At 65.7% G+C, this 57019-nt stretch carries 53 protein-coding genes, 1 tRNA gene and 1 pseudogene (2 of these 55 only partly in view); 23 read left to right on the top strand and 32 right to left on the bottom strand.

The window, feature by feature from the left end:
* Window positions 1–964, top strand: the 3' portion of a protein-coding gene (locus BN973_RS25060) for a glycosyltransferase family 4 protein (protein WP_036471415.1). Its footprint begins 227 nt before the window's first position; only the last 964 of its 1191 coding nucleotides appear in the window; its start codon lies off the left edge, out of view; it ends in the stop codon at window positions 962–964.
* Window positions 961–3090: an amylo-alpha-1,6-glucosidase gene (locus BN973_RS25055; RefSeq protein WP_036471414.1), complete on the top strand. Its 2130-nt coding sequence runs from the start codon at window positions 961–963 to the stop codon at window positions 3088–3090. The genes BN973_RS25060 and BN973_RS25055 overlap by 4 nt, the downstream gene beginning before the upstream one ends.
* Before the next feature lie 39 nt (window positions 3091–3129).
* Here the strand turns inward: BN973_RS25055 and BN973_RS25050 are convergent, their stop codons facing one another.
* Window positions 3130–4635 (bottom strand): carboxyl transferase domain-containing protein, encoded by a 1506-nt coding sequence (locus BN973_RS25050; protein ID WP_036471413.1) that lies wholly within the window; start codon window positions 4633–4635, stop codon window positions 3130–3132.
* A gap of 27 nt (window positions 4636–4662) precedes the next feature.
* Between BN973_RS25050 and BN973_RS25045 the strand changes: the two genes are divergently transcribed.
* Together BN973_RS25045 and BN973_RS25040 are read left to right on the top strand one after the other, a co-directional pair.
* Window positions 4663–5394: an enoyl-CoA hydratase gene (locus tag BN973_RS25045; protein WP_036471412.1), complete on the top strand. Its 732-nt coding sequence runs from the start codon at window positions 4663–4665 to the stop codon at window positions 5392–5394.
* A 5-nt stretch (window positions 5395–5399) separates the two neighbouring features.
* Window positions 5400–6518, top strand: a complete 1119-nt coding sequence (locus BN973_RS25040) for an MBL fold metallo-hydrolase (RefSeq protein WP_036471411.1) — start codon at window positions 5400–5402, stop codon at window positions 6516–6518.
* On the opposite strand, the gene mug is transcribed toward BN973_RS25040, so the two are convergent.
* Complete coding sequence (gene mug, locus BN973_RS25035; protein WP_051641488.1) at window positions 6496–7020, bottom strand: G/U mismatch-specific DNA glycosylase; 525 nt, start codon at window positions 7018–7020, stop codon at window positions 6496–6498. The genes BN973_RS25040 and mug overlap by 23 nt on opposite strands.
* A gap of 41 nt (window positions 7021–7061) precedes the next feature.
* On the opposite strand from mug, the gene BN973_RS25030 reads away from it, so the two are divergent.
* The 7 genes from BN973_RS25030 (at window position 7062) to BN973_RS25000 (ending at window position 14339) form a co-directional block, all read left to right on the top strand.
* Window positions 7062–8642, top strand: a complete 1581-nt coding sequence (locus BN973_RS25030) for a serine hydrolase (protein ID WP_036471410.1) — start codon at window positions 7062–7064, stop codon at window positions 8640–8642.
* A complete protein-coding gene (locus BN973_RS25025; RefSeq protein WP_051641487.1) occupies window positions 8639–11047 on the top strand; it encodes a cation-translocating P-type ATPase in 2409 nt (802 codons plus the stop codon). The genes BN973_RS25030 and BN973_RS25025 overlap by 4 nt, the downstream gene beginning before the upstream one ends.
* 61 nt (window positions 11048–11108) lie before the next feature.
* A complete protein-coding gene (locus tag BN973_RS25020) occupies window positions 11109–11294 on the top strand; it encodes an antitoxin (protein WP_036471409.1) in 186 nt (61 codons plus the stop codon).
* A 3-nt stretch (window positions 11295–11297) separates the two neighbouring features.
* Window positions 11298–11771: a type II toxin-antitoxin system Rv0910 family toxin gene (locus BN973_RS25015; protein ID WP_036471408.1), complete on the top strand. Its 474-nt coding sequence runs from the start codon at window positions 11298–11300 to the stop codon at window positions 11769–11771.
* A gap of 4 nt (window positions 11772–11775) precedes the next feature.
* Entirely contained in the window at window positions 11776–12993 is a 1218-nt protein-coding gene (locus BN973_RS25010; protein WP_232232147.1) for an SAM-dependent methyltransferase, read from the top strand.
* 71 nt (window positions 12994–13064) lie between these two features.
* Entirely contained in the window at window positions 13065–13838 is a 774-nt protein-coding gene (locus tag BN973_RS25005) for a VOC family protein (protein WP_036471407.1), read from the top strand.
* Window positions 13839–13904: 66 nt separating this feature from the next.
* Entirely contained in the window at window positions 13905–14339 is a 435-nt protein-coding gene (locus BN973_RS25000) for a hypothetical protein (protein WP_036471406.1), read from the top strand.
* A gap of 4 nt (window positions 14340–14343) precedes the next feature.
* Here the strand turns inward: BN973_RS25000 and BN973_RS24995 are convergent, their stop codons facing one another.
* From BN973_RS24995 to BN973_RS24975, 5 genes are all read right to left on the bottom strand, one after another.
* Complete coding sequence (locus BN973_RS24995; RefSeq protein WP_036473040.1) at window positions 14344–14838, bottom strand: VOC family protein; 495 nt, start codon at window positions 14836–14838, stop codon at window positions 14344–14346.
* 37 nt (window positions 14839–14875) lie between these two features.
* Window positions 14876–16390, bottom strand: a complete 1515-nt coding sequence (locus BN973_RS24990; RefSeq protein WP_036471405.1) for a carotenoid oxygenase family protein — start codon at window positions 16388–16390, stop codon at window positions 14876–14878.
* A 1-nt stretch (window position 16391) separates the two neighbouring features.
* A complete protein-coding gene (locus tag BN973_RS24985; RefSeq protein ID WP_036471404.1) occupies window positions 16392–17624 on the bottom strand; it encodes an acetyl-CoA acetyltransferase in 1233 nt (410 codons plus the stop codon).
* 145 nt (window positions 17625–17769) lie between these two features.
* Window positions 17770–19047 carry a PPE family protein gene (locus BN973_RS24980; protein ID WP_139830024.1) on the bottom strand — a complete coding sequence of 426 codons (1278 nt, stop codon included), beginning with the start codon at window positions 19045–19047 and terminating at the stop codon, window positions 17770–17772.
* A gap of 402 nt (window positions 19048–19449) precedes the next feature.
* On the bottom strand, window positions 19450–20865 hold the full coding sequence (locus BN973_RS24975) for an MFS transporter (protein WP_232232145.1): 1416 nt from the start codon (window positions 20863–20865) through the stop codon (window positions 19450–19452).
* A gap of 436 nt (window positions 20866–21301) precedes the next feature.
* Here BN973_RS24975 and BN973_RS24970 point away from each other — a divergent pair, with 436 nt between their 5' ends.
* Window positions 21302–22789 carry a DUF4185 domain-containing protein gene (locus tag BN973_RS24970; protein WP_232232144.1) on the top strand — a complete coding sequence of 496 codons (1488 nt, stop codon included), beginning with the start codon at window positions 21302–21304 and terminating at the stop codon, window positions 22787–22789.
* Window positions 22790–22797: 8 nt separating this feature from the next.
* Here the strand turns inward: BN973_RS24970 and BN973_RS24965 are convergent, their stop codons facing one another.
* The 3 genes from BN973_RS24965 to BN973_RS31200 form a co-directional block, all read right to left on the bottom strand.
* Complete coding sequence (locus BN973_RS24965; RefSeq protein ID WP_036471403.1) at window positions 22798–23466, bottom strand: response regulator transcription factor; 669 nt, start codon at window positions 23464–23466, stop codon at window positions 22798–22800.
* Window positions 23463–24686 carry a sensor histidine kinase gene (locus BN973_RS24960; RefSeq protein ID WP_036471402.1) on the bottom strand — a complete coding sequence of 408 codons (1224 nt, stop codon included), beginning with the start codon at window positions 24684–24686 and terminating at the stop codon, window positions 23463–23465. Before BN973_RS24960 ends, BN973_RS24965 begins: the two co-directional genes overlap by 4 nt.
* Before the next feature lie 85 nt (window positions 24687–24771).
* Window positions 24772–24951, bottom strand: coding sequence for a hypothetical protein (locus BN973_RS31200; RefSeq protein WP_139830023.1), 180 nt, complete (start codon window positions 24949–24951; stop codon window positions 24772–24774).
* A 383-nt stretch (window positions 24952–25334) separates the two neighbouring features.
* On the opposite strand from BN973_RS31200, the gene BN973_RS24950 reads away from it, so the two are divergent.
* Entirely contained in the window at window positions 25335–26417 is a 1083-nt protein-coding gene (locus BN973_RS24950; protein WP_232232143.1) for a GGDEF domain-containing protein, read from the top strand.
* Between the two features lie 238 nt (window positions 26418–26655).
* A complete protein-coding gene (locus BN973_RS24945) occupies window positions 26656–27039 on the top strand; it encodes a group I truncated hemoglobin (protein ID WP_051641484.1) in 384 nt (127 codons plus the stop codon).
* A gap of 69 nt (window positions 27040–27108) precedes the next feature.
* On the opposite strand, the gene BN973_RS24940 is transcribed toward BN973_RS24945, so the two are convergent.
* Window positions 27109–28107, bottom strand: a complete 999-nt coding sequence (locus BN973_RS24940) for an AraC family transcriptional regulator (protein WP_036471398.1) — start codon at window positions 28105–28107, stop codon at window positions 27109–27111.
* A gap of 463 nt (window positions 28108–28570) precedes the next feature.
* Between BN973_RS24940 and BN973_RS24935 the strand changes: the two genes are divergently transcribed.
* Complete coding sequence (locus BN973_RS24935) at window positions 28571–29599, top strand: fused (3R)-hydroxyacyl-ACP dehydratase subunits HadA/HadB (RefSeq protein WP_036471397.1); 1029 nt, start codon at window positions 28571–28573, stop codon at window positions 29597–29599.
* Window positions 29600–29648: 49 nt separating this feature from the next.
* Here BN973_RS24935 and BN973_RS24930 read toward each other — a convergent pair whose 3' ends face one another.
* The 3 genes from BN973_RS24930 to BN973_RS24920 form a co-directional block, all read right to left on the bottom strand.
* Complete coding sequence (locus BN973_RS24930) at window positions 29649–30869, bottom strand: PucR family transcriptional regulator (protein WP_051641483.1); 1221 nt, start codon at window positions 30867–30869, stop codon at window positions 29649–29651.
* A gap of 190 nt (window positions 30870–31059) precedes the next feature.
* Window positions 31060–31830 carry an aspartyl/asparaginyl beta-hydroxylase domain-containing protein gene (locus BN973_RS24925; protein WP_139830022.1) on the bottom strand — a complete coding sequence of 257 codons (771 nt, stop codon included), beginning with the start codon at window positions 31828–31830 and terminating at the stop codon, window positions 31060–31062.
* Window positions 31831–31857: 27 nt separating this feature from the next.
* A complete protein-coding gene (locus tag BN973_RS24920) occupies window positions 31858–32691 on the bottom strand; it encodes an aspartyl/asparaginyl beta-hydroxylase domain-containing protein (protein WP_084163540.1) in 834 nt (277 codons plus the stop codon).
* A 553-nt stretch (window positions 32692–33244) separates the two neighbouring features.
* On the opposite strand from BN973_RS24920, the gene BN973_RS24915 reads away from it, so the two are divergent.
* Both BN973_RS24915 and BN973_RS24910 read left to right on the top strand, forming a co-directional pair.
* A complete protein-coding gene (locus BN973_RS24915; RefSeq protein ID WP_036471395.1) occupies window positions 33245–33679 on the top strand; it encodes a hypothetical protein in 435 nt (144 codons plus the stop codon).
* 157 nt (window positions 33680–33836) lie between these two features.
* Window positions 33837–34775: a fatty acid desaturase gene (locus BN973_RS24910; protein WP_036473030.1), complete on the top strand. Its 939-nt coding sequence runs from the start codon at window positions 33837–33839 to the stop codon at window positions 34773–34775.
* Window positions 34776–34869: 94 nt separating this feature from the next.
* Here BN973_RS24910 and BN973_RS24905 read toward each other — a convergent pair whose 3' ends face one another.
* Both BN973_RS24905 and BN973_RS24900 read right to left on the bottom strand, forming a co-directional pair.
* Complete coding sequence (locus BN973_RS24905) at window positions 34870–35472, bottom strand: RES family NAD+ phosphorylase (RefSeq protein ID WP_036471394.1); 603 nt, start codon at window positions 35470–35472, stop codon at window positions 34870–34872.
* The gene (locus BN973_RS24900; protein ID WP_085200571.1) at window positions 35469–36134 is read right to left on the bottom strand and encodes a hypothetical protein; all 666 of its coding nucleotides are present in this window, start codon (window positions 36132–36134) and stop codon (window positions 35469–35471) included. Before BN973_RS24900 ends, BN973_RS24905 begins: the two co-directional genes overlap by 4 nt.
* A 62-nt stretch (window positions 36135–36196) precedes the next feature.
* On the opposite strand from BN973_RS24900, the pseudogene BN973_RS24895 reads away from it, so the two are divergent.
* Window positions 36197–36624 (top strand): annotated as a pseudogene (locus BN973_RS24895) (type II toxin-antitoxin system TacA family antitoxin).
* A gap of 1 nt (window position 36625) precedes the next feature.
* Here the strand turns inward: BN973_RS24895 and BN973_RS24890 are convergent.
* From BN973_RS24890 to BN973_RS24845, 10 genes are all read right to left on the bottom strand, one after another.
* Entirely contained in the window at window positions 36626–37201 is a 576-nt protein-coding gene (locus BN973_RS24890) for a DUF6036 family nucleotidyltransferase (protein ID WP_036471392.1), read from the bottom strand.
* Window positions 37201–37719 carry a helix-turn-helix domain-containing protein gene (locus tag BN973_RS24885; protein ID WP_232232231.1) on the bottom strand — a complete coding sequence of 173 codons (519 nt, stop codon included), beginning with the start codon at window positions 37717–37719 and terminating at the stop codon, window positions 37201–37203. Before BN973_RS24885 ends, BN973_RS24890 begins: the two co-directional genes overlap by 1 nt.
* A gap of 267 nt (window positions 37720–37986) precedes the next feature.
* Window positions 37987–38059: transfer RNA gene (locus BN973_RS24880), tRNA-Arg, on the bottom strand.
* A 56-nt stretch (window positions 38060–38115) separates the two neighbouring features.
* Entirely contained in the window at window positions 38116–38940 is an 825-nt protein-coding gene (locus BN973_RS24875; protein ID WP_036471391.1) for an LLM class F420-dependent oxidoreductase, read from the bottom strand.
* A gap of 22 nt (window positions 38941–38962) precedes the next feature.
* Complete coding sequence (locus BN973_RS24870; protein ID WP_036471390.1) at window positions 38963–40027, bottom strand: poly-gamma-glutamate hydrolase family protein; 1065 nt, start codon at window positions 40025–40027, stop codon at window positions 38963–38965.
* A gap of 111 nt (window positions 40028–40138) precedes the next feature.
* A complete protein-coding gene (locus tag BN973_RS24865) occupies window positions 40139–40459 on the bottom strand; it encodes a DUF732 domain-containing protein (protein ID WP_036471389.1) in 321 nt (106 codons plus the stop codon).
* Window positions 40460–40586: 127 nt separating this feature from the next.
* Window positions 40587–41816 (bottom strand): Nramp family divalent metal transporter, encoded by a 1230-nt coding sequence (locus BN973_RS24860; protein WP_036471388.1) that lies wholly within the window; start codon window positions 41814–41816, stop codon window positions 40587–40589.
* Window positions 41817–41897: 81 nt separating this feature from the next.
* Window positions 41898–42611: an SDR family oxidoreductase gene (locus BN973_RS24855; protein ID WP_036471387.1), complete on the bottom strand. Its 714-nt coding sequence runs from the start codon at window positions 42609–42611 to the stop codon at window positions 41898–41900.
* Between the two features lie 79 nt (window positions 42612–42690).
* Window positions 42691–43767 (bottom strand): NAD(P)H-dependent amine dehydrogenase family protein, encoded by a 1077-nt coding sequence (locus BN973_RS24850; protein ID WP_036471386.1) that lies wholly within the window; start codon window positions 43765–43767, stop codon window positions 42691–42693.
* A gap of 24 nt (window positions 43768–43791) precedes the next feature.
* Window positions 43792–44583 (bottom strand): SDR family oxidoreductase, encoded by a 792-nt coding sequence (locus BN973_RS24845; protein ID WP_036471385.1) that lies wholly within the window; start codon window positions 44581–44583, stop codon window positions 43792–43794.
* A 218-nt stretch (window positions 44584–44801) separates the two neighbouring features.
* On the opposite strand from BN973_RS24845, the gene pstS (BN973_RS24840) reads away from it, so the two are divergent.
* The 4 genes from pstS (BN973_RS24840) (at window position 44802) to pstA (ending at window position 49137) form a co-directional block, all read left to right on the top strand.
* Window positions 44802–45914, top strand: coding sequence for a phosphate ABC transporter substrate-binding protein PstS (pstS, locus tag BN973_RS24840; RefSeq protein WP_036471384.1), 1113 nt, complete (start codon window positions 44802–44804; stop codon window positions 45912–45914).
* Window positions 45915–46099: 185 nt separating this feature from the next.
* Window positions 46100–47215, top strand: a complete 1116-nt coding sequence (gene pstS, locus BN973_RS24835) for a phosphate ABC transporter substrate-binding protein PstS (RefSeq protein WP_036471383.1) — start codon at window positions 46100–46102, stop codon at window positions 47213–47215.
* 12 nt (window positions 47216–47227) lie between these two features.
* A complete protein-coding gene (gene pstC / locus BN973_RS24830; RefSeq protein ID WP_036471381.1) occupies window positions 47228–48217 on the top strand; it encodes a phosphate ABC transporter permease subunit PstC in 990 nt (329 codons plus the stop codon).
* Window positions 48214–49137 carry a phosphate ABC transporter permease PstA gene (pstA, locus tag BN973_RS24825; protein ID WP_036471378.1) on the top strand — a complete coding sequence of 308 codons (924 nt, stop codon included), beginning with the start codon at window positions 48214–48216 and terminating at the stop codon, window positions 49135–49137. Before pstC ends, pstA begins: the two co-directional genes overlap by 4 nt.
* On the opposite strand, the gene ku is transcribed toward pstA, so the two are convergent.
* The 6 genes from ku to BN973_RS24795 all read right to left on the bottom strand — a co-directional run bounded on the left by ku (window position 49138) and on the right by BN973_RS24795 (window position 56131).
* Window positions 49138–50043, bottom strand: a complete 906-nt coding sequence (gene ku / locus BN973_RS24820; protein WP_036471377.1) for a non-homologous end joining protein Ku — start codon at window positions 50041–50043, stop codon at window positions 49138–49140.
* 158 nt (window positions 50044–50201) lie between these two features.
* A complete protein-coding gene (locus tag BN973_RS24815) occupies window positions 50202–51275 on the bottom strand; it encodes a GGDEF domain-containing protein (RefSeq protein ID WP_036471375.1) in 1074 nt (357 codons plus the stop codon).
* Window positions 51276–51396: 121 nt separating this feature from the next.
* Window positions 51397–52302, bottom strand: coding sequence for a carbohydrate kinase family protein (locus BN973_RS24810; protein WP_036471373.1), 906 nt, complete (start codon window positions 52300–52302; stop codon window positions 51397–51399).
* Window positions 52299–53708: a mannitol dehydrogenase family protein gene (locus tag BN973_RS24805; protein WP_051641478.1), complete on the bottom strand. Its 1410-nt coding sequence runs from the start codon at window positions 53706–53708 to the stop codon at window positions 52299–52301. The genes BN973_RS24810 and BN973_RS24805 overlap by 4 nt, the downstream gene beginning before the upstream one ends.
* A 45-nt stretch (window positions 53709–53753) precedes the next feature.
* Window positions 53754–54611, bottom strand: a complete 858-nt coding sequence (locus BN973_RS24800; RefSeq protein WP_036471371.1) for an HAD family hydrolase — start codon at window positions 54609–54611, stop codon at window positions 53754–53756.
* A complete protein-coding gene (locus tag BN973_RS24795) occupies window positions 54608–56131 on the bottom strand; it encodes a mannitol dehydrogenase family protein (RefSeq protein ID WP_051641477.1) in 1524 nt (507 codons plus the stop codon). Before BN973_RS24795 ends, BN973_RS24800 begins: the two co-directional genes overlap by 4 nt.
* A gap of 130 nt (window positions 56132–56261) precedes the next feature.
* Here BN973_RS24795 and BN973_RS24790 point away from each other — a divergent pair, with 130 nt between their 5' ends.
* Window positions 56262–57019, top strand: the start of a protein-coding gene (locus BN973_RS24790; protein WP_051641476.1) for an ATP-dependent DNA ligase. The gene runs 1522 nt beyond the window's last position; the window shows 758 of its 2280 coding nt (coding positions 1–758); its start codon is at window positions 56262–56264; its stop codon lies beyond the right edge, outside the window.

Raw genomic sequence — 57019 nt, 5'->3', positions numbered from 1 at the left:
TCGCACCCTGCCCGACCGGCTGGGCCAGCCGTATCCGGAAGTCATGCACGCGTTGAAGGTGCGTAGCGCGGTGACCCGGATCGCAGCAACCGACGGTGTCGACATCGTGCACGACCACACCTTCGCCGGACCCATCAACGCCCCGGCCTATCACGCGCTGCGGGTGCCGACCGTGGTCACGGTGCACGGGCCCATCGACGACGATCTGTACCCGTACTACCGGGAGCTCAGCGGCGATGTCGGGCTGGTGGCGATCAGCGACCGGCAGAAAGAGCTGGCCCCCGATCTGAATTGGGTTGGCCGCGTGCACAATGCGCTGCGGATCGACGAATGGCCTTTCGAGACCGAGAAGCACGATTACGCGCTGTTCTTGGGCCGGTATGCGCCGTACAAGGGCGCCCATCTGGCGGTGCGGGCGGCGCACGAGGCCGGGATCCCGCTGGTGCTCGCCGGCAAATGCAGCGAGCCGGCCGAGAAGGAATACTTCGAGGAGTGCGTGCGCCCGCTGCTGGCCGACAGCGACCACGTGTTCGGTGAGGCCGACGCGGTCAGCAAGCGAAAGCTGTTGTCGCGCGCCCGTTGTCTGCTGTTTCCCATCGGGTGGGAGGAGCCGTTCGGGATTGTGATGATCGAAGCGATGGCCTGCGGCACACCGGTCGTCGCGTTGCGTGGCGGGGCCGTACCGGAAGTGATCGTCGACGGTGTGACGGGCGTGGTGTGCGAGGACGCCGGCGAGCTGCCCGCCGCGATCGACCGGGCGCAAACGCTGGATCCGCATGAGTGCCGGCGACACGTTGCCGCCAATTTCGATGTGGCACAGTTCGGCTCGGCGTACGAGCAGATCTACCGTGGCGTCCTGGGCCGCGCGGCCGAAGCCCATCGCGGCGCTCGGGGCAAGGTTGTCGTCGAATCCCTCGGGCAAGACAGGCGGGCCCATGAGTTCGTCCACAAGGCCGCCGTGTGACGGGTCCGACCCCTTTCAACAGCAGCTCGCCGGTCCAGATCGGCTCGGGCGGCGACACGGTGACCCTTGTCGACGGCGCGACATTCTGCCTGTCCGACCGCTACGGGAACGTGGTGGTCGGCAGGTCACACGGATTGTTTTTCCGCGACGCGCGGGTCCTGTCACGCTGGGAGCTGCGCGTCGACGGTGAAACCGCCGATGCGCTGTCGGTGGAATCGACGGAAGCGTTTGCCGCGCAGTTCATTCTGCGACGGCCACCGCGTTCGGGGCCGGACAGCACGCTGCTGGTCGTGCGCGAACGGCTGGTGACCGACGGGCTGCGGGAAACGATCCGGCTGCAGAACATGGACAAGGAAAGCACCGTGGTGTCCCTCGAGCTGCACGCCGACGCGGACTTCGCGGACCTGTTCGCGGTCAAGGAGGGACGGGTACCGGTCGGCGGGGCCGAGAAGACGGTGGCCGGATCCGAACTCATGCTGCGGGGCCAGGGCGACCGGCTGCGGGGGCTGACGGTGTCGGCAACCGGTGACCCGGTGGTGGTACCCGGGTCGCTGAACTGGCGGGTGGTGGTGCCGCCCGGGGGGCGCTGGCAGACCGAGATCACGGTGCAACCGACGTGGGCAAACCACAAGGTCTGGACCCGCGCCCCGCGCGGCGAGACCGCCCGAAAAAGCGCGCCGGCCCGCAAGATCGAGGCCTGGCGTGACAGTGCGACCACGGTCGATACCGACCACACCGCACTGGCCCGGGTGCTCGGCCAAACCGAAAGCGACTTGGGGGCGTTGCTGATTCACGACGCCGACGGTCGCCGGTCGTATGTCGCGGCGGGCGCGCCCTGGTTCATGACGTTGTTCGGCCGGGACAGCCTGCTGACCGCATGGATGGCTCTCCCGCTGGACGTCGGCCTTTCGATCGGCACCCTGCAGCGGCTCGCGGCGCTGCAGGGCCGGCGCGTCGATGCCGTCACCGAGGAACAGCCCGGCCGCATCATGCATGAGCTCCGGCACGGCCCGGACAGTGCCGACGTGCTGGGCGGTGGCGTCTATTACGGGACGGCCGATGCGACGCCGCTGTTCGTGATGCTGCTCGCGGAATGCTGGCGGTGGGGCGCCGACGAGGCGGTCATCCGGACGCTGCTGCCGGCGGCCGACGCCGCGCTGGCCTGGACGGAGGAGTACGGAGACCGGGACGGCGACTGCTTTGTGGAATACCAGCGCGCCACCGACCGGGGGCTGATCAACCAGGGCTGGAAGGACAGCTACGACGGCATCAACGACGCCACCGGCCGCCTCGCCGAGCCGCCGATCGCGCTGTGCGAAGTGCAGGGCTATGTGTATGCGGCCCTGTTGGCGCGCGCCGAACTCGCCGATGCGCTGGGCGACACCGGCCGCGGGGCCCGGCTGCGCGAGCGGGCCCAGCTGCTGCGGGACAGGTTCATCGAGAAGTTCTGGTTGCCCGAAAAGGGTTGGTACGCGGTTGCATTGGACAGACACAAGCGCCCGGTCGACGCGTTGACGAGCAATGTCGGCCATTGCCTGTGGACAGGAATTGTGACCGACGAACACGCCGCGGCCATCGTCGAGCGGTTGTCCGGTCCGGAGATGGACTCCGGTTTCGGGCTGCGGACGCTGGCCACCAGCATGGGGGCGTACAACCCGATGAGCTACCACAACGGCTCGGTGTGGCCGCATGACACCGCCATCGCGGTGGCCGGCTTGCTGCGCTATGGCCACGTGCCCGGGGCGGTGCAGCTGGCGCAACGGTTGACGAACGAACTCCTGGACGCCGCAATGGCTTTCGGCGGGCGCTTGCCCGAGTTGTTCTGCGGTTTCCCCCGTACGCAGTTCGCCGCGCCGGTGCCCTATCCCACTTCCTGCTCACCGCAGGCGTGGGCCAGCGCTGCTCCGCTGCTGCTGCTGCGGTCGATCCTGGGGCTTGACCCGCACGTGCCGCACCGCACCCTGTCGATCTCGCCGCGGCTGCCGGCCGAGTGGGGCCGGATCACGTTGACCAATTTGCGCTTGGGCTCCAGCACCGTGCACCTGGAAGCCGAGGGCGAGACGGCCAAGACGCACGGCCTGTCCGACGACTGGCAGCTGCTGACGCAAGACGAGGTCGGCCGTTAACGGCGCGACGGCGCGAAAGATGTTGCCCGGCAAGCACTGTCAAGCCGTCTCTGGCGTAAACCCGATGTTGCGATAGCGCCGTAGTCGCGCGGCCATCCGCTCGTCGCCGGGGATATCGCGCAGCGCGTGCACCTCCGCGGCGATCGCGCTGCACAGTCGCTGCGAGAACTCGATCGGCTCGTCGGCAGCGTCGGGATGCTCGGGCACGATGGCGTCCACGATTCCGGACTTCATAAGATCGAGCGACCGAATGCCTTGGGTCGCAGCAAGTTCGGGGGCATGCGCGGTGTCGCGGAACACGATCGCACTGGCCCCCTCGGGTGGCAGCGGGGCCAGCCAGCCGTGCAGCGCGGCCAGCACCCGGTCGGCGGGGACCATCGCCAGGGCCGGCCCGCCGCTGCCCTGGCCCAGCAGCACCGACACCGTCGGGGTGTCCAGCGTCACGAGTTCGGCCACGCATTGGGCGATCTGTGCGGCCAGCCCGCCCTGCTCGGCTTCGGCCGACAACGCGGGGCCGGCGGTGTCGATCACCAGCACTAGCGGCAGCCGCAGCTCGGCGGCCAGCGCCATGCCGCGGCGGGCTTCGGCCAACGACGCGGGCCCGACCAGCCCACCGGTGAGGCGCTGCTGGCCGAGGACCACCGCGGGCTGTCCGGCGAATCGGGCCAGCGCCAGCAGGGTGGTCGCCGCTCCCTCGCAAGCGGGAGGTGCCCCCACCCCGTCATAACCGGACAGCAGCACCAGGTCGGTGGCGCCGTGGCGCAACAGATGCTCGACACCCGGCCGGTCCGGCCGCCGCGACGCCAGCACCGAATCCCAGGCCGGCACATCGGGTATCGATTCGCCGGGCGGCGCGGCGGGCGGCGGCTCGGGAGCGTCGGCGATGACCGTCAGCGCGCGATCCACCGTCCGGCGCAGCTTGTCGACCGCGACGACGCCGTCGATCACGCCGTGCCGCTGCAGGTTCTCCGCGGTCTGGACGCCCGGCGGGAACGGTTCGCCGTAGAGCTGCTGGTAGACCCGGGGCCCGAGGAAGCCGATCAGCGCCCCCGGCTCGGCGACGGTGATGTGGCCCAGCGAGCCCCACGACGCGAACACCCCGCCGGTGGTCGGGTTCCGCAGGTAGACGAGGTAGGGCAGGTGCGCCCGCTTGTGCAGTCGGACGGCCGCGGCGATCTTCACCATCTGCAGGAACGCGACGGTGCCCTCCTGCATGCGGGTGCCGCCGGAGCTCGGCGAGGCCAGCAGCGGGAGCCGCTCGGCCGTGGCGCGCTGCACGGCGGTGGTGATCCGCTCGGCCGCCGCCACCCCGATCGACCCGCCCAGGAAGCCGAACTCGCAGACCACGACCGCCACCCGGCGCCCGTGTATGCGCCCCTCGCCCGTGAGCACCGCTTCGTCGCGGCCGGTGGCGGCGCGGGCGTCGGCGAGTTCGCGCGCGTAGGCGTCGCTGATCGGTATCTGTAGCGGGGCGCTGTCCCAGCTCACGAACGAGCCTTCGTCGAGCACCGCATCCTGCAGTTGTTCGGTCGTGATGCGACTCACGCGCACAGGCTATATAGGCTGGCGCCCATGATCGGTATCACGCAGGTCGAAGCCGTAATGACCATCGAATTGCAGCGTCCCGAGCGCCGCAACGCCCTGAACTCTGAGCTCGTCGACGAGCTGCGGGAGGCGGTGCTGAAGGCCGGTGACGGAGCCACCCGCGCGATCGTGCTGACCGGCCAGGGCACGGTGTTCTGCGCCGGCGCGGACCTGAGCGGCGACGCGTTTGCCGCTGACTACCCCGACCGGCTCATCGAGCTGCACAAGGCGCTGGACGCCGCACCGATGCCGGTGATCGGCGCCATCAACGGCCCGGCCATCGGCGCGGGGCTGCAACTGGCCATGCAATGCGATCTGCGGGTGGTAGCCCCGGAAGCGTTCTTCCAATTCCCGACTTCGAAATATGGTCTGGCCCTGGACAACTGGAGCATCCGACGACTGTCGTCGCTGGTCGGCCACGGCCGGGCCCGCGCGATGCTGCTGACAGCGGAGAAGTTGACCGCCGAGACGGCGCTGCAGACGGGGATGGCCAACCGGATCGGGACGCTGGAAGACGCCCAGGCCTGGGGCGCCGAGATCGCCGGGCTGGCGCCGCTGGCGATCCAGCACGCCAAGCGGGTACTCAACGACGACGGTTCGATCGAGGAGGCCTGGCCGGTGCACAAGGAATTGTTCGACAAGGCCTGGGCAAGCCAGGACGTCATCGAGGCGCAGGTCGCCCGGGTGGAGAAGCGGCCGCCGAGGTTTCAGGGGGCCTGACGGTCATGGTGCCCGCAGCGCGTCGCCTGGCCGCCGGCACGGTCACGCTCGCCGCAGGCGGGTGGGTGTTGCGCGCGCTGCACGGGGCGCCGGCCGCCCTGGGTGCCGACCCGTCGTCGATCCGCGCCGTGACGCAGCACTCGCCCAATTTCTCCGACGGTGTCTTCGTCAACCTCGACCCCGCCTCGAATGCCAACCTGGACCGTGAGCAGCTGGCGCTGATCGCGTGGGAGTTCATGGGGGGCCGCGGCCGCAGCCGCCCCACGGCGCCGATCCCGCTGAATGCCCCGGGCACGTTCGACGCCGACCCCGCGCGATTGGCCGTCAGCTGGCTGGGCCACTCCACCGCGCTGCTGGAGATCGACGGCTACCGGGTGCTGACGGATCCGGTGTGGAGCCGACGCTGTTCGCCGTCGGACGTGATCGGACCCGAGCGTCTGCATCCGCCGCCGCTGGAGCTGGAAGCGCTGCCGGCCGTCGACGCGGTGGTGATCAGCCATGACCACTACGACCACCTCGACATCGACACGGTGCTCGCGCTGGCCCGCACTCAGCGGGCGCCGTTCTTCGTCCCGCTCGGCGTGGGTGCGCACCTGCGTGCGTGGGGCATACCGGGGCAACGCGTCGTCGAACTCGACTGGAACGAAAGTGGTCACGTCGACGAGCTGACCCTGATTTGCCTGCCGGCACGGCACTTTTCGGGCCGATTCTTCGAGCGCAACACCACGCTGTGGGCGTCCTGGGGGATCGTCGGTCCCAGTCACCGCGCCTATTTCGGCGGGGATACCGGCTACACGAAGAGCTTCGAGCAGATCGGCGCCGAGCACGGGCCGTTCGACCTGACGCTGTTGCCGATCGGCGCCTACAACCCGGGGTGGCCGGACATTCACATGAACCCCGAGGAGGCCGTCCGGGCGCACCTGGACCTCACGCCCGGCGGGGCCGGACTGTTGGTGCCCATCCACTGGGGCACCTTCCGGCTGGCGCCGCACCCGTGGGCCGAACCGGTCGAGCGGATGCTGGTGGCCGCCGAAGCCGCCGACGCCGCGGTGGCGGTTCCCGCGCCCGGTCAACGTCTTGATCCGTCCGGGCCGCTGCGGTTCAACCCGTGGTGGCGGTTCTAGTTAGCGCACAACGCAATTCGGTGTACGCGCGGGTCAGGTCGTCGAGTGTGAATCCCCTGTTGAGCCCGCTGGGGTTGGGCAACACCCATGCCGTGGTGCCGGCAAACCCGGGCGGGTACGGGCCCCAGCCGATTTTCGGTTCGCCGGTCATCGCCACCAGGGCACGCTTGCCGAGGAAACCGATCGCTCGCGGCGCGTAGCGGCGCATCTTCGCCTCGAACTCGGGCCGGGCGCTGCGGAACTCTGCGGTCGAGACGTCGCTGGCCCGCCGGGTCGGTCGGCTGACGACCGCGGTGATGCCGCAGCCGTAGTCGAGCAAGCGGCGCTCCTCGTCCGGGCGCAACCGCGTATCGGTGAATCCGGCCAGCTGCAGCACGGACCAAAAACGGTTGCTGCGATTCGAGAAGTTGTGTCCGTCGATCGCAGCGGTCGTCGCCGGGTTCATGCCGCAGAACACGATGTCGAGACCCGGGGCAAGAATGTCCGATTCATAATGCATCATGGAAATACTCCCATCGGCCAAGCACGCTAAAGTCTGCGGGCATGACGAAACGCGCGGCCCTCGCCGCTGTCGCGATGTTGCTGGCACTGGTCGGATGTGGCTCTGGCCATCCCATATCGAGCCCGCTGTCGCCGTTGTCTGAGGCGCCCCCCAACGAGGTGTCGGGTCTGGACATCCCGTCCGGCCGCATCGATGCCGCCATCGCCAAGGTCGACGGCCTGGTCAAAGCCCTGATGCGCAACACCGGCGTCCCGGGCGTGTCCGTGGCCATCGTGCGCGGAGGAAAGACGGTGTACGCCAAGGGTTTCGGTGTGAAGGACGCGAGCAAGGGCGACGGCCAGGGCAACAAGGTCGACGCGGACACCGTCTTCCAGTTGGCATCGGTGTCGAAATCGGTCGGCGCGACCGTGGTGGCACACCAGGTGTCCACCAACGCGGTCAGCTGGGACACGCCGGTGGTGTCCAAGCTGCCGTGGTTTGCACTGTCGGATCCCTACGTCACCGGCCATGTGACCGTCGCCGACCTGTACTCGCACCGCTCCGGGCTGCCCGATCACGCCGGCGACAAACTGGAGGATCTCGGGTATGACCGCCGGCAAGTATTGGAGCGGCTGAAGTATTTGCCGTTGACACCTTTTCGAAGTAGCTACGCCTACACCAACTTTGGCTTGACGGCGGCCGCCGAGGCGGTGGCGGCTGCCGCGGGTAAATCCTGGGAGGACCTGTCCGACGAGGTGCTCTACCGCCCGCTGGGTATGGCGTCGACGAGCTCGAAGTACGCCGATTACCTGGCCAGGCCCAACCGTGCGGTGCTGCACGTCAAAGTCGGCGACAAGTGGGAGCCACGTTTTCAGCGCGACCCCGATGCGCAGGCGCCCGCGGGCGGTGTGAGTTCGTCGATCAACGACATGGCGCGCTGGCTGACGATGGTGATGGCCAACGGAACCTACAACGGCCAGCAGATCACCTCGCCCGAAGCGCTGCTGCCCGCGATCACGCCGCAGGTCGTTTCGATGCCCGCATCGTCGCCGAAAGCCCGGGCCGGCAACTACGGTCACGGTTTCAACGCCTCGGTGACCTCGTCGGGGCGCACCGAGTACAGCCACTCCGGGGCCTTCGCGTCGGGCGCGGCGACCAACTTCGTGGTGATGCCGTCGGAGGACGTCGGCATCATCGCGCTGACCAACGGTGCGCCGTACGGCATTCCGGAGGCGCTGACCGCGCAATTCATGGATCTGGTGCAGTACGGCGAGATTCGGGAGGATTGGCCGGCTCTGTACAACCACGCGGTGGGTTGGATGAACAACGCGGAGGGTTCGCTGGTCGGCAAGCAGGCCCCCGCCAACGCCGCGCCGGCCCGGCCGCTCACCGACTACCTGGGCGTCTACGCCAGCGACTACTGGGGACCGGCCGTCGTGACCGAAGATAACGGGCGACTTCAGTTCGCGCTGGGGCCCAAGAATCAGACGTTCGGCCTCACGCACTGGGACGGCGATACCTTCACGTTCTCGATCACCGACGAAAACGCGCCGCCCGGAACGATTTCCAAGGCCGTGTTTGCCGGTAACACGCTGAACCTGGAGTACTTCGACACCGACAAGCTCGGAACGTTCACCCGATGAATCGCGGGCTAACCGACGCCGAGGTGGCGCAGCGGGTAGCCGAGGGTAAGAGCAACGCGGTTACCGCTCGAGCGGCCCGCAGCACCGCGGACATTGTGCGCGCCAACGTTTTCACCCGGATCAATGCGATCCTCGGCGTGCTGCTGGCGATCGTGCTCGCAACCGGTTCGCTCATCAACGGGCTGTTCGGCCTGCTGATCGTCGCCAACAGCGTCATCGGGATGATTCAGGAGATCCGGGCCAAGCAGACACTGGACGCCCTCGCGATCATCGGACAGGCAAAACCATTGGTGCGCAGGCAATCCGGTACCACAGCGCTACTGCCCAGCGAGGTGGTGCTCGACGACGTCATCGAGCTCGGCCCCGGCGATCAGATCGTCGTCGACGGCGAGGTCCTCGAGGAGGACAACCTGGAGGTCGACGAATCGCTGCTGACCGGTGAGGCGGACCCGATCGACAAGCACACCGGCGACGCGGTGATGTCGGGGAGTTTCGTCGTCGCCGGTACCGGCGCCTACCGTGCCACCAAGGTCGGACCGGCGGCCTATGCCGCCAAGCTCGCCGAGGAGGCCAGCAAGTTCACGTTGGTGAAATCCGAACTGCGCAACGGCATCAACCGGATCTTGCGGTTCATCACCTACCTGCTGGTGCCGGCGGGTCTGTTGACGATCTACACGCAGCTGTTCACCACCGTGCATGCGGGTTGGCGCCACGCCGTGCTGCGGACCGTCGGTGCACTGGTGCCGATGGTGCCCGAGGGCCTGGTGCTGATGACCTCGATCGCGTTCGCGGTCGGCGTCATCAGGCTCGGACAGCGTTCCTGCCTGGTGCAGGAATTGCCCGCGATCGAGGGATTGGCCCGCGTCGACGTGGTGTGCGCCGACAAGACGGGCACCCTGACCGAAAGCGGCATGCGGGTTTGCGACGTCGTCGAACTCTCCGGTCAACACGCCATAGCCGACGCGCTGGCCGCGCTGGCCGCGACCGATCCTCGACCCAACGCCAGCATGCGGGCGATCGCCGACGCGTTCGACCAGCCGCCCGGCTGGATCGCCACGGCCACAGCGCCTTTCAAGTCGGTCACCAAATGGAGCGGCGTGTCCTACCAGGACCACGGCAACTGGGTGATCGGGGCGCCCGACGTGCTGCTCGACCCCGCTTCGCCGGCCGCGGCGCAGGCCGAACGCATCGGTGCCCGGGGCTTGCGGGTACTGCTGCTCGGTGCCGCCGACGTCGCCGTGGATCACCCGAACGCGCCGGGTCGGGTCGCCCCGGCCGCACTGGTGGTGCTGGAGCAGAAGGTACGGCCGGACGCCCGGGAGACGGTGGAGTACTTTGCCGCCCAGAATGTTTCGGTGAAGGTGATCTCCGGGGACAACGCGGTGTCGGTCGGCGCCGTGGCGGCCAAGCTCGGCTTGCACGGCGAGGCGATGGACGCCCGCCGACTGCCCACGGAACCCGGCGAATTGGCCGACGCACTGGACAGCTACACCACCTTCGGCCGGGTGCGGCCCGCGCAGAAGCGGGCCATCGTGCATGCGCTGCAAGCGCACGGGCACACCGTGGCGATGACCGGCGACGGCGTCAACGACGTGCTTGCGCTCAAGGATGCCGACATCGGCGTGGCGATGGGCGCCGGTAGCCCGGCGTCGCGGGCGGTGGCCCAGATCGTGTTGCTGGACAACAAGTTCGCGACGCTGCCTTACGTCGTCGCCGAGGGCCGGCGGGTAATCGGCAACATCGAACGAGTCGCCAACCTGTTCCTGACGAAAACGGTGTACTCGGTGCTGCTGGCGCTGTTCGTGGGTGTCGAATGCCTGTTGTCGAAACCGCTGGCGGCCGATCCGCTGCTCTACCCGTTTCAGCCGATCCACGTCACGATCGCCGCGTGGTTCACCATCGGCATCCCGTCGTTCATCCTGTCGTTGGCCCCCAACAACGAGCGCGCTCACCCCGGCTTCGTCCGGCGCGTGCTGACCTCGGCGCTGCCGTCCGGATTGGTGGTCGGTACCGCGACGTTCGTCTCGTACCTGGTGGCCTACCGGGGCCGTCATGCCAGCTTCGCCGAACAGGATCAGGCGTCGACCGCCGCGCTGATCACGCTGCTGATGACCGCGCTCTGGGTGCTGGCGGTGGTGGCGCGTCCCTATCAGTGGTGGCGGGTCGCGCTGGTCGCCGCCTGCGGCGTGGCATATATCGCGATCTTCAGCATCCCGCTGGCGCGGGAGAAGTTTCTGCTCGATCCGTCGAATCTGGCCGTGACATCCACCGCGCTGGGCATCGGGGCGCTGGGCGCCGCGGCGATCGAGGTGACGTGGTGGATCCGGGCCAGGATGCTCGGCATCGAGCCGCGGTTGTGGCGGGCCGACCAGGGCGCCGGGGGTCGCTCCGATTCCGGCCATTAGGGTTTTACCAGCAAAGAAGGATCCCCGGCGGCCCCGGGGATGCGCGGGGAAGGGACAGCAAATGGGATTCCTGGATAAGGCAAAGGATCTGTTGGCGCAGAACGCCGACAAGGTCGATACCGCGGTCGACAAGGCCGGCGAGTTCGTCGACGACAAGACCCAGGGCAAGTACTCCGACACCATCCACAAGGTGGCCGACGAGGCCAAGAAGGCCGCCGGGTCGCTGGCTCAGGACGACCAGAACTAGCGCATGGCGAAACTCTCCGGATCCATCGACGTACCCCTGTCGCCAGAGCAGGCCTGGAAGCACGCCTCCGACCTGTCCCGCTATAAGGACTGGCTGAGCATCCACCGGGTGTGGCGCAGCCAGCTGCCCGACGACCTGCAAAAGGGCACGGTCATCGAATCGATCGTCGAGGTCAAGGGCATGCTCAACCGCATCAAGTGGACGATCGTGCATTACAAGCCGCCGGAGGCCATGACGCTCAACGGTGACGGCGTCGGCGGCGTCAAGGTCAAGCTGATCGCAAAGGTCAAGCCGAAGGACGACGGATCGGTGGTCAGCTTCGATGTGCACCTCGGTGGCCCCGCGCTGTTCGGGCCGATCGGCATGATCGTGGCCGCCGCACTGCGAAGCGACATCAACGAATCCCTGGAAAGATTCGTCACCGTGTTCACCGCTCCTGATCCAGGCCGCAACGGACATGGTGGCGCCGGCCGCTGACCGTTTGGCAGATCTGCTTCGAACCACCGCGGGTGTCGAACTGCCGGTTCGGCTGCGCGCCTGGGACGGCAGCGAGGCGGGGCCCCCGGACGGCCCGGTCCTGGTGGTCCGCTCCCGTCGCGCGCTGCGCCGATTGCTGTGGCGCCCAGGCGAAATCGGCCTGGCACGCGCCTACGTGACCGGCGATATCGACGTGCAGGGGGACCTGGCCGACGGTCTGCGGCGGGCCTGGCGGCTGGCGCGAGAACGCCCGGCGGTCTCGATCTCGCCGGGCGGCAGGGTGGTGGCGACACTGCGCGCGGCGCGACTGGGGGCGCTCGGGCCGCCGCCACGAACCCCCGCCAGCGAGGCGCGGCCGTCCGGTCGGCTGCACAGCCGCCGGCGCGACCGGGCCGTGATCGCCCATCACTACGACCTGTCCAACGACTTCTACCGACTGCTGCTCGACGACCACATGGCCTACTCGGCGGCGTATTTCACCGATGCGGGTCAATCGCTGCATGACGCGCAGACCGCGAAGCTGGATCTGATCTGTCACAAGCTCGGCCTGCAACCGGGCATGCGGCTGCTGGACGTGGGGTGCGGCTGGGGATCACTGATCCTGCACGCGGTGTACAACTACGGCGTGCGCGCGACCGGGATCACGCTGTCGGGCCAGCAGCGGGAGTTCATCGAAGCCCGCGCAGCCGAGCGGGGTCTGTCCGACAGCGTCGAGGTGCGGCTGCAGGATTACCGCGATTTCGGCAACGACCCCGCGTCGGCCGGCGTATTCGATGCCGTCGGCTCGGTCGAGATGGGCGAACACGTCGGCGAGCAGTGGTATCCGGCCTACGTGCGGATCCTCGGCCGCGCCCTGCGACCCGGCTGCAAGCTGTTGCTGCAGCAGATGTCGCGGCGCGCCGACGCGGCACCGGGCGGGGGAGCGTTCATCGAGGCCTACATCGCCCCGGACATGCACATGCGACCGCTCTGGCAGACGCTGCGCTACCTGCAGGACGGTGACTTCGAGATCGCCTCCGTACAAGCGATGCGCGAGCACTACGCCCGCACCGCCGCGTGCTGGATCGCGACGCTGGACGGGCGTTTCGACGAATTCGTGGCACTGCTGGGCGAAGAAGTCGCCCGGGTGTGGCGGTTGTACCTGACCGGAGGCATGCTGGCCTTCGAGGAAGGCCGGATGGGCGTGGATCAGATCCTGGCCGTGAAACCCGCGCGCCGATGAGTTTTCGGCGTGGCACCGGTCGAAGTGTGTGAGCCCCGCACCGGGGCGAGGACACCGACAGGAGAATCATCGTGCCCATTCGTGACGGCGCCCCGCTGGGCGCACCCTGCTGGATCGATTTGACGACGTCGGAGCTCGACGCTGCCCAGGACTTCTACGGCACGGTCTTCGGCTGGACGTTCGAGTCCGCCGGACCCGACTACGGCGGATACGTCAACGTCGCCAAGGACGGTCACCGCGTGGCCGGCATGATGGCCAACCGGCCGGAGTTCGGTTCGCCGGACAACTGGACGACGTACTTTCACACCGCCGATATCAACGCGACGACGGCCGCGGCGCGCGCCGCGGGCGGCACTGTGTGCGTCGAGCCGATGGAAATCCCCGCCAAGGGGTTTATGGGCCTCGCGACCGACCCGTCGGGGGGATTGCTCGGCTTCTGGCAGCCGCTGGAGCACCGCGGTTTCGAGATGATCGGCGAGGCCGGCGCACCGGTCTGGCATCAACTGACCAGCCGCGATTACCGCGCCGCCATCGAGTTCTATCGCGAACTGTTCGGGTGGCGGACCGAGCAGGTCGGCGATAGTGACGAATTCCGTTACACCACAGCATGGTTCGGCGATCAGCAATTACTCGGTGTGATGGACGGCGCGAGCTTCCTGCCCGAGGGTGTGCCGTCGCAGTGGTCCATCTTCTTCGGTGCCGAGGACGTCGACAAGACGCTGCAGCTGATCACCGAGAACGGCGGAGCCGTGCTGCGGGGAGCCGAGGACACGCCGTATGGCCGGCTGGCCGCGGCCTCCGACCCCACCGGCGTCATCTTCAACTTGTCCTCGCTGCACCGGTGACGATCCCTGGCCATCCCGCGCGTGGCGCTCGGGCAGCCGATTCGGCGCCCTATTAAGGTCGCACCCATGACCCGCCGCCTGCGCCCCGGATGGCTGGTGGCGTTGTTTGCCCTGGTCGTTTCGGCCAGTGCCTGGATGCCATGGCTGACGACGTCGGTCGAGGGCGGCGGTTGGGCGAGCGCGATCGGCGGCAAACACGGCAGCCTGCAGCTTCCGCCGGGATTCGGCGCGGGCCAGCTCATCGTCCTGCTGTCCTCGGCATTGCTGGTGGCCGGGGCGATGGTGGCCCGCGGCCTGTCGGTGCGGATTGCTTCGATTGCCGCGCTGGTGATTTCGCTGCTCATCGTGGCTCTGGTGGTGTGGTACTACCACCTCAACGTCAACCCGCCGGTGTCCGCGGAATACGGGCTTTATGTCGGCGGCATCGCCGCCGTCGGCGCGGTCGTGTGTTCGATAGCGTCGCTGACCGCCGCCGTCGTCGCCGGTCGCTCCCGCCGGTGAGCCCTCAGCCCGACGGGAAGTCGTGTTTGCCCGAAATCGAACTATTGCCGGGCTCGTTGACTCCGAAGACAAAGGGCGCGAACACAACCTCGCGGCCGTCGGGGTCGCGATAGGTGACCGCGCCCGTCGCCGCCCAGTACGGGTGCTGCTGCACCTCTTCGACTCCCGCCTGCCGCAGGCGCGCGATCGCGGCCCGCTGGGACTGCTCGTCCGGAAAGTACAGGCACAGCTGCTCGTGCTGGTCGACCGCGACGTCGCCGTCGGGGGCTTGAACGATCTCCATGGTCAGGTTCCAGCTGGGCAGACCGAAAATCGCGCCGTTGCTGCCATAGCTGGCTTCGAACGTCTCAAACAGCGGCAGACCCACCAGCTCGCGGTAAAACCGTACGGTCTCTTCGAAGTTCGACGACCTGCGAGCGAAGCGGATGGCGCCGATCGAGGCCATCCGCATGGGCCAGTGTGTGGTCCGGCGGGACTTTTCAGAGTTCTTGGAGTTCATGGCCACCCTATGATGACGGATTACCGGTGCGGGGCGTTCAAAGGCGCACGGCGGCGGCTGCCGACTCGGCGGTGTCCCAGCGCCGCAACTGGGCACCGGGCGCCCACGTCGAATGCGTGCCGCTCGAAATACGTTCCGGTAGCGCAAGTTTGCACACCGGCCCGTCGCCGACGCGGGCAGCGTCGAACACCACACAGTAGGAGGCGTCGGTGTTCATGTCGGTGGTCAGCGTGACCAGGTAGCCGTCGTCCTCACCGGCGGCGCCCACCCGCGGCGCCATCGCGGTCTCACTGCCGTAGACGCCGTCGCCGAACGAGATGCGTTCCTGGCCCCCGGTCAGCAGGTCGTGTTTGACCAGCCCGTCGAACAAAAACCAGCCCGGCTTGCCGGTGGCGGCGTACGTGTACCGGTAGCTGCCGCCCGCATGGTCGGGGTTGATCGTTCCGAACTCCGTGATCGAGTCCGACAACCGCTGCTCCTGCACCGCGCCGGTGACCAGGTTGAACCGCCACCGGTGCAGCCGGGCCTGCAGGCGGTCCAGCGCGAGGAAGCGAAACAGCTTGTCCCACTTCGTTCCTCCGGTGTCGAGCGGCTGGGGATCGCTTTCGAAGAAACCGTCCAGCACGATCTCGTCGCCCTCCTCGTAGGCGTTGGTGAAATGCAGCACGAACGTCGGGTCCGCCTCGAACCACTTTATGTCGGCGGTCGATCCGCGGCGCGGGATAACCGCGAAGCGTGACGGAATGTCGGGGTAGAAGCGGGGCAGATGCACATCGTGTTCGAGCAGCCGCGGATCCCAGAACAACGGGAAATCGTTGAGGATGGCGTAGTTTTCGGTAAACGCCATGTCATGGGGCAGCCGCGGGCCGGGCAGCGGAATGTCGACATAGTGGGCCAGCTCGTTGTCCTCGTCGACGACGCCGTAGCGCAGGTACGGATCCTGTTTGCTGTAGCTGAAGAACAGCAGCTCTCCGGTCCTGTTGTCCACCTTCGGGTGCGCGGACACGCCCCAGTCCCGGGGGAAGCGCCCGTTCCAGGTTTCCTTGCCCAGGGTGTTGGCCGAATACGGGTCGATCCGGTACAGATCGCCGCACTGGTAGAAGCTGGTCAGCGCGATGCCGCGGTGCACGATGACGTCGGTGCTCGACGCGTCCTTCATGCGCGTGCGTGCGCCCCAGCCGTCTTCGCGCTGGGCCAACTGCACCGGTTCGGCCAGGCCCGGCCACAGCGGCGCGCCGGCGTCGTTCTCGGCCAGAAAGCCGTCGGTGCGGATAAAGCGGTTGCGGTAGAAGGCTTTTCCGTGCCGGAAGCCGACGATGTGCACCATGCCGTCACCGTCGAACGGGTGATAGGTCTTGAATGCCGGATGCAGCGGGTTCTCGGTGTTGCGCAGGTAGATGCCGTCGAGGTCGTGAGGGATTTCCCCCTCCACCGCAACCAGGTCGTCGGCGTCCCACTCGGTGGTCTGGGGGTGCCACGGGCCGGTCCGGTACGGGTGGTCGTCGTCTTCGGGCAGGGTCGACAGGAACTTGCCAACGATCTCGACATCCATGTCATGCGCCTTTGGTCGTGCCCACGACGAAACTTACCGTCGTGGCGGTGCTGCCGCCGAAGTTCAGCGTCCCGAAGGCCTTTGCGCCCTCGACCTGATAATCACCGGCGGCGCCGCCGACCTGTTTGGCCGCGTCCAGCAGCATTCGCACCCCCGAGGCCCCGACCGGGTGCCCACCGCCGATCAGCCCGCCGCTGGGGTTGATCGGGAGCCGGCCGCCGATTTCGATCTCCCCGTTCTCGATGGCCTTCCACGACTCGCCCGGACCGGTCAGCCCGATGTGGTCGATGGCGAGGTATTCGCTGGGCGTGAAGCAGTCGTGCACTTCGAACCCGTCGATGTCGTCCAGGGAGACCTGCGCGCGCCGCAGCGCGTCCAGCACCGCCGATCGCACATGGGGCAGGACGTAAGGATCCCCGTTGTTTTGCGAGGCGGACCGGTCCAGCTTCTGCTGCAGACCCAGCCCGACCGTGCGGTGGCCCCACCCGTCGATGCGGCCGATCGGGCGCGCGTCGGGATGGTCGCGCAGGTAGGCGTCGTTGACCAGGACCAAACCCGCACCGCCGTCGGTCATTTGGCTGCAGTCGTAGCGGCGCAGCCGGCCTTCGGTGATCGGGTTGGTCGTGTCGTCGGCCGTGATCGGGTCGGGAACGGTCCACCCGCGGGTCTGGGCGTTGGGGTTGCGCCGGGCGTTGGCGAAGTTGAGCTGCGCGATGGCCCGCAGGTGGGCGTCGTCCAGGCCATAGCGCCGGTCGTACTCGTCGGCAACCTGGGCGAACATCGACGGCCACAGGTAGCGCGCGTCGGCGCCCTCGTGTCCGGTCCACGCGGCGGCGCCCAGATAGACGGCGGCGACGTCGCCGGGCACCGGTTTCTCCAGCTCGATCCCGATGACGAGCGCGGTGTCGTAGGCGCCGGAGCGTAGATCGGCGATCGCCGACAGTGCCGCGACGCTGCCGGACGCGCACGCGGCCTCGTGCCGGGAAGCGGGGGTGTCCCAGAGCCCGTCACACACCGTGGCGGGCATGGCGCCGAGGTGCCCCTGGCTGGCGAACATCTCGCCGAAGGCATTCGCGACGTGGACCACTCCGATGTCGGTGGCGTCGACTTTTGCCGCAGCGAGGGTGCCGTCGACAACCTCGGCGGTCAACGCCGCGAAGTCGCGGTTCTCCTTCGTCAGGTTGCGGGCGAAATCGCTTTGGTAGCCACCGAGAATCCAGACTCCGTCGTCCATAGCTGTACGCTACTACCAGCGGTGCGCCCGATGAGGAATTCCACGATGTCGGCCCGCCCGGTGTCCGATTGACGCCACCGTAATGCCGACCGCGACTAGCGGGACCGGGTGTCCGACTTCGCAATTCGGCTGCCGACGGGATACCTCAGAGCGGCCCGGCCCCGGGGGGCGGCGGCTTCTGTATTACCACCACAGTGGGTTTGCGTTCCTCCGCCGCGGGGGCGGCGGCGTCGGTCTTGGTGCGGGTGCCGTTGCCGTTGCCGGCACCGCGTGCGGCCCAATTCGCCAGTGCCATCGCGCTGAGCAGGCTTGCCGCGTTACCGTCCAGCAGCGTCGGGTCCGTGACGGGACTAACGGTGGGCAGCGCTGCTGCGGCAAGTTGTATCTCCGGGGCGGCCGTGGTCCAGCCGTGCGGCACCGACAACGATCCCACCATGCTCGCGTGGCCGACGCCTGCGTAGACCGGCGTGGTGCTTCCCCCCGGGCCCATTGCTCGCAGCGCGTCCGTCGTCGAATTCACCGCATTGCCTTGAGTCGGACTCACACCGCCACCGTCAGGATTGCCGGTGCCTATGCCAGTGCCGCTGACGGACTGCCACGGTCGGGTGGTGTTGGTGATCGCCATGGCGAGACTGCCGGTTGCGGTGCAGGCGATGTAGAGGGCGACGGCATCCAAATCGCCTATCGGGGTTGAGATTTGCAGAGCGGAGGCGGCCGCTTGAGGGGCGATGTTCGACGCCTGAGTTACCGATGCCAGCGGATCCGAAGGTGTCGACATCGCAGCTACGCCGTCTACCACGGAACCGGGAAACATCTCCGTTACCGTCTCTGCGTTTGTTCCGGTCGCATCGGCTGCGGCTCGGGCGACTGCCGCGGCTTGGGCCGCGGGGCCACCCGGGTTGGTGCTTTGCGTCGGTTGGGTGAACGGCGTCAGTTCCGACGCGGCGGCGGACATCCCCGCATACCCGTACATTGCGACGGCGTCCTGTGCCCACATCTCGGCGTACTCGGCCTGCAGGGCTTCGATCGCCGCGGTGTTCTGACCCAGGATGTTCGTCGCGACCAGCATCATCAATTGGCTGCGGTTCGCGGCGATCAGCGGCGGCGGCACCGTCATCGCAAACGCCGACTCGAACGCCGCCGCGGCTGTCCTGGCCTGTATGGCCGTTTGCCCCGCTAGCGCCGCGGCACCGGCCAGCCAGCTCACGTACGCAGCGGCCGCGGCCGCCATTGCCGATGCCGCGGGACCCACCCACGGCTCGACGATCAGGCCCGAGACCACCCGCCCGTACGCATCCGCGGCGAAACTCAATTCGGTAGCCAAGCCATCCCAGGCGGCCGCCGCGGCTAACATCGAATCGGCGCCCGGACCTGCATATATCCGACCCGAATTGACGTCGGGAGGCAACATCCCGAAATCCACCGCAGCAATCTCCTTAGCTGATCACGATCCGGGTCTCGCCTTCGATCGACTGTCAGGTACGGGAAACCGAATGTGGCCAAGTGCTGTGACTGGGAAGCTCGATTGCCCGCCAGGGCACTCGGTAGCTGCACAGTAGTTGCTCGGTTGCGGGCGTAGGCGCGGTTTGACTGCGATTGACACCAGATGTTTGGAGAATCTGCCCCGGAAATGGCGGACCCGTCGGCTCTCGGGCTGAACCGACGGGACCTAGATGGGCGCGTAGGCCGGCCGACGCGCCCACCCTGTTGGGGCATTACCATCCTCACCGCCCGGCAAACATCGCGAATTAACTAGTGTCAAGTTCGCTGAGATCGCTCTGACCTGTGTGAACGAGGGTTCTTCCTGCTCAGCGGCGCATTGGGCCTAGACGGTGCCCCCGACAAGTTCGGTGGGTTCGGGTCCATCCGGAGGCTGCGTGGACCCCTCCCGCGCATTGTGATAATCGGCGAGATCAACATCGGCCAGGTCGATGCCCCTGGTCTCGCGGGCGGCCACGGCGGCGACCGCGCTCACCGCGGCGGCGGCGGCCAGGTACCAGGCGATGGGCACCGCCGATTTGTAGGTCTCGAGCAGTCGAACGGCGATGATCGGCGCGAGCGACCCGGCCACGATCGAGGTGACCTGGTATCCGAGCGACACCCCCGAATACCGCATCCGGGTCGGAAACATCTCGGCCATCGCGGACGGCTGAACCGCGTACATCACGCCGTGGAACACCAGGCCGATGACGACCGCGGACATGATGATCGCGTTGCGGCCGCTGTTCATCATCGGGAAGGCGAAGAACCCCCAGGTGGCGGTCGCGACAGCACCGGCGAAATAGACTGGGCGCCTGCCGAATCGGTCGCTGAGATGGCCGAAAAAGGGAATGACCGCGAAATGCGCGGCGTGCGCGATCAACAGCCACCACAAGATGGCTTTGGTGTTCGCGTGGACATGCACCTTCAGATATGTGATCGAGAAGGTGACCACCAGGTAGTACATGATGTTTTCGCCCACCCGCAGTCCCATGGCGGTGAAAATGCCGCGCGGATAACGCTTTATCACTTCCAGGACACCGGCCCGAGTCGATTTGGCGCGCTCCGCCTGTCGCTGCGCTTCGAGGAAGATCGGGGCGTCGGTGACCTTGGTGCGGATGTAGTAGCCGATCAGGACGACGATGGCGGACAACCAGAAGGCCACCCGCCAGCCCCAGCTGAGGAATTCCGCGTCGGTCAGGGTCGAGGTCAGGACCAGCAGCACCGCGGTGGCCAGCATGTTCCCGCCCGGTACGCCCGCCTGTGGCCAACTGGCCCAGAATCCGCGGCTGGCGTTCGGGCTGTGCTCGGCGACCAGCAGAACCGCCCCGCCCCACTCCCCGCCGACGGCGAAGCCCTGGATGAATCGCAACGTCACCAGCAGCGCCGGGGCCCAGTATCCGATCTGAGCGAACGTCGGCAGACAACCCATTCCGAAGGTGGAGGCGCCGACCAGCAGCAGGCTCAGCTGCAGCAGCTTCTTGCGTCCGTAACGATCCCCGAGCTGGCCGAAGACGATGCCGCCCAAGGGCCGCGCGGCGAAGCCGACCGCGTAGGTCACGAAGGCGGCGAAAACGGCGTCGAGGTCGTTGCCTCCTTTGGCGAAAAAGACCTTTCCGAACACCAGGGTGGCTGCGGTGCCGTAGAGAAAGAACTCGTACCATTCGACGACGGTGCCGGCCATCGAGGCGGCCACCACGCGGTTAAGGTATGCGCGTCCGGGCCCGAATCGTCTGGGCTGCAACCCATTAGCTGTGCTCACCGCTCGCCCTCCTTGGCGGACCGCCCACCCACTCGGGAGGCCGGACCGCGTCCCTGCGGATCACCGGGATGATGGATGTGCTGCGGATGGGAGCGTACCGGGTCCGGCCTGGCAACGCCGGTTGTCCCCGGCCCGTTGGCCGCGCGCCTGAAGGATCGCGGGTACGCCGGTGGGTTTCGGTAGCGCCGGGGGCCGGATGGCGGCGCGACCGCCGGGGTCGAGGACCGGCAGCGGGGGCCCGGGGTGATGCATGTAGCAAATCCACCTGGGAATCGCTTGAAACCTGGGTTTCGACACGGTCACGGATGCATACCTATTAGCTGCCGGCTGGTCACATATGCCCCGTGAATCACTATCGTCACATGAGCCAACTGCGTACGTCAATGTGGCGTCTCGCTTCTGGAAGGGTGTGACTTTGTCGGGGATTCTTCGGACCATGTCGCTAGCGCTGGTGCCGGTGGCCGCAATCGCATACATCGTTGCGGCGGGCCCTGCGCCGTCAGCAAACGCCACACCCTGCGGGGCGCCCGAGGCCAACGTCGAACCTCCCGCCGCGCCGCCGGCCATGCCCGCGCCTCAGCCGGTCGTCCAACCGCCGACCGGGCGACGGCCGTCGCACGCGAATGACCAGGCGCCGCTGCCCAAGTTGGGCCCGCTGATCTCTTCGTTCCTCAAGCCGACTACCGGCGCCGGCCAGCGCTACTCGGCTCCGATGGTTCCGCAGGCCGGTGTCGTGCCGCCGCCGGCGCCGAACCCGCCCGTGCCGGGGTTGCCGCAGTCGCCGAATGTGACCCCGCTGCGGCCGAATGCGGCTCCCCCGGGTCCGCAGCCGGCGCCCCAGCCGGCGCCCGAGGCGGCACCGCCACCTCCCGCCCAGATCGCGGGAGCGCCGACCTCGCTGGTCGACTGGGTCACCGGACCGAACGGCCCGAACAAGACCCTGCAACGTTTCGGCATTTCTGGGACGGACCTTGGAATCATTTGGGACAACGGCGATCCCGCAAACCGCCAGGCCTTGATGGCCTTCGGTGACACCTTCGGCTACTGCAAGGTCCGCGGCCAGCAATGGCGGTACAACGTGCTGTTCCGCAGTAACGACCATGATCTGTCGCACGGAATCCACATCGCCGACGGTGTGCCCAACAACAACTACTCTGGTTCCCCGGTGTGGACCAACGGCCTGTCCAAGCAGGTGGTCAACACCATCCACAAGGCAAGGCACGAAACCGGAATCATCCCGACGTCGGGCATATCACTGGGCCGGACGCAGTACATGAGCTACATGTCGATCCGGCAATGGGGTCGTGACGGCGAATGGTCGACGAACTATTCGGCCATCGCGAGATCCAATGACAACGGCCAGAACTGGGGGATCTTCCCAAGTTCGATCCGGACGGCCGCACCCGATACCGTGCCCGGCGCCGGGTTCACCCCGGGCAATGAGAACTTCCAAATGGGTGCGTTCATGAAGGGGCAGGACGGCTACATCTACAACTTCGGAACGCCGTCGGGACGTGGCGGTGCGGCGTACCTGTCGCGCGTTGCGCCGAGTCAGCTTCCCGACTTGAGCAAGTACCAGTACTGGAACGGCGACAACGGCGGCCACTGGATCCCGGCCAATCCTGGTGCGGCGACGCCGCTTTGGCCCGGGCCGGTCGGCGAGATGTCGGCCCAGTACAACAGCTACCTGAAGCAATATCTGGTGCTGTACACCAACGGCGGCAGCAACGACGTCGTGGCGCGGACAGCGCCGACGCCGCAGGGGCCATGGAGCGCAGAGCAGCCGCTCGTCTCGTCGTTCTCGATGCCAGGCGGCATCTACGCGCCGATGATCCACCCCTGGTCGTCGGGCCGGGACCTGTACTTCAACCTGTCGCTGTGGTCGGCGTACGACGTGATGCTGATGCACACGGTGTTACCGTAGTCGCATCCTCAGGACGGGGCGATGATGCGGTGCTCGTAGGCGAAGACGATCGCGGCGGCGCGGTCACGCAACCCGAGCTTGGTGAAGATGCGACCGATGTGCGTTTTCACTGTGAGACCGGAGATGAACAGCTCGTCGGCGATCTCAGCGTTGGTGTGCCCCTTGGCGATCAGGGTGAGCACATCGCGTTCCCGCGGCGTGAGCTCGTCGATCGAGACGGCGGGGACCGCGCGCGGTGCAGCGGTGGTGCGATAGGTCGTCAGTACCCGCCCGGTGACGGCAGGGTCGAGGTAGCTGTTGCCGCTGCCAACGGCCCGGACGGCGCGGATGAGTTCCTCGGCCGGCGAGTCCTTGAGCACGAAACCCGCGGCGCCGGCGCGTAATACACCGGATAGCAGTTCGTCGTCGTTGAACGTGGTCAGCGCAAGCACCGGTGGCCCGCCGCTTTCGGTCAGCCGCCGGGTTGCCTCGATCCCGTCCACGCGTTTCATGCGCAGGTCCATGACCACGACGTCGGGCTGATGTCGCGCCACGGCATCGGGAACCTCGTCGCCGTCCGAACATTCGCCGACCACGACGATGCCGTGCTTGGCGCGCAGGATCAGCGACAGGCCGGATCTGACCAGCTCCTGATCGTCGACGATCAGCGCATTCACCAGGGATTCGTCGTCGTTCACGAGGCTTGCACCCGGGCCGACGGGTCGGATTCGTGGGCGCCCGACGGCACGCTGGCATACACCGACCACCCGTCCCTTCTCGGGCCGAAACTAATTGTGCCGCCTAGTAATTCGATGCGTTGTGTCATACCCTGCAACCCGCGCCCGGGCGTCACCGTCCACTCGTGATGCGCGGCAGGGAGATCGTTGACCACGCTGAGCGTCGCTGAGTTTCGCGAGGCGGTGAGGGTGATCCGGGCCGCCGCATCGGGCGCGTGCTTGGCGACGTTGGCCAGTGACTCCTGGGCGATCCGGTACAACGCCAGTCCCGCGGCCGCGGAAACGTCGTCGAAGGATCCACTGGCCCCGAAGCTGACGTTGAGCCCCGCGCGGCTGAAATCCTCGACCAGAGTGGGGATATCGGTGATCGCGGGTTCTGGGGTGAGTGCCGTGGTTTCGGCATCGAGTAGTCCGACGGTGCGCCGAATGTCGGCCATCGCCTGTCGCCCAAGGTGTTCGGCGCGCTGCAGGGCGCGAACAGAGTCCTCGTCGACGCCGTCGTGCTCGAGCGCGTGGCGCGCGCCGGTCAGGTGCAGCAAGGTGACGCTGAGCGAATGCGCGATCACGTCGTGTACTTCCCGGGCGATGCGCCGGCGTTCATCGGCGGCCGCGTGCTGGGCCAGCTGGTCCTGCATCTGGCCCTGCTTGGTGAGCAGGTCTTGCTGAGTGCGCATGAGATAGCCGACGAGCCAGCCGATTGCGACGAAAGCCAGGTACAGCGCCGGGGTGTTCAGGCGGTGCATGGCCGCCGCGTACCCCAACAGGGCGGCCGCGGAAGCAGCGGCGAGGGCGCCGCCGCGCGCGGAGGTGATGGCGCTGACCATGCCGACGGTCAGCGTCAGCATCAGCGGAGCGAAATCGCCGGTGATCGCGGTGGGAGTGGCGAACAGCAGGATCGCGGTCCCCACCATGAACGCCGCCCACAGCGTGAGTCCCTCGTGCCGGTCGGCGACGCTGCTGAGATCGAAGGTGAAGAACACGATCTCGGGGCTGAACGCGATCACCATCGCGATCACCACGATCGGCCACTCGGAAGCAGGGCGCTGTAGGGCCGCGATGGTGCCTACCACGACCATCATCGCGTCGAAACCGGCCACGACGGTCATGCTGAAGCCGTAGGGCAGCAACTGTTCTTTTCGCCGCGCCCAGGCTTGCACCCGGCGCTTCAGTGCGTCCGGCATGGCCTGATCGTAAAGGGCGCGAGGCTGGTTGACATCACCCCGGGGCAGGCAATGATGTCCTACCCCGGTAGTACATCCCATCTCGTCAGAGTCTGTACATCTCGCGAGACATCGCCGCATCCTCGATGAAGGCCTCGCGACGCGGGTGGTGATAGCGCTGCCGGGGTTCGCTGCGCGGCGCCCGGGTCCGGAATGCGCTGCGGACGGCCGCGGCGCTGCCCGCGACCAAGTCCGCCAATAGCCGGCCGATACTGTTGCGTGGCAAGGGAAATGATCCGACGCCGACCTCTGCTGAGTTTGCGGGGAGGGCAACCCCGGCGAACCAGCCGGTAACCAATGCGCGTTCGACGGGGGCCGAACGCCGCCACACTGCGCCGATGTCAGCCATCGGATTGCGCTTCGTGTTGTGCCATGAATCGACGCTACGAATTTCGGCCGTCGATGCGCATCGTGCTCGGGTTCGATCTTGATCTGCGACCGTAGTAGGAGCCGCGCCGCTGGTCGTCTACGACTGCCGTATCACGGAATTCGAAAGTTCCAGCTCTGGCCCCTTTTTCCCCGCCGACTACCCCGGGTGGCAGTTTTTTTGGACTTCCGTAGAATAGTGCCGGTATTGTCCCGGCCCGCGGGCCCCGAATGGGCATCTCGATGGTGAAACAATCGGATCATTACGACCTGCTCAGTGCCTATCTAAAGAACCGCGGCCTGCAAATCGTCTGGCAACGATCAAATTTCCTTGCGATCGTCGCGCAGTCCGCGCTGCCGACAATCATGCTGTGGAGTCCGACCGGACCCACCCAGCCGGCCCTGCGGGCGATTTCGGTCGCGATGTCGGCATTGGGGCTTGTCGCCGCGACGCTGTGGTTGATCCATTGGCCCACCCGACGCGAGTCGATCCTCTTTGCGCTTTCGGCGATGACGGCCATAGCCGTCGCGTCCCTGTGTTTATCCAATCCCTATACCGGTCTGATGGGATGCACGGTTTTCGCCATTCTCGGTGGTTTCATCGCGTACTTCCATTCGGTTCGTCTGGTGCTCACCAACTTCTTCGTGGCCGCGATCTGCGCGGCGATCCTGGTGCATCGATACATCGCCGCCGGCGGCGACGTCGCCCTGATCAGTGCCGGGCTGATCAGCGTTGCGGTGCTCAATCTCGGTGTGCCCTTTGGCATTCTGTCGCTGATGCACACGCTGCGAAACGACCTTCGCAGTACCGATCGCGATTCACTCACCGGCCTGCACAACCGGCGCTCGTTCTACAACGCGGTGTCTGAGCTGATGGCATTGCACGGCCGGCCCGCGGGCGCCTATCTGGTGACCGTGGTGATCGACCTGGACAACTTCAAACAGATCAACGACACCCAGGGTCATGCCGTCGGCGATCAGGCGTTGGTGGCCGTCGGCTCCGCGCTCGAGCAGAACTGCCGGCCCGCGGCGGTGATCGCACGCATCGGCGGTGAGGAATTCGTCGTGGTCGACACCGCCGCCACGCCACAGCACGCGACGATGACCGAACGGCTCCGCCAAGCGATCGCCGACATCCCGTTCCCGATCACCGGCAGCATCGGGACGTCGGCCATCGCGCTCACTGAGCTTCCCGCGATACCCGACATGCAGGTCGTCGATGACCTGATCAGCATCGCCGATGCCGCGATGTATGAGGCCAAACGGGCCGGGGGCAATAGGGTCTGTCACCGTGCCGAGCTGATGCCGGGCGCGGCGCGCCGGTGAACCGGCCAACTTTTTCTACGCGGATGCTGTATTTCCTTGCGCAGCAGCGGTATGCGCCCGTCGTCACGCATGGTGTAGTGAAGACCGAGCGCCGTTGTCGCCGACCCAACGGTTTGCCTACAACCGGGTGTGCGCCGCGGTGGATGTACACCCCCCGCAGGCGACTGGTAGGTAACGCCTTTCACGTCGAAGTGATTGAGTCGTGGCGCGCTTTCGGGCGGGCCCAGATCATGAACGGATGGATCAGAGCATCTATACCCAAATCGGCGGATATGAAGCTATCGAGGTAGTTGTCGATGACTTCTACGATCGCGTGCTTGCCGACGATCAACTGTCAGCCTTCTTCACCGGAACGAATATGAACCGGCTGAAAGGAAAACAGGCGGAGTTTTTTGCGGCCACGCTCGGCGGGCCCGAGTGCTACACCGGTGCGTCGATGAAGCAGGCGCATCGGGGACGAGGAATCTCCATGCAGCACTTCGACTTGGTCGTGCAGCATTTGGTCCATGCGCTGACTTCCGCCGGTGTTCCGCCGAGAACGATGGGGCAGATCATCTCCGCGATCGCGCCGCTTGCCTCCGAAATCGCATCCGGTGGCGTCGGCGCGGCACCGCTGGACTGAGCACCGACAAGGCGACCGCAACTCTTCAGAGCCACAAGCTATTACGAAGCTATCGTGGCCACATTGCCGTCAATTTGCGGCGGAACAATCCTTACCGTGGTGCGACACCACATGGGCAGGTGATCGCAGTTCCCGGTGCGGTACGGCCCGCATACGCGCTTCGCTTGGGGTCAGGCCGAAGTGCTGCTTGAACACGGTGTTGAAGGTGCTTCTCGAACGAAAGCCGCTGGCGATGGCGATGCTGTCGATCGAGGTGCTCGGCGACTGGCGCAGCAGATCGGCGGCGCGGGTAAGCCGGGTGGTGCGGATCAGATCGCTGGTCGTGGTGCCGGCCCGCTGAAGCGCTAGCTGAATTTGCCGGACCGACCAGCCCAACGAGTGAGCGACGGTGGTCGGCGTCAGGTCGGGGTTGCTCGCGTGGCGCGCGACGTGTGCGCGGACCGCCTGCTCGACGACACCGAGCGTGTCAGGAGTTCCCCCGCGGCCGGTCATGCAGGCGAACAACAGGTCGTTGATGGTGGCGCAGGAGCGCGAGAACTCGTAATCGTCGAGGGTTTCGTACTGCGCGCTCACCGTCGAGATCATCGCGCTGACCACCGAGCCCAGCCCGCGGCTGACGTCCATCACGAAGGGGCCCTGCGGCAGGTTGAGGGGCCGGCGGGCGTCTGCGACATCGAACGTCCAGCCGCGCGCCCAGGATCCGTGCCGGATCTGAAGAGCACGAGACTTGCTCAGCAGCAGCCCCTGTCCGGGCTGCAGCCGAACCTGGCGGTGGTCTTGCTCGAATTCGAGCACACCGCTGCGGATGAGGAACAACATGCTTCCGAGATCTCCGTCGGCGCGCACGTCGGCGTGCGTCTTGGCGTAGTGCAAGCCTTCCGACCAGAAATCGACCACGCGGTGATCTCCGTTGTGCTGCACAATGCTGCCTGCCCGGAATTTGGCGGTGTCCGGAAAAACAAAGTGCAACGAGCCGTGATTCGCGCAGACATGGTCGACCCAGTAGGCCGCCGGGTCGTCGAGCGCACAGCGCGTGTCGCTGCGCTCGGCGACGTAGCTACTCACCACGCGTGGACGCCGCGACCTGGCACCGACTTGGTTCCCTCTGTTCATGGGAGCTCGAAATCGCCTCATCCCAAACTTGCGCCTGACCAAATGACCATCAAGTATGCCCGTCTAGTAGAGGTGACCTACCGCAGGTGCGCGACCCGGCGCATTGTGTGCGCGAGCCATCCATCGTTGGATTTACCTCATAGCCAGCGCTGTCGGGTGGGCAGATATTTCCGATCCTCGGCGCTGAGTTCGCCCGGCCAGCGCTCATCGCCGCGCTGGGGAGGGCGCGCCCGCTGGGGCGATTCGTCCGCAAAGTCGACGGATAATCAAGGCCGCCAAAATGTTTGGCGAAATGGCGTCTGAATAATCTCGTCGAGCAAACGGCAAAGCGCATCGGTGCGTAGTGCCACGGTGCCCACGCGTTAGTGTTCTTTGGTTGGCCCCAGCGGGCTACCGAATAGAACAGGTGGGGAAAGTCATGACCGCAGCAGACTCGTCGACGCTCGAATCGCGGGTCGGCCACTACTACCCGATGGAAGACACCTACCAGGTCGGCCGCGAAAAGGTGCGTGAGTTCGCCCGTGCCGTGCAGGACTATCACCCCGCGCACTGGGATGTCGCCGCCGCCGCGGAGCTGGGATATTCGGACCTGGTGGCGCCGCTGACGTTCACGTCGGCACCGGCCATGGCGGCAAACCGCCATCTGTTCGAATCGGTGGTCATTGGTTACGAGATGTACCTGCAGACCGAAGAGGTCTTCGAGCAGCATCGACCGATCGTGGCCGGCGACGAACTGCACATTGACGTTGAACTGTCATCGGTGCGCAGGTTCGCCGGCAGGGACTTGATCACCGTGACCAACACCTTCACCGACCCCGCCGGCGAGCGGGTGCATACCTTGCACACCACCGTCGTCGGCGTCACCGCCGAGGATGTCGATCCGGCGATCAGGGCGACCGCGCAGCAAGTGATGATGCACGACGTGAACCTCGCCGGAATCGACTACTCCGATGCGGGCTATGAGAAGACGGTGCGCCCCGCCGACGAGGTTCGAATCGCCGAAGGAGGCGCGACCCGCATCCCGGGGACGCCGTCCTTCGAAGACGTGAACGTCGGCGACGAGCTACCGGTGCACCACGCCCGACTGTCCCGCGGCGACCTGGTGAACTACGCCGGCGTGGCCTGCGACGCCAACCCGCTGCACTGGGACGAGAACCTCGCCAAGATGGCGGGACAGCCCGATGTGATCGCTCACGGGATGCTCACCATGGGTTTGGGTGCCGGGTTCGGCTCCGCGTGGTCGGGTGACCCCGGCGCGGTGACCCGCTATGCGGTGCGGCTGTCCCAGCCCGTGATCGTGTCGGCCGCCGAGGGTGCGGACATCGAGTACAGCGGCCGGATCAAGTCGCTGGACCCGGCGACCCGCACCGGAGTCGTCATCGTCGGCGCGAAGTCAGGTGGCCGCAAGATCTTCGGTTTGGCGACGTTGACCGTCCGCTTCCGCTGATCAGGCGACCTTCGAGGCGATGCGCCGTCTCTCGGCCGGGCAGGAGGTCCTAGCCGGGCTTTAGGACGGCGGAGCCGTACCGCTGACAGGCCAGCAGTGCGAGTTCGACGTTGCGCCTGTCGTCGATCGGGCGCCCGCGTCTGGTGATGGCTCGCTCCATTTCGTCCTTTACGGCCCGCAGCGAAATGCCGAGTTCCTCTGCGACCCGGTAGGGCCTACCGAAACGGAGGAATATGCGCAATGTCTCCCGCAGGCGGGCGTCGTCGTCGCTGTCCGACGCCAGCGGACCAAGGACGTCGTGCACCCACCCGCGTACTTCCTCGCCATCGGCGTCCAGCAGCGCCGAACCAACAACATCGGCATCCGTGGCCGCGATCACCACATTTTGCTGAACACCGTGCGCCCGCACGGCTTCGCGTGCGCGCTGCGCCTGACGATGAGATCGGCGAAATCCCGCAACATCGCAACCCATCGCCCCGATCGCGATGTTGGGCGCGTTCGTCCGTGAGCGCACGAATTCGTGGATTTTCATGACGGCCTCACCGGGCACCGAACGAAACGGCAACCAAACCCACAAGGTGGCCGAATCGGTTCCGGCCAGCAGCGGGCGTGCCGAAGTCCCGACAGCTGCGGCCAACACATCGACGAACTCCGACAGGCTCGCGAGCTGGTCGGGTGTTGTCTGCCCGGTTGGGTACCAGACGATGAGCGCAAGGTGCTGCCAACTCAATGGATAGCCGAGGGTCGCGGAAACGGCATCGACGTCAAACGGTGCGCCGGCGTCAAGCACGTCGCGAATCTGTATTGCACGCGCGATGCGCTGAGCCTCCAGCTGCGCGCGGTGCTCGCCCTGGTAAGCCGCGAGCGCCTGCTCCGATACCACGTCAACGTACTTCAACAACGTCCTGGCCAGGGTCTCGATTACCGCGGCCTGGCTCGCCGGCGCCATGCCGAGGGCCTGCAGCTCCGTGAACACCACCTCGCTTAGCTGGCGCTGCCCCAACCGGTGACCGCGCATCATCGCGCTGATCGGAACATCACGGCGTGCAAGGGCTTTGGCGTACTCGACATGTGTCGCCGGTGCAGCGATCTTCGTGACGTCGTTGTCGTGAAGCAACGCGGCGAAGATCGTCTGCAGATGATCCCGCATCGCACTGCGCATCAACTTGCTCATCGTGTCATCGCGGGGAAGTTCCGGAACATTGTCTTGGGCCGTGGTGCAGAGAATGTCACTGATCGTGGCCGCACGCTCGTCGAGTCGAGCGACCATCCTAGCGACGTCGCTATTCACGCCAGCCTCGCCGCTGGGGTGCGTTGGCCATTAGTCGACGGTAGCCCGTTAGTGGTCCTAACCATAGGACGAATCGCCGTTCACGCCGGGAAGTAGTGCACCAGCAGCGATTCCTACGAACGGATGCCGTGGTTCTGGGTTTGCTGATCGCCCGATATACGGCCCATCGTCACTCGGCTGCGGCAGCACCGACTTCATGCCACCGCTCGATGTTGCGCACCCCGTCGCGCACGAAAGGGCTTGCCCGCAACAGAGCGAACAATGTGTCGCGCACCAACGAACCCGGGAAGCAGAGCGGTCGCTTCACGTGGAGCAGTAGCACCACCCGATGATCCTCGGTGTCGTTCCACACCTCATGCGGGAACATGTCGTCGAAGATCGCGATCTGGCCCTCCCGCCACACCACCTCGTGGTCGCCGATCTCCATCCGGCAGTTCTGGCGCTCGCGCGGCACGATCAGCCCCAGGTGGGCGGTGATGATGGCCTTGGTCGGCCCGGTGTGGCGCGGCACATGCGCGCCCGGCAGCATCACCGAGTACATGGCGGTCAGCAGGCCGGGGATGCGTTCCAGCATTCGTGCCGTTTCGGGGCAGCGGGCGCAGTTTACGTCGCTGCGGATCCCGTACCCCCAGAGGAAGAACGAGCGCCAGCGATCATCGACCGCGATCTTTTCATGATCGACCGAAATCTCGCGCAACGAGGGTATGGACATCGGGTCGCCCATCAACGCCTGCGCCTCGTCGCGGATGGCCGTCCAGTTCTCGGCGAGATGCGTTGTCCAAGAGAATATCTCGTTCGGGAAGACCTGGTATTCCTTCGTGGCCGCTGACCACATCATGATCCGGTCGACGATCGGTAGGATCCAGAGCCCGAGGGAGATCACCAGCTCGCGGCCAGACGGGAGCTTCGCAGTCTTGTACTCGGTTGTCCCAGAAGACATTTCGTTCGCTCGCACTCGTTGACCGAGCTATGCGGTGTGGCTCGAACGTTGGGTTGGGGCAACGATCGGCGCGGCAGTCGCAGGCGAGCTTCCGTTTCCGTAAAAGCCCTCCTCCCATTTCTTCTGAGCCTTCTTTCCCTCCCTGATGAACGGGGTGAAGGCCGCGATGTTGAGGATCAGCCGATTGACGAACGACGCGGGGAAACGTAGTGGCTTGACGAAGTCGACGAACAGTACGACGCGGGTCTCGTTGGATTGGTTCCAAGCCTCGTGCTCGTAGCAGTCGTCGAAGATCAGGACCTTTCCTTCTTCCCAATGGCAGACGGTGTCGTCCACCCGGATCGCGACCGTCCTTGGCGGCGCGTCCGGCACGAGCAGGCCGAGATGGAGCCGGAGCACCCCGTTGTAGGGCCCGCGATGCGGCTTGAGGTGCTTTCCAGGCTCGAGGACCGAGAATATCGCCGTCTTCATGCCGGGGATCGTCTGCAGGACGCGCCAGGTTTGTGGGCACTGCCGAATGGCTTCGTTCGACTTGGCGCCGTAGCAGGCGAATACAAACGATTTCCAGTCGCGGTCGGTGCTGATCGAGCGCAGCTCACTCAAGATTTCGTGGCAGCCGGGTAGCTCCTCTTTGCGAGTGAGCAGGGCATCGAGTTCGGCACGGATGTGGTGCCACTCGCGCTCGACATCGGCCGCCCAAGGGAATTCGGCGACGTCATAGACGGGTCGATTGCGAAGTTTCGAGTACTTTTCGTTGAGCCCCTGAGCCCATTCGGCTATACCCATCAGTGCCCGATTCACGAGCCCCGGCCGGCTCAAAGTGTCTTCGACACCTTCGGTGCGTCGGACGGAACCTGCCATGGAATCAGCCTTTCTGCCACCGCCATCTCGCAAACATATTGTCGGACTGCAAATGTTGGTGGCGTGGGTTAGTCACGTCTACGGCACAAAAGAGTCGAGCGAAATAGTAGGGGCTCATGCTGTCCGGGCCCAGGGCCGCTGGCCCGATCCTAACCACAACCTCGTTTGGCGCTCAACACGCCCCTCCGACAACACGTTTCGTCACCGACCGGTCATGCAATGGCAACTCAGCGGACAGATTGGCGGGCCAACCGGCGGCGACCACCAGCCCGAAGTCGGGTGCAGCTGCCTTGCCATGGGCGGGCGCTCGGGAAGCGAATCGACGGTCGGGGTCGTTGCGAATAGTCCCATGCAATGCGAGGATGATTGGCGCAGGAAGCAATAGCGGCAGCTGAATCGATGTTTGGCGTACCCAACAAAAGGGTTTTCATGCATACCGCAGTTTTAGATGAGGTAAATTCTTTTCCCTCAAATTCGCCTTCCATAAAATTGCGCGCCACAGAACTCGCTCGATGGCGCAGCGGCCGGCCGCGACGAGCGAGGGGCTAGCCGAATGAGCGCACTTCTCGGCAGCAGGCGGCTCAGGGAGCAGGTGCGACCGGTGTTGGCCGCGCTGATCGGGGGTGGGGCATACGGCTGTTGGGCGGCGTTCGCTCAACATCGGCTCGGCTTGGGCGTGGCTCTGCGCGCGGGCCTGGCGCAGGTAGGACTGAGCGTGATCGCAACCCTGGTTGCGGTGCTGGTGCTCGAACGACTTTTTCGCTGGCCGTCGAATCCCGTGCGCGGCTTCTGGTTAGCCGCGCTCGGAACTTCGACGCTAAGTGCGGTGTGGCTCTACGTAGGCCACCTGCTGGCCGGCACACCGAACATCGTGGTAGCGATCGCACCCCCGGTGATGGTCGGCACGGCATCCGACTTCCTTTATGCCGGTGCGTTGCTCGCGCTCGCCAGGCGGGCCGCTGACACCGCCGACGCACCCGTTCGCTGAGCGTATTCGACATGGCCGGCAGCGAGGCATAGGCCATCACCCAAGTGTTCAACGACGATCCGACTCCGATCCGTCAGGCATCGACTGGCGCTGAAACAGGGGGCAGCCGGCAATGGTGTTAATCCTGTCGTCAGGCAGGCGGGCCAAGCGCCCGTCGATGACGCCAAAGCGCGCGCGGGCGACAAACGGTACGCCCGATCACGTCATCTCCCTCGTGCTTATCGCGGCCGCGCTGGCCGGCCTCGGCCTCCAGCTGGCAGTGCTGCCGCTCGCCCTGCTGCCCGCCGATCCGGCCTGGGGATGGCTGCTGGTGCCGTTGGTGCTGCTCTCCACCCCGTTGTGGTCCCTGATCCATGAGGCGATCCACGCCACCTTGCTGCGCCAACGGACATGGAACGATCGATTCGGGCGGATACTTGCCGTCGGCTACGGCGCGCCTTTCGTGCTGCTCAAGTCCGCCCATCTGCTCCATCACCGGTACAACCGGAGTCGCCGGGAACGGACCGAGGTCTATGACCCGGCAACCTCGAGTTGGGCGGCGGCGGCTCCCGGCTACTACCTGCACCTGCTCGGCGGGCTTTACCTCATCGAGGTGGCGTCGGTGCTGCTTGCCGCCGCACCGCGCCGGCTCTGGCGCTACTTAGCGCGGCTGCTCGACTCCCCCGACACGTTCGGCGGCATGTTGATCGAGGGCATCGGCCGACGACACTTGCGCGAGTTCCGGGCCGACGCGGTGGCGGTGGTCGTCGTGTACGCAATTGCCGGTGTTGCCTACGGTCGACATGTCTGGATGCTCGCCGCCGCGCTCGTTGCCCGGGCGGTGCTGATCTCGGTCGCGGACAATGCGTATCACTACGGCACCCGGCTGGACGCTCGGTTGGAGGCGATGAATCTCCGGCTGCCCGGACCGCTGGAGCTATTCGTCCTCGCCTTCAATTTGCACAGCGTTCACCACCGGCATCCCGGCCTGCCGTGGTACGAACTCCGCGCGGCGTTCGCGGCCGACGGTGACCAATTCCACCTCGGCTGGTTCACGGCCGTGGCGCGGCAACTGCGTGGCCCGATCTCGGCTGATGCGCCGCATCTGCACGAATAGGCATCCGCGTCGCACTCGAATTGACGAAAGATACTGTTGCACAATATTTTTGACGATATTTGCGGCAAAGTGACTGGACTGCAATGGATGTCAGCTACCACCGGGTGGGGATTGGATCGTCGAACAGGTCGTAGCGTCCGGTCGCCTTCCACTGCTCTACTGCGGTGTGCGGTGCGCCGAACCAGCGCACGTACGGGACCACCTCGGCTGGTGGACGGGCGGCGTCGGCGAGGTGCCCGGTCGGGACTTCCTCGGCGCTTCGTGGAGTGTCCAAGTACGGGTTCAGAATCCGCACGCCGAACAGGATCAGGTTGTGGGTTCCCGGTAGCGCGGCCGAGGGCACGATCATTGCGGTGGCGCCGGCATTTCGGACGGCATCGGCCAAGGCCCGCGTCGGCGTGTAATCGTCGCCGATCAGCTCGTCGGCCGTCAGTCCGTATGTCGCGCAGTCGTCGAAGTCGACCCGGGTCGGGTTCTCCACGTCGATGACTGCCGTCCACAAATTCAATACGACATCATCGGGATTGCCGGTGGGCCCGACGTTGTGGCGAAGCATCTCGGCGGCTGGGCCCAGCGGATGCAGACTCAGGTACTGGACGGTCTGGCTCTTTGCGTGGTGGAAACGACCGGCGCGCGAGCTGGGAAATGCCCACCACGGCGAGTCATACGACGCGTGGCGGAACACCGTCAGTTTCATGCAGTCATTGCACGGGTAGCGGTCGCGGCTTGCAGGAGTGCCGGATAGCGCAGGGGATCGTCGAGCAGCTTGATTGGCTGCTGGCCTAACACGGGGTGTTCCCGATCGAACCAGGCGATGACGCCCGGACCGGTGAAGGAATGGCGCAACTGATTCACCAACTGCCCCACGACGCGGATTCGCGCGGCGTCATCAGCCGCAGGCTCCGTCCCGTCATCGGCGAGCCAGCGTTGCAGCTGACGAACGGAGACCCCGAGCAGCTCGGCCAGGGTTTTCTGCGGGGCGGCGAGGACCTCGGCGGATTTGCTGAGAACGTCGCGGACCGGAGCGTCATCGTTGTACGGCCGGTTCTCGACAATGTCGCGTAACGCATGGCGGAATTGCTCGAGCGCGATGCGCACATCACGACGTTGCTGCTCGTCATCATCGCGACGAAGGGCTTTCTCCGCGCGAAACGCCGCGGCCCACAGCGTCGTCGTCAGGTACGGGTCGGCTTCGAGACGCAACGGCGTCGCCGCGCCCAGTGTCGGCTCGAAACTGTCGACGAGCTGAGCAACCTCGCCGGGAACCGTCGTGGAGCGCTGTAACAACTTTGTCGCGTCATTGACCCGGGCGAGCAGCGCGGCGAGCTCGGACGTTGCCACGGCCTCAGTCGTAGTCATGTCGTCAGTATACGACGTATCTACGCCACCGCTGTTGATGCCTTTTAGGAACCTACGGCGGCCTGCTACGCGGCAAGCGTCTGCGGCGGCAGGCGAGCACCAGAGCGCTTAGTGGTCGCGGCTTGCCAACGTTTACTTGTACGCCTATCAGTCACACAGTTGATGGCATGGCTGCCAAGCCTCAGCGGAAGACCTGGCGTCTTTCAGCGCGCCTGACCCGCTGAGCGGGACGCGCTGATTCGTCGTGCCGCCGAGGTCGAGGGGACTGACTTCACCACTTTTACGGTGACAGCGGCGTTGGCGCACGCGCGCGACGTGCTGGCCGACCGCCGGCTCTTCGTGCTCACCGATGCCGCGTGGACTGAGTTCCTCGCCGCGCTGGACCGGCCCGTCTCACACAAGCCTTCGGTTGGAGAAGTTGTTCGTTGAGCGGTCTATTTTCGACACCGAGGGGCCGCCATCGCGGCCGCAGTTGTCCGCAGCTTCCTAAGCTACTCAACGCTGTTTGTGCGGTGAGTGAGCCAGGCGGCCGCTCGTTGGGAGGCTCTCCGATAGTGTTCAGGTACGGCCGCTAGGCGGGTTGCGATGGCTTGCGGGTCAACAAGATCAGCTGCGATCAGTGCGTCGACGAAATTCTGGTCCTTCTCCCGTAGGGCACACAGTTTCGCAACACACAGGTCTTCCTTGTCGAGGCACCATCCGATGAATTGAGGATCGCCCGATGGGGCGGCGGTGTTCTCGTTCTGGACTTTGACCAGTCGATCGCGCCATCCGTCGGGCAGTGCCGAGGTCTGCAGGTCCACGCCGTCGATGCTGAAACCGTGAAGCTGCTCAAACGGGGAGAACTCGCCCGCTGCTCCCTCGAGTTCATCTGCAAGACGGGCGATTTCACCCGTGTCGTCGGTGATCGGCAGAACGTCGACTTCGACCGACCTGGTGGCGTAGAAGGGTAGCTGATCGTCGGTATATGTGCCGAGAATCGCTTGGGAGCCGACGATAATCACTTCAGTCAGGCCGGTGATTTGGCAGGCGGCCCGGATAGCATGCTCAAGCTGGTCGCGGCGCATCAGCGAACCGTGCGTAGAACGCGGATCCGCTCCTCATCGGGAAGCAGTCCACCCATCGGTGAGACTTCGCGCATCTCGATGCAATCGCGGCCGAGTCCAGTAAGGACGCGATGAAGGCCGGGTACGTCGCCGTCTCTCACGAGCGATTCCCAGCGGTCGAGATTTCTCATATGCGGCTGGCCGGTGACGCCGGACCGCAATCGTCGCAGGTTGTGCTCGATCGTGGGTTGCCATTGTGTGAGAGTCGACCGCGTCAGGTGTCTGGCCAGCTCGCGGTGCAGTTTCCACGAGCGGCGTTCTGAACGTGTCAGCTTGGGAGTGACTGGTTGGCGGGTGATCTCGAGTCGGTACCCCATACAGGACAAAAGTCGGTCGAGCTGCTCATCGCTGAGTTCAACCTTGTCGGAGAGGAACTGGCTGATGCTCGGCTGGTGCACGCCGCTGAGCCGAGACAACTCGGACTGGGTGGTGCCTGTTTCGTGCATCACCGTCCGCAATACGTCACTCCGACCGGTCATGCTCAACTATAGCATTCTCTACTATAGGTAGCTCCGGTCCGCTTTTGTCCGCGCTGCACGATGCGGCTAGCACGTTCTGCGTCCCCTCTGCGTTGCACCTGATGCTGTCGATGGAAGACGCTCGCGCGCTCATCGGCGGTTGAGCCGCTGCGATTGACTATCGCGGGTCAGGCTGCGCCATCTGATGCCAATCAATCACCGACCAGAACCAGACGCGACGAGTCGGCAGACATCTCAAAACCATTGCTGACCTGCGCAAACAACGAGTGCCCCCGGCAGGATTCGAACCTGCGACACCGGCTTTAGGAGAGCCGTGCTCTATCCCCTGAGCTACGAGGGCGGACGGGCCTGAGCTTACCGTGACGGCAGGCTCAGGCCCGTTGGCCGCGACGACGGTCAGCGCAGTTCGGCGATCACCTTCGAGAAGTTGGCGATGTTGTTGTCCTGCACGGTGAAGGAGGACACGCCGTACTTCTCCCGGTAGCCCAGCAACGTGTCGGCGATCTCGCGGGGAGAACCGCTGAGCACCGAGGGCTGGGACAGGATCTGCTCGTCGGTGAGATCCGGCGCGTAGGCGCGGGTCAGCTTCAGGTCGGGCTCGGTCTCGCCGTCGCGTGGCATCGCCGTGATCGCCAGGTTCAGCTCGAGCGAGTCGAACCGATCGCCGGCGGCCTTGCGGACGAAGTCCACACGTTCGGCGAACGGGTCCTCGACGTCGCGCACCTTGGAGCCGGTCAACCCGATGATGTCGGCGTGGTGGGCGGCGATGGTCAGCACGCGGTCCCCGTTGCCGGCGATGATCAGCGGTGTCGACGGGTGGTGCTCCTTGAGGTACTTCGTCATGTGCTCGAGGTAATCGACCCGGGCGCCGGCGCTGGGGTAGGGGATCTCCGCCGCCTCGAACTCTTCGCGGACGTAGCCGGTGCCGAGCCCGATCTCGAGGCGGCCGTCACTGAGCAGATCCAGGGCGCCCATGTCCCGGCTGAGCAGGGCCGGCTTGTAGAAAGCGGAGTTGAGCACGTACATGCTCAGCCGCAGCGTCGTGGTGACCATCGCGACCGCGGTTAGGGTGGGAAATGGCGCCGCGGCGCCCAAATGGTCTGGCACACAAAGAATGTCGAAGCCGGAATCCTCGGCGCGCTTGGCCTTGTCGAGGAGTGCCTCGCGCGACTTGAAGAACCGCATGCTCATACCAAATCGAAAATCCTTGGCCACCAACAACCTCCAAATGAGTTAGCAATAATTACCAGGAGCGAGCCGCGGCCGCCAAGCCCTGAACCAGGGCGGAGGTGACCGGCGATAGGCCGTCAGATCCCGGCAGCGGGCTGCGCGGGCTGAGACCCCTGACGCGAACGGACAATTCGAGTTGTGTGCCGCCTTCGCGTACCCGGTTTACCGGGTTGTCAGGATGTAACCCCCGTAGTTCGAGCGGGATATCGCCGAGGTCGGTGACGACCTGATAGCCACTCAGCGCAATGTGCTTGGCCAGGTGGGCGGCCAGCGTGCGATTGCGGCCGCCGGCCAGCAGTTGCGTGCTGCGCCCGATGCGCCCATACCCGTGCAGTGAGACCGCGACGTCGACATGGTCGAGAAACTCGGCCAGTCGCGGCGACTCGGCGGGGTCGAACCGCGCCGAGGGCAAGTGATGCGGGTAGCGGTCGGGATGGCGCAACAGGTACACCGACGCGCCGGCGGCCGCTGCCGCGCGTTCGGCGATGACGTCGGTCATTTGTTCCAGGCCGCCGCCATGAATGGCCATGAAGCCGAAACGCGACCGCAGCTGACTGGCCTCGACCACCTCCGGCTGGATCAGCAGCTCCGAAAGTGACTGTGGCCCAAGGCCGGACGCCGATCGCGCGGCTACCGGTCGGGGCCAGTGCGAGGGATCCCAGCGTTTCAAGAAGTCGATCCAGCGCTGCGGAAGCCCGTGATGAACGGCGCCGGCGATGATCCTTGGCAGGTAGCCGGGGCGGGGCGGTCCCGGGGTCACCCGGTGGTCGATGTAGACCCAGGCCGCTGCCGGGCCGTCGTCGGTGTGCACGGTCAACTCGTCGCGCCGGTAGCGCATCGGAACGCCCTCGGCGCTGTCCAGGGTGTCCAGGTCGTGGTCGGAGAGTTGCCAGAGCACCCCGTGAACCTGATTGCCGGCGAATGGTTCGACGGTCGCCACGCCACGCTGATTGATCAGCCAATCGTGATCGGACAGCACCGCCGGCCGCGGATCAGCGGCATCGGGACAGCGCCGAGCCATCTGCCTGACGCACAGGTTGGAGCCGTATGCGAAGTAGAGATGTCGGCGCGCCTGCATTCAGCGGCTCACCGTCAGACAAATCGGCACCAGGTGAGCCTATGTGCTTCGTATAGCTATGTAAAACAAGCTCCGAATTGCGGCCCGCGGTTGCAGAACCTGCGCCGCGCCCTATGGGCAGTAGGTCGATACCGCGAGGTTCACCATGGAGGTGACGTCACCGAAATTGATGCCGCGTGGGCCCAAGGTGTTGTGGACGTCGTCGGCAATTTGCTGTGACGACCAGCCATTCCACCGATCGGCACAGATATGGTGCGCCATAAACAGGATGTCGCCGTCCTCGTTCGGCGGCCAGGTGAACCCAAGGGCGCGCATCTGGGCCAGGAAGTTGGTGTCGACGGTGTCGGCCGCCGCTACCGAAGCGGTGGTCACCAGGGCGGCGCCAACGATGAGCGGAGCGGTGAGTCTGGCCAGCCAGCGGGATGAAGGCATGTGCGCGTCCCTTCCGTCAAGATATTTAAGGCCGCGTAAGTGTGCGAGCCAAAAGCGGCGCAAATATGAAGAATAGAGAAACCTTGGACGAATCAGGCGGAACGCCTGAAATGCGAATGTCCGGTTGTCAGTGCCCTTTCACGGTCAAATAGATCAGCACGACGTTCAGCACGGTCACCAGTATCGCCACCGCCCAGCCGATGGCGGTGGTGATCGGGTGGTTGGTGTCGCCGCCCATCAGTTTGCGGTTGCTGGTGAGCCTGACCAGCGGGAGCACCGCGAACGGAATTCCGAACGACAAAATGACTTGTGAAATCACCAATGAGCGGGTCGGGTCGAGACCGATCGCCAGCAGCGCGACGGCCGGGCACAACGTGACCAAGCGGCGCACGATCATCGGTATCGACCGGTGCAGCAGACCCTGCATGATCATCGCACCGGCGTAGGCGCCCACCGACGACGACGCCAAGCCGGACGCGAGCAGGCCGACCGCGAACAGCACCGCGATCGCCGGGCCCAACGTGTTGTGGATCGCGGTGTAGGCGCCCTCGATGGACGCGACGTCTTGCTGGTCCTGCAGGTTGATCGCGGCGACGAGCAGCATCGCCGCGTTCACCGTTCCGGCCACGGCCATCGCCAGCACCACATCCACCCGCGTGACCCGCAACAGCCAGCGTCGCTCGGGGCCCGGCTCGGGATGTCCGTGCCGATCCAGGACCAGACCCGAGTGCATATACACCGCGTGCGGCATCACGGTGGCGCCCAGGATGGCCGCGGCCAGCAGCACGCTTTCGGTGCCGTGGAATCGCGGCAACAATCCGCCGAGCACCGCGTCGGACGGAGGCGTGGCGACGAAGAAACTGGCCGCGAAGCCGACGGCGATGATCAGCAGCAAGCCGGTGATGACGCGCTCGAAAATGATCTGCCCCCGCCGGTCTTTGATCGCCAGCAGCAGCAACGAGATCACCCCGGTGATCACCCCGCCGAGTGGCAACGGCAGACCGAACAGGATCCGCAGCGCGATCGCACCACCGATGACTTCGGCGACATCCGTTGCTATCGCCACGATTTCGGCCTGCACCCAAAAGGTCAGCCGGAGCGGGCGGCCCATCCCCTTGCCGATCGCCGAGGGCAACGAGCGCCCGGTCACCAGCCCGAGCTTGGCCGAAAGGTACTGCACCAGCCCGGCCATCACATTGGCCGCGACGATCACCCACAGCAGCAGATAGCCGAATTGTGTCCCGGAGCTGACGTTGGCGGCGACGTTGCCCGGATCGACATAGGCGATCGCGGCGACGAATGCCGGCCCCAGCAGATACCAGCTCGTCTTGAATGAGGCCCTGGTGTCCTGCGCCAACTGTCCGACTCTCGACGTACGACCGAATAAAAAAGTGAGGGTAGCCGATAAAACCCGGCCGGTGTGCCGCGGCCCGCCGGTTTAGCTGGCGCCGATGCTCCCGCCACCGTCGACCCGTACGATCTGGCCCGTGATGTAGCCGGCGTCCTCGTGCAGCAACATGCAGATCACGTGGGCGATTTCGGTGGGGGTGCCGACGCGCCGCATCGGGATGTCCTTGAGCACAAGCGCTTCGCGCGCCGACCCGACGGGGCTGCGTTCCCGGTACATTTCGGTCTCGATCGGTCCGGGCGCCACCGCGTTCACGGTGATGCCCGAGGAGGCCAGCTCGCCGGCCCAGATGCGGGTCGCGGTCTCCAACGCGCCCTTGGCGGCGGCGTACGGAGTCCGTTCGTCGACGCCGGTCGTCGTCAGGCTGCTGACGTTGACGATGCGGCCCCACCGGGCCTGGACCATGCCGGGCAGCACGGCCTGTACGACCTGCACCGCGGTGCGCACGTTCATGTCGTAGGTGAGGAACAAGTCGTCCAGATCTACCGACCCGATGTGGCCGAACCGGGCCAAGCCGACGTTGTTGACCACCGCATCGACCCGGCCTTCGGCGACGATCGTGTCGAGCGCCGCCGCGGTGGCGGCCCGATCGGCGAGGTCGACGGCAACGAACTGGCCGGGAAAGTCGGGCGGTGCGCTGCGCGCGAGCCCGATCGGCTCGAAGCCGTCGCCAGCCAGGCGGTCTACCACCGCACGGCCGATTCCTTTTGACGCGCCGGTGACCAGTACTCGCCGCTTCGACATCGCTTTCCCCTTTCGCGCTCGCACATGCAACCGATTAGAGGGAACGCCGAAACGGCGGCGGTTCATGCCGTGCTTTCGATCACCCGGGCAGGTAGAGCCCCTTGCCGGGGACCAGTGGCAGGTCGAGGGTCGTCACGATGCCCGGCGCGGCGGCCACCACCGCCGGGATCGCGTTGACCACCCGCATCGCGGTGGCGACCAGCCCGGCGTGGTTGTGGTCACCGTTCGGACTGCCCAGGCAGACGTCCACGGCGTACGAGGGCTCGCCGGTGATCTCGATGCGGTACGAACCGCCCTCCTGCGCGGGCTGCGGCCACTCGGGCTGCAGGTCCGGACGCAACCGGGTGACGTGTTCCAGGACGATCGCGGGCTTGCCGTCGACCATGCCGAACACCTCGAAGCGCAGCGCCGCCGCGGTGCCCTTGGCGATATGACCGGACGCGATGTCGAAGTCCTCGGGCGCGGGAATCCGGACGTACTCCTGGGTGACGGCGTCGAGCGAGACGCCCAAGCCCGCCGCTATCTGCCGGATCACCGATCCCCACGCCAAGCTCAGCACGCCGGGCTGCAGCAGCATCGGGATGTCGTCCATCGGCTTTCCGAATCCCATGACGTCGAACATGACCGCCGCACTGTCGTAGGTCGCGTAGTCGACGATCTCCATGCACCGAATCTGCTGGATGCTCTGACAGGTACCCGCCAGCGCCAGCGGCAGCAGGTCGTTGGCGAAGCCGGGATCGATGCCGTTGACGTACAAGCTCGAATTGCCTTCGCGAGCAGCATCTTCGAGTGGCTTGATCAGCTCCTCTGGAATCACCTCCCACGGGTACTGCAAGAACACCGGACCGCTGCCGACGATGTTTATTCCGGCCGCCAGGACGCGCCGGTAGTCCTCGAGTGCCTCGGGCAGCCGGTTGTCGGCCAGTGCGTTGTACACCGCGCACTTGGGCCCCGTGGCGAGCACGGCATCGAGGTCGGTACTGGCGAGTACGCCGGTCGAATCCGGAAGTCCGGCAAGTGATGCCGCGTCCTTACCGGCTTTGGCATCCGACGACACCCAGACGCCGGTGAGTTCGAATTCGGGGTTGGTGATGAGCGCTCGCAGCGCGTGGATACCGACGTTGCCGGTGCCCAGTTGGACGACGGGGATGGGCATGAGGGGCTCCTTGGTGGTCGGCGATCACAGGTCCGGGACGGGGATGTCGAGATTGGGGAAGGTGAGGCCGCCGTCGACCTCCAGCGTCTTGCCTGTCAGGAAGCTGCCGGCCGGTGATGCCAAATAGACTGCCGCAGCCGCAATGTCGACCGGATCGCCGAGGCGGCGCAGGGGTGTCACCTTCTCCATCGGCGCGCGCAATTCGTCGTTGGAGGCGACCACGTCCAGTGCGGAGGTCAGGATCGAGCCGGGCGCGATCGCGTTGACCCGGATGCGCGGGCACAGGTCCAGCGCTGCCGACCGGGTGTAATGGGCCAGGGCGGCCTTGGCGGTGGCGTAGGCGGCGAAACCGCGTCCGGCCAGGCGGCCCATCGTCGAGGTGATGTTGATGATGCTGCCGCCACCGGAGTGCTCCAGCATCAGCGGCACCGCCGCGATGGTGAGCGCGTGCGCGGTGGCGACGTTGAAGGTGAACGCGTCCTTGAGGTCCTTGGTCGACGTGGTCAGCAGCGTATTGGGCATGGTCCCGCCGACGTTGTTGACGACGATGTCCAGCTTGCCGAACGCCTCGACGGCCTGCTCGGCCAGCTTCGCGGTGGCCTCGGGGTGGGCCAGGTCCGCAGCGACGATGTGGGCTTTGCGGCCCGCGGCACGGACCTCTTCTGCGACGGCCTCTAGTTGGGATTCCGTGCGCGAGGCGATCAGGACATCGGCGCCGGCTTCGGCGAACGCCACCGCCATAGCCGCCCCGAGGCCACGGCCGCCACCAGTGATGACGGCGACTTTATCGTCGAGACGGAACCTGTCAAGGATCATTACGGCCTCTCTTCGTTGAGTTGTCGGCCGAAACGGAAGCAAGACTGACCGTCTCGGATCGCGGCATTTCTGGAACAGGTTCTAGTTTGGCATACGGTAGCGGCGATGCGGCGTCCGCATGCCGCCTCGGTGTTACCGCTGGCGAATCGGGACGGAAATTGCAGACGCCCGCGACGGCCTGCGACGATAGCGTCGTTCATACCCGTCGAAGGATTGAATTGAAAATCAACCGATTTGGTGCCGTCCTGGGTGTTCTGGTTACTGCTGCGGTGGTCTTGTCGGCGTGTGGCAACGACAACACCTTAAGCGGTGAAAAGACGACTACACCGGCTGCGCCGGTGAAGGTGGCCTGCGGCGGCAAAGCCAAACTCAAGGCCAGCGGATCCACGGCTCAGGCCAATGCCATGACTCGGTTCCTCAAGGCGTATGAACAGGCGTGCCCGGGTCACAGGGTGAATTACACACCCAACGGCTCGGGTGCGGGCATCAGCGAATTCACGGGCGATCAAACTGATTTCGCGGGTTCGGACTCACCTTTGCTACCCGGCGAATATGCCGCGGCAGAGCGTCGCTGTGGCTCGCCGGCCTGGCAGCTGCCGGTGGTGATCGGCCCGATCGCGATCACCTACAACGTCAACGGCCTGAATTCGCTGATCCTGGACGGCCAAACCACGGCCAAAATCTTCAATGGCGGCATCACCAGGTGGAATGACCGCGCGATCCAGGAACTCAACCCGGGTGTCAGCCTGCCCGCCGAGCCGATTCAGGTCGTGTTCCGCAGTGACGAGTCGGGGACAACGGACAATTTCCAGAAGTATCTCGATGCCGCTTCCAAGGGCGCGTGGGGTAGGGGAGCCGGCAAGAAGTTCAACGGCGGTGTCGGTGAGGGCGCCAAGGGCAACGACGGCACCAGCGCGGCGGTCAAGGCCAACGACCGGTCCATCTCCTACAACGAGTGGTCGTTCGCTCAGGCGCAACATCTGGGCACCGCGAAGATCGTCACGTCGGCGGGTCCGGATCCCGTCGCGATCAGCGCCGACTCGGTGGGCAAGACGATCGCGGGAGCCTCGATCATCGGGCAGGGCAACGACTTGGCCCTCGATACGATTTCGTTTTATCGCCCGAATCAGCCGGGCGCGTACCCGATCGTGTTGGCGACGTATGAGGTTGTGTGCTCGAATTATCCCGATCCCGACGTCGGTGCGGCCGTGCGGGCATTCCTGCAGAGCACCATCGGCGCCGGCCAGAATGGCTTGGCGGACAACGGATATGTTCCCGTTCCGGATACGTTCATATTCCGGTTGTCGGTTGCCGTCAACGCAATCTCGTGATTGTAAGCGCTTGGCATCCCGCGATTGTGAGCGGGTCTCGCATTGCGGCAAAGCGCGAGAACGGTGACAAATTTTGCCGAACGTTAACCTGTTCTTACTGTAGCTTCCCGGTCGCGGGGATGACGGTTGGTTTTGTAAGCTGCGGCTAGGGCTGCGGCATTCAATCGTAAAGGTGAGGAACTGAATTGAAACTCAACCGGTTTGGCGGCTTGGTCGGGGTGCTGGCTGCTGGAGCATTCGCTATCTCGGGATGCGGCAGCGACAACAACGCGACCGGGGGGAGCACCACGACGGGCGCGCCGCCGGGCAAAGTCACCTGCGGTGGCACCAAGACGCTGAAGGCAAGCGGTTCGACAGCCCAGGCGAACGCGATGACGCGGTTCGTCAAGGCGTTCGAACAGGCCTGCCCGGGTCAGACGTTGAACTACACGCCCAACGGCTCGGGTGCCGGAATCCACGAATTCACGGGTGGACAAACCGATTTCGGTGGATCGGACTCACCGCTGAGTCACGATGAGTACGCGGCCGCGCAAACCCGCTGCGGCGGCGCGCAGGCCTGGAACCTGCCTACGGTGTTCGGTCCGATCGCGGTCACCTTCAACATCAACGGGGTGACGTCGCTGAACCTCGACGGCCCCACCTTGGCGAAGATCTTCAACGGCGGTATCACCACCTGGAACGACCCCGCGATCCAGGCGATCAACGCCGGCGCGACCTTGCCGGGCGAGCCGATCCACGTCGTGTTCCGCAGTGACGAGTCCGGGACGACGGACAACTTCCAGAAGTACCTCGACGCCGCTTCCAACGGGGCATGGGGCAAGGGCGCCGGCAAGAAGTTCAACGGTGGTGTCGGTGAGGGCGCCAAGGGCAACGACGGCACCAGTGCGGCCGTCAAGGGCACCGAGGGGTCCATCACCTACAACGAATGGTCCTTCGCTCAGGCGCAACACCTGAACATCGCGAAAGTTGTCACATCGGCGGGTCCGGACCCGGTCGGGATCAGCAGCGACTCGGTGGGCAAGACGATCGCGGGAGCCTCGATCGTCGGGCAGGGCAACGACCTGGTCCTCGACACGATTTCCTTCTACCGGCCGAAACAGGCGGGCTCGTACCCGATCGTGTTGGCGACCTATGAGGTGGTCTGCTCGAAGTATCCCGACGCCCAGGTCGGTTCGGCGGTGAAGGCATTCCTGCAGAGCAGCATCGGTGCCGGCCAGAATGGCTTGGCGGACAACGGATACATTCCGATTCCGGACGCGTTCGGGTCGAGGCTGTCGGCCGCGGTCAACGCCATCTCGTGATGTAGAACAGCCATGGCCCGCGAAGCGCTCGCTTCTCCTCCCAGGGCAAAGCCCGCGCTCACGGAGATGAAGCCCCGCGCGCTGCGGCGGGGCGACCGAATATTCTCCTCGGTCGCCGCCGCCGCCGGATCCACGATCGTGATCGCGATCGTGCTGATCGCGATATTCCTGCTGATTCGCGCTATCCCGGCGCTGCAGGCGAACCACGCGAACTTCTTGACCAGCAACGAATTCGATACCAGCGACCCTCAGAAGTTGGCATTCGGCATCCACGATTTGCTGATGGTCACGGTGTTGAGTGCGACCAGCGCTCTGGTCATGGCCGTGCCGGTTGCGATCGGGATCGCGGTGTTCCTCACCCAATATGCGCCGACGCGGCTGGCGCGCCCGTTTGCCGCGATGGTCGATCTCTTGGCCGCGGTGCCGTCGATCATCTTCGGGCTGTGGGGGATCTTCGTGCTGGCGCCCAAACTGCAGCCGTTGGCCGAATTTCTGAATCGCAACCTCGGCTGGATCTTTCTGTTCAAGCAGGGCAACGTTTCGCTGGCGGGCGGCGGGACCATCTTCACCTCCGCGATCGTGCTGTCGGTGATGATCCTGCCGATCATCACGTCGGTTTCACGAGAAGCATTCCGCCAGACCCCGCGTATCCAGATGGAGGCGGCGCAGGCGCTCGGCGCGACCCGCTGGGAGGTCGTACGAATGACCGTGCTGCCCTACGGCCGTAGCGGTGTGGTCGCCGCCTCGATGCTGGGACTGGGCCGGGCGCTGGGCGAAACCGTTGCGGTGCTGATCATCTTGCGCGCGGCGGCCCGGCCCGGTAACTGGTCGTTGTTCGACGGCGGTTACACGTTTGCCTCGAAGATCGCCTCCGCGGCATCCGAATTCAGCGAACCGCTGCCGACGGGGGCCTATATCTCGGCTGGGTTCGCGCTGTTTGTGATCACATTCGTGGTCAACGCCGCCGCCCGCGCGATCGCCGGTGGGAAGGTCAACGCATGAGCGCCGAGACACTGCGTACGCCGGTCAAAGGTGCGGTGATACAGCCGGTCAGTATGTGGCGAAAGACCAAAAACCACATCGCGACGATTCTTTTCCTCGCCTCGTTCGCTCTCGCGTTGGGACCGCTGGTGTGGGTGCTCTCGGTGGTGATCAACCGAGGGGGCTACGCCGTCATTCGGTCGCAGTGGTGGACCCACTCGCTGCGCGGCGTGCTGCCGGAAGAGTTCACCGGTGGGGTTTACCACGCGTTGTACGGGACGCTGGTGCAGGCCGGTGTGGCTTCCGTGCTGGCCGTGCCGCTCGGCTTGATGACGGCGGTGTTCCTGGTGGAATACGGTTCGGGACGGCTGGCCCGGGTTACCACGTTCATGGTCGACGTGCTTGCCGGGGTGCCGTCGATCGTGGCGGCGCTGTTCATCTTCAGCCTGTGGATCGCCACCTTGGGGTTCCAGCAGAGCGCCTTCGCCGTGGCACTGGCGCTGGTCCTGCTGATGTTGCCGGTCGTGGTGCGCTCCACCGAGGAGATGCTGCGGTTGGTCCCCGACGAACTTCGCGAGGCCAGCTACGCATTGGGTGTTCCCAAATGGAAAACGATTGTGCGGATTGTCTTTCCGATCGCTATGCCGGGCGTCGTGTCGGGTATTCTGCTGGCCATCGCGCGCGTCATCGGCGAGACCGCGCCGGTGCTCGTTTTGGTCGGGTACAGCCGGGCCATCAACCTCGACGTCTTCCACGGCAATATGGCGTCGCTGCCGCTGCTGATCTACACGGAACTCACCAATCCGGAGCACGCGGGGTTCCTGCGGATCTGGGGCGCGGCGCTGACCCTGATCATTATCGTGGCCGCCATCAACCTCATTGCCGGCGCGTTCCGCTTCTTGGCCAGCCGACCGCGCGGAGAAAGTTTCACTCGGGCGTAGTCAGGACCGGGACGCCGCCTTCATGGCCGACTTCTTGGCCGGCGCCTTCTTCGCGGCCGTCTTCTTGGCGGGCGTCTTCTTCGCGGCGGTCTTCTTGGCCGGCGCCTTTCCGTCGCCGGAGCGCGCTTTCACGCTGGCCTCCAGCTTGGCGAGCAAATCGGAGACGTCTTCGGTCTCGTCCAGCTCCTTGGGTTTCTCCTCGGCGGTAAATGCCTCTCCGCCTTCGAGTTTGGCCTGAACCAATTCGTGCAGTTGTTCCTGATAGTCGTCGTGATAGCGGTCCGGGTTGAAGTCCTCGGCCATCGACTCCACTACCTGCCCGGCCATCTTGAGCTCCGCGGGCTTGATCTCGACCTTCTTGTCCAGCACCGGAAAATCGGGGTCGCGGATCTCGTCCGGCCACAGCAAGGTGTGCACCACCATCACGTCGCGCTTGCCAAAGTCCTTGACCCGCAACGCGGCAAGCCTCGTCTTGTTGCGCAGCGTGAAATGAACGATCGCCATCCGGTCTGTCTCGGCCAGCGTCTTGGCCAGCAGTACATACGATTTGGACGACTTTGAGTCCGGCTCCAGGAAATAACTGCGATCGAACATCATCGGGTCGACGTCGCCGGCCGGGACGAACTCCAGGACTTCGATCTCACGGCTGCGTTCTTCGGGCAGGGTGGAAATGTCGTCGTCGGTGATCACCACCATCTGGCCGTCGTCGGACTCGTAGGCGCGGGCGATATCCCGGTATTCGACGACCTCGCCGTCCAGCTCGCACACCCGCTGGTAGCGGATGCGGCCGTTGTCCTTGGCGTGCACCTGATGAAACTTGATGTCATGGTCCTCGGTGGCGCTGTACACCTTGACCGGCACGTTGACGAGCCCGAACGCGATCGAACCCTTCCAGATGGAGCGCATCTTGTCAGTATGCCCATACGATGGCCCGCAAAACAGCCTGACAGGCCCGTGAGCTGGGATTCAGCGGCTCTCGGGCGGAGCGTGGCGGGCCGCAGCAGCTTCCGTGGTTGCGGGCAAAGCAACGGCGAAAATCGTTGATGCGCAACCCGATCAGGCCGTCACCGGCGGGGCGCGTCACCGGAATAGTGGCGAACCTGATTGCCCCCGGCGCGTTTGGCTTCGTACATGGCCGCGTCCGACGTCCTGATCAGATCGTCGATGAGTTCCATGGCCGAGGTAACCGGGCCGGTGCGAAGCGGTGCGCTGGAGGTGCCGATGCTCGCGGTGATCTCAAAGGGCATGGCCGCAATGGCATCGCAAATTCGTTCGGCCGTCTTCGCTGGGTCTGGCGTTCTTTGGATGTCGGCGACGACGAACTCCTCTCCGCCGGCGCGGCCGATCACGGCGGTGGCGCGGCAGCTCTGTTGCAGCGCGGCGGCGACCGCGACCAACGCCCGATCGCCCGCGGCGTGGCCGTGGGTGTCGTTGAGCTGTTTGAATTCGTCGAGGTCGATCACAGCGACCACCAGGTAGGAGCCTGCCGTGTTGCGGTGAGCGCGGATCAGTTCGTAGGCGGAGTTGTTGAAGGAACGCCGGTTGTGCAGGCCGGTAAGCGGGTCACGGCCGGAGCTCTGCAGATCCGTTCGCAGCGTATGCACCAACGACTGCATGCCCAACGGCACGCCGATGTTGAGTCCTACCACCACGATCAGGGAAGCGGCGGTGAGCGCTACGTCGCCCGTGTCCGCGATGATGCGATACGACAGGACCACCATGCACGTCGCGGCCACGGCGAGGTTGGTGAGCACGTAGCTAAAGGCGTGGAAGTAGGCGATGTAGCCACCCAGGATCGCGAAGGTCGTGCATCCCAGCAATCCCACGTAGGGGTTCGACAGCGTGAACAGCGCCGCCGCGATACCCGCCATGGCGATGAGCAACCAGCTGCTCGACTGGCGCCGCGATGGCCAGCGCTTCAACCGCAGACTCGCGCCGGTGATTCCGAGTGCCGATGCCACGAGGGTCACCGTCCGGGTCACGGGATCCGCAGGTCCGGCCGGACTCCAGAGCATGATCAGCGGGAACGCCGCGAATGACGCGATGAAAACAGCCGAGATCCTGCGCCACGGTTTCAGGAGGCCGTGACCGTCCAGGTAGGCACTGATCCAGTCGAACTGGTCTGGCTGTTTTGCCACGAAACTCGCTCGTACCTCCTGGTGTTCGCCGGCGCCTTGACCGCTGCGACTTGACGAGCCGACTTTACGCTCGAATTCGGCCAACCTCGGGCACCGCGGCCCACACGTGAAACCGCCGGGGCTAGTGGGCGATTGAGCGCAGGGCCGCACGATCGGGCAGATCGGCGCCCGCGCGGCCGACGGTCAGCGCCGATACCAGCCCCGCTGCCTCGAATACCGCGGTCAGCTCGTCGAGTCGAATTCCGGCCAGGGCGGCTCGCCGGTCGCCGCCCAACAGGTCCATTTCCCAGAGCGCGTCGAGCAAGCCGACCATGAACGCGTCGCCGGCGCCGATGGTGTCGACCACCGGAACCCGCTTGGCGGCCACGTGGGCCTCGCCAGCCGCGCAGAACGCCCGTGCACCCTGTTCGCCCATTGTGACCGCGACGATTGCGGGCCCCAGCGCCAACCAGGTCCGTGCCGTGTGGTCGGGCGCGTGATCGGGATCGATCCAGCGCAGATCCTCATCGCTGACCTTGACGATGTCGCTGCGTTCCACGAGATGCTCGATGCGTTGACGCGCCAACTCCCGGTTGGTGATCAGCGAGGGCCGCACGTTGGGGTCCAGCGCGACCGTCGCCGACACCCGATAGGCGTCAAGCAAGGCCGCGACCGCCAAGCATCCCGGCTCGCGCACGGCCGCGATGGACCCGGTGTGCACGAACAACGGCTGCGCAACCTCCGGTGTGCCGGAGAGCTGCCAGTCCAGATCGAAGTTGTAGGTGGCCGACCCGTCGTCGGCGATCGTCGCCGCCGCGGTCGGTGTCCGAGCGGCAGTCATGCTTCCCGAAACAAGCTGTGCGCCAGAGGATTTGATGTATTCGGCGATCAGCCGCCCGCGCGAGTCGTCGGCGATGTGGGTCAGGAAGTCGACGTCGCGGCCCAACCGGGCGAGTCCGACGGCGACGTTGAGCGGACTGCCACCGACGTGTTCGTCGTCCCCGACGATGTCGATCAGTGACTCACCGATCACCAGCCCTCGGGTCATTGCACCAACGCTTCCAACGTGGCGCGAGTTCCCTTGCCGTGCAACGAATCCAGCGCCCAGCGGTACGCCTCCACGAAGCGAGGCTGGTGGGACAGGTCTGCGAATACCGCGCTGATCTCGACGAAAGCGCATGGGTTCTCGCGGTACGATCGGGCGATCGGGATGAGCGAATCCGCGAGCTGGTCCAGCACCTCGTACGGTTCGCCCCACTCGTCGACACCCTCGGCGTAGCGTGCCCAACTGGCCACGGCCGCCGACGCCAATTGAACGGGCCCGTCGTTGGCCAGGTTGTCGCGGATGACGGGGACCAGCCATTTCGGGATGCGGTCCGACGAGTACGCGCACAGCCGGGCGACGGTGTCGCGCACCGCAGGGTTGGCGAACCGCTCGATGAGCGTTCGGCCGTATTGGTGAAGATCGACCCCGGGCACCGGCGGCAGCGTCGGGATGGCCTCGGCGTCGAAATAGGTGAGCAAGTACTTGGCGAACAACGGATCCTGCGCCGCTTGGTGGACGAACTCGTAGCCGCAGAGGTGGGCGAAGTAGGCCAGGCACTGATGTCCCGCATTGAGCAGTCGCAGCTTCATCAGCTCGTACGGGCGGACGTCGTCGACCATCAGCACGCCCGCCCGCTCCAGCGGTGGCCGGCCATCGGCGAAGTCGTCCTCGAGCACCCAGGCGGTGAACGGCTCCGCCACCACCGGCCACCGGTCGTTGACGCCGAAGTCGCGCCGTACTTCCGCGGCCATCTCCAAAGTCGTTGCCGGAGTGATGCGGTCGACCATCGAATTCGGGAATCGGATGTGCTCGGCCACCCACGCCGCCAACCCGGGATCCATGCGTTCGGCACTCGCGAGCACGGTGCGCCTGGCGACCTCACCGTTGTTCTCGATGTTGTCGCAGGACACGATTGTGGGCGCGGGGACTCCACGATCGCGTCGCCTGGCCAGCGCCTGGGTGATCAACGTGAACGCGGGCCCGTCTGGGTCGCGGTAGCCGCCTTCGGTGATGGTCAGCGAAATGATCCGGGTGGTCGGCGCGGCGAGCACCTCCAGCGCTGACTCCGGATCGTCCGGGGCGTACCGGTAGTCGACGATCGAGCCGATCACTTCGGCGTCACGGCTGCCGTCGGGGTTCTCCAAGATCAGCGTGTACAGCCCGTCCTGATCGGTCAGCACGTCGCGCATGGTCCAGTCGGCGGGCAGCACGCCCACCCCGCAGATGCCCCACTCGCGCGCCAGACCCTGCTGCAGCAGCAGGTTGAGGTAGGCGGCCTGATGCGCCCGATGGAAGTGACCGGCGCCGATGTGTGCGATGCCGACCCTGACGCCGCCGCGATCATATTTCGGCGCGGCGATCGGCAGCTTGGACAGCGACGCATTGTTCAGATCGATCGCGCTGGCCATCGTTGGCCACCTCCTCCCCGGGCCGCGGCCCGGATTGCCGATGCCCTAGCTGAGTCGGGAGCCTGCAGCCGGTACGGCAGACAACAGCAGGAAATCGGCAAGAGCACGCCACGAATCGGTGATCGCGACGGCGCCGGCATCAATCAATTCTGCACGGCGGCAATCCCGTTCGTCAGGCAGCAGGAACATCAGATTGCCGACGGTGGCGTAGCCGGCCGCGACCGCCGACGACACACCCGCCACGGAATCCTCGATCGCCAGCCCCTGTTCGGATGCGACGCCCAGTTCCTGGCCGGCATGCAGATACACCGCCGGGTCGGGTTTGCTGGTCGGCACCGGAAGCGAATCCTCCGCGCTGAACGTCGCCAATTCCGCGATCAGTGCGTCGAGACCGGTGGCTGTGAAGCAGGCGCGCAGGCGCTTGGTGGCGCTCGAGCTGACGGCCGCGAGCGCGTAATGCGCCGCGAGGTCTCGCAACGGCTCCAGCACCTGCGGATCGGGTTTCAGGGTGATCGCCAGATGGGCGGTGACCCGTTCGCGCTCTTCGCGCACCCACTGCTCGAGTTCGTCGACGGACAATCCGGTGCCGTCCGCGAGGTCGCCGGCCGAGGCGACCACCGCTGCCGGACGGTCCTGGGCCAATGTCGGCTCCAGCGGCACGTCGCAGCGCACCGCCAGGTCCAGGGCCGTGGTACGGAAGTTCTTCCCGACGGCCCGCGTGCGCAACTCCTCGGAGGACAGCGGCGCGCTTACCCCGAACCTGGCCAGGAAACGATTCGTCACCTCGGTCGATGCGTCGAACGCCGGCCGCTCCGAGGGGAACAGGTTGTCGTCGGCGTCGCAGAGCAGGGTAGTCAACGGCGCCGGGTCGAAGGGGCGCACGAAGGTCAGTCCGGTATTCATCGCGACACCAACTCCCGCTCGTCATTGCGCATCGCGTCGCGCAGCGTGGGCACCACACCGCGCTCGTCGATGTCCGCAATCATCTCGCCCAGCCGCTCCGCGAAACCCGGAACCCCACGAACCTCGGCGAACATCTCATGCCCCAGCAGCGGATCGGGATCGCTGCTCGCCATGTTGGCCAACTTGACCACCGGTATCGCCTGCGAGTCTTCCAGGTGCAGCTTGCGTCCGCTGAGGTCGTGGCCGCGCATGTACCGGGCCCATCCGGCAACGGCCAACATCAGCAGCGTGTGCGGCCTGCCCTGCGCGATCGCCTCCCGCAGCGAGGGCATCACGAACTGCGCGATCTTGCTCGTTCCCCGTCGAGCCAGCCGCGACAGCTGGTCGCTCATTCGCGGGTTGCCGAGTCTGGCGAGCAGGGTGGCCCGGTAGTTGGGTGTGTTCATCCCGGGCACGGCGGGCAGCAACGGCTGAACCTCGTCGCGCAGCAGCCTCTCGACGTAATCGACGAGGACGCGGTCGCGCATCGCCTCGTCGGTGCGCCGATACCCGGCCAGCGTGGCCAGACACCCGAGCGCGATGTGGGTCCCGTTGAGCAGCCGGGTCTTGATCAGCTTGTGGTCGCTGACATCGGCTACGAATTCGGCGCCGACCTCCTCGAGCGGCGGACGCCAGTTGCAAAAGGAGTCCTCGATCACCCATTGGCGATACGGCTCGGTCACGACCGGGAATTTGTCGGCGACGCCGAACGTCTGCTCGACGAATTCGCGCTCCGACTCCGAGGTCTGCGGGGTGATGCGGTCGACCATCGTCGACGGGAACGCGACATGCCTATCGATCCAGCGGGCCAGCCCCGGGTCCTTCAACGCGGCGAAGGACACCAGCGCGGTCCGCGCCGGCCGGGCGTCGCCGGGAATGTTGTCGCAGCAGAGCACGGTGAACGGCGCGACGCCTGCGCGGCGGCGCCGGTCGAGCGCTTCCGCCAGATATCCCCACGCGGTGGCATAGCCCTCGGACGCGACCAAGTCGGCGCGCACGTCGGGGTGGTCGGCGTCGAACTCGTCGGTGACGGGATTGAGGAAATATCCGTTGTTGGTGATGGTCAGGCTGACGATGCGGGTTTGCGGGTCTGCCAGGGCGGCGCGGACCGCCGCGCCGTCATTGGGCGCGTAATGCACGGAGCCGATCGAGCCGACCACCCGGGCGGTCTGACGGTCGTGGCCGCGCTGTACGACCGTGTACAGCCCATCCTGTGCCGACAGCAGGTCTTTCGCGGTGGGGGAGTTGAGACTGACGCCGGTCACCCCCCAATGATCGGAAATCCCCGAGCGGGCGAGGTCGTCGAAATAGACGGCCTGATGTGCGCGGTGAAAGTTACCCGCGCCGATGTGAACCACTCCACGTGCAAGCGCCGATCTGTCGTAGCCGGGCACGTCAACGCGCTGTGCATGCAATCGCAGGGTCGCGTCGCTGAGGGGGACGCCGCTCTTTCGACGCCAGGGGGGATTGACATCAAACATTGTCCCTCTGTGCCCGAGGTGGCCGCCGGTCTAACCCGTCCGTGGTTGTTGTCACAAAATAAATCAACCGCGAGAACGATTTTCGGTGGTCAAGGCCGTTAACACGACCGAAACGCGTAAGTTGACTCCCATGGCGCCCCGGGTGAAGCTGACCAATCCCGACAAGGTGCTCTACCCTGTGACCGGCACCACCAAGTCCGACGTGTTCGACTATTACACCGGCATCGCGGAGGTGATGGTGCCGCACATCGCGGGGCGTGCCGCCACCCGTAAGCGTTGGCCCAATGGTGTTGAGCAGTCATCTTTTTTCGAGAAGCAGCTGGCCGCCTCGGCGCCCGACTGGTTGCCGCGCGCCAGCATTTCGCACCGGTCCGGGACGACTACCTATCCGATCATCGACAGCGTCGACGGGCTGGCCTGGATCGCGCAGCAGGCCGCGCTGGAAGTACACGTTCCGCAGTGGAGGTTCGTCGCGCAGTGGACCCGCAGTAAAGCCGAGGAACTCAAGCCCGGTCCGGCAACACGATTGGTGTTCGACCTGGATCCGGGTGACGGCGTCACGATGGCGCAGCTGGCCGAGGTGGCGCGCGCGGTGCGCGACCTGATCGCCGACATCGGGCTGACCACGTTCCCGCTCACCAGCGGTAGCAAGGGGCTGCACCTCTACGCGCCGCTAGCGGAGCCGGTGAGCAGCAACGGCGCCTCCGTGCTGGCGAAACGCATTGCGCAGCAATTGGAAACGTCGATGCCGAAGTTGGTCACCTCGACGATGACCAAGAGCGTGCGGGCCGGCAAGGTGTTCCTGGACTGGAGCCAGAACAACGGATCGAAGACCACGATCGCCCCCTACTCGCTGCGGGGGCGGGAGTATCCGACCGTTGCGGCGCC

Origin of the sequence: Mycobacterium triplex (assembly GCF_000689255.1) — a bacterium.
Taxonomy (GTDB): Bacteria; Actinomycetota; Actinomycetes; order Mycobacteriales; family Mycobacteriaceae; genus Mycobacterium; species Mycobacterium triplex.
The sequence above is the reverse complement of the archived record's forward strand: the minus strand, read 5'-3'. Positions and strand labels throughout refer to the sequence as shown.

Bases quoted from the DNA above. Each gene is read 5' to 3' on its own strand.
- BN973_RS25045 (WP_036471412.1), top strand. From the start codon at position 4,663: ATGATCGGTATCACGCAGGTCGAAGCCGTAATGACCATCGAATTGCAG.
- BN973_RS25040 (WP_036471411.1), top strand. From the start codon at position 5,400: ATGGTGCCCGCAGCGCGTCGCCTGGCCGCCGGCACGGTCACGCTCGCC.
- mug (WP_051641488.1), bottom strand. From the start codon at position 7,020: ATGATGCATTATGAATCGGACATTCTTGCCCCGGGTCTCGACATCGTG.
- BN973_RS25030 (WP_036471410.1), top strand. From the start codon at position 7,062: ATGACGAAACGCGCGGCCCTCGCCGCTGTCGCGATGTTGCTGGCACTG.
- BN973_RS25025 (WP_051641487.1), top strand. From the start codon at position 8,639: ATGAATCGCGGGCTAACCGACGCCGAGGTGGCGCAGCGGGTAGCCGAG.
- BN973_RS25020 (WP_036471409.1), top strand. From the start codon at position 11,109: ATGGGATTCCTGGATAAGGCAAAGGATCTGTTGGCGCAGAACGCCGAC.
- BN973_RS25015 (WP_036471408.1), top strand. From the start codon at position 11,298: ATGGCGAAACTCTCCGGATCCATCGACGTACCCCTGTCGCCAGAGCAG.
- BN973_RS25000 (WP_036471406.1), top strand. From the start codon at position 13,905: ATGACCCGCCGCCTGCGCCCCGGATGGCTGGTGGCGTTGTTTGCCCTG.
- BN973_RS24995 (WP_036473040.1), bottom strand. From the start codon at position 14,838: ATGAACTCCAAGAACTCTGAAAAGTCCCGCCGGACCACACACTGGCCC.
- BN973_RS24990 (WP_036471405.1), bottom strand. From the start codon at position 16,390: ATGGATGTCGAGATCGTTGGCAAGTTCCTGTCGACCCTGCCCGAAGAC.
- BN973_RS24985 (WP_036471404.1), bottom strand. From the start codon at position 17,624: ATGGACGACGGAGTCTGGATTCTCGGTGGCTACCAAAGCGATTTCGCC.
- BN973_RS24970 (WP_232232144.1), top strand. From the start codon at position 21,302: ATGTCGCTAGCGCTGGTGCCGGTGGCCGCAATCGCATACATCGTTGCG.
- BN973_RS24960 (WP_036471402.1), bottom strand. From the start codon at position 24,686: ATGCCGGACGCACTGAAGCGCCGGGTGCAAGCCTGGGCGCGGCGAAAA.
- BN973_RS24950 (WP_232232143.1), top strand. From the start codon at position 25,335: ATGGTGAAACAATCGGATCATTACGACCTGCTCAGTGCCTATCTAAAG.
- BN973_RS24945 (WP_051641484.1), top strand. From the start codon at position 26,656: ATGGATCAGAGCATCTATACCCAAATCGGCGGATATGAAGCTATCGAG.
- BN973_RS24935 (WP_036471397.1), top strand. From the start codon at position 28,571: ATGACCGCAGCAGACTCGTCGACGCTCGAATCGCGGGTCGGCCACTAC.
- BN973_RS24930 (WP_051641483.1), bottom strand. From the start codon at position 30,869: ATGGTCGCTCGACTCGACGAGCGTGCGGCCACGATCAGTGACATTCTC.
- BN973_RS24925 (WP_139830022.1), bottom strand. From the start codon at position 31,830: ATGTCTTCTGGGACAACCGAGTACAAGACTGCGAAGCTCCCGTCTGGC.
- BN973_RS24920 (WP_084163540.1), bottom strand. From the start codon at position 32,691: ATGGCAGGTTCCGTCCGACGCACCGAAGGTGTCGAAGACACTTTGAGC.
- BN973_RS24915 (WP_036471395.1), top strand. From the start codon at position 33,245: ATGAGCGCACTTCTCGGCAGCAGGCGGCTCAGGGAGCAGGTGCGACCG.
- BN973_RS24910 (WP_036473030.1), top strand. From the start codon at position 33,837: ATGACGCCAAAGCGCGCGCGGGCGACAAACGGTACGCCCGATCACGTC.
- BN973_RS24905 (WP_036471394.1), bottom strand. From the start codon at position 35,472: ATGAAACTGACGGTGTTCCGCCACGCGTCGTATGACTCGCCGTGGTGG.
- BN973_RS24900 (WP_085200571.1), bottom strand. From the start codon at position 36,134: ATGACTACGACTGAGGCCGTGGCAACGTCCGAGCTCGCCGCGCTGCTC.
- BN973_RS24890 (WP_036471392.1), bottom strand. From the start codon at position 37,201: ATGCGCCGCGACCAGCTTGAGCATGCTATCCGGGCCGCCTGCCAAATC.
- BN973_RS24885 (WP_232232231.1), bottom strand. From the start codon at position 37,719: ATGACCGGTCGGAGTGACGTATTGCGGACGGTGATGCACGAAACAGGC.
- BN973_RS24870 (WP_036471390.1), bottom strand. From the start codon at position 40,027: ATGCAGGCGCGCCGACATCTCTACTTCGCATACGGCTCCAACCTGTGC.
- BN973_RS24865 (WP_036471389.1), bottom strand. From the start codon at position 40,459: ATGCCTTCATCCCGCTGGCTGGCCAGACTCACCGCTCCGCTCATCGTT.
- BN973_RS24855 (WP_036471387.1), bottom strand. From the start codon at position 42,611: ATGTCGAAGCGGCGAGTACTGGTCACCGGCGCGTCAAAAGGAATCGGC.
- BN973_RS24850 (WP_036471386.1), bottom strand. From the start codon at position 43,767: ATGCCCATCCCCGTCGTCCAACTGGGCACCGGCAACGTCGGTATCCAC.
- BN973_RS24845 (WP_036471385.1), bottom strand. From the start codon at position 44,583: ATGATCCTTGACAGGTTCCGTCTCGACGATAAAGTCGCCGTCATCACT.
- pstC (WP_036471381.1), top strand. From the start codon at position 47,228: ATGGCCCGCGAAGCGCTCGCTTCTCCTCCCAGGGCAAAGCCCGCGCTC.
- pstA (WP_036471378.1), top strand. From the start codon at position 48,214: ATGAGCGCCGAGACACTGCGTACGCCGGTCAAAGGTGCGGTGATACAG.
- ku (WP_036471377.1), bottom strand. From the start codon at position 50,043: ATGCGCTCCATCTGGAAGGGTTCGATCGCGTTCGGGCTCGTCAACGTG.
- BN973_RS24810 (WP_036471373.1), bottom strand. From the start codon at position 52,302: ATGACCCGAGGGCTGGTGATCGGTGAGTCACTGATCGACATCGTCGGG.
- BN973_RS24805 (WP_051641478.1), bottom strand. From the start codon at position 53,708: ATGGCCAGCGCGATCGATCTGAACAATGCGTCGCTGTCCAAGCTGCCG.
- BN973_RS24800 (WP_036471371.1), bottom strand. From the start codon at position 54,611: ATGAATACCGGACTGACCTTCGTGCGCCCCTTCGACCCGGCGCCGTTG.
- BN973_RS24795 (WP_051641477.1), bottom strand. From the start codon at position 56,131: ATGTTTGATGTCAATCCCCCCTGGCGTCGAAAGAGCGGCGTCCCCCTC.